The 56,762-nt window shown below is 67.0% G+C and carries 50 protein-coding genes and 3 pseudogenes (1 of these 53 running past the window's edge); 20 read left to right on the forward strand and 33 right to left on the reverse strand.

Translation table 11 applies throughout. The features are described 5' to 3' along the window. Positions 1 to 147: 147 nt before the first annotated feature. Entirely contained in the window at positions 148 to 618 is a 471-nt protein-coding gene (locus ARC78_RS08550) for an RcnB family protein (RefSeq protein WP_057506094.1), read from the reverse strand. A gap of 217 nt (positions 619 to 835) precedes the next feature. Here ARC78_RS08550 and ettA point away from each other — a divergent pair, with 217 nt between their 5' ends. Continuing rightward, positions 836 to 2,500, forward strand: coding sequence for an energy-dependent translational throttle protein EttA (ettA, locus tag ARC78_RS08555; protein WP_054658780.1), 1,665 nt, complete (start codon positions 836 to 838; stop codon positions 2,498 to 2,500). An 86-nt stretch (positions 2,501 to 2,586) separates the two neighbouring features. Next, the gene (locus tag ARC78_RS08560; RefSeq protein ID WP_057506095.1) at positions 2,587 to 3,903 is read left to right on the forward strand and encodes an NCS2 family permease; all 1,317 of its coding nucleotides are present in this window, start codon (positions 2,587 to 2,589) and stop codon (positions 3,901 to 3,903) included. Between the two features lie 50 nt (positions 3,904 to 3,953). Here the strand turns inward: ARC78_RS08560 and pncB are convergent, their stop codons facing one another. The 19 genes and pseudogenes from pncB to xerD all read right to left on the reverse strand — a co-directional run bounded on the left by pncB (position 3,954) and on the right by xerD (position 25,517). After that, positions 3,954 to 5,123 (reverse strand): nicotinate phosphoribosyltransferase, encoded by a 1,170-nt coding sequence (gene pncB, locus ARC78_RS08565; protein WP_054658782.1) that lies wholly within the window; start codon positions 5,121 to 5,123, stop codon positions 3,954 to 3,956. A gap of 47 nt (positions 5,124 to 5,170) precedes the next feature. Then, entirely contained in the window at positions 5,171 to 6,004 is an 834-nt protein-coding gene (locus tag ARC78_RS08570) for a glycosyltransferase family 2 protein (protein ID WP_057506096.1), read from the reverse strand. After that, positions 6,001 to 6,864 (reverse strand): glycosyltransferase family 2 protein, encoded by an 864-nt coding sequence (locus tag ARC78_RS08575; RefSeq protein ID WP_096144932.1) that lies wholly within the window; start codon positions 6,862 to 6,864, stop codon positions 6,001 to 6,003. The genes ARC78_RS08570 and ARC78_RS08575 overlap by 4 nt, the downstream gene beginning before the upstream one ends. A gap of 2 nt (positions 6,865 to 6,866) precedes the next feature. Next, positions 6,867 to 9,074 carry a type II secretion system secretin GspD gene (gene gspD / locus ARC78_RS08580; protein WP_057506098.1) on the reverse strand — a complete coding sequence of 736 codons (2,208 nt, stop codon included), beginning with the start codon at positions 9,072 to 9,074 and terminating at the stop codon, positions 6,867 to 6,869. A 9-nt stretch (positions 9,075 to 9,083) separates the two neighbouring features. After that, on the reverse strand, positions 9,084 to 9,770 hold the full coding sequence (locus tag ARC78_RS08585; RefSeq protein ID WP_057506099.1) for a hypothetical protein: 687 nt from the start codon (positions 9,768 to 9,770) through the stop codon (positions 9,084 to 9,086). Further along, a complete protein-coding gene (gene gspM, locus ARC78_RS08590; protein WP_057506100.1) occupies positions 9,760 to 10,380 on the reverse strand; it encodes a type II secretion system protein GspM in 621 nt (206 codons plus the stop codon). The genes ARC78_RS08585 and gspM overlap by 11 nt, the downstream gene beginning before the upstream one ends. Next, on the reverse strand, positions 10,355 to 11,476 hold the full coding sequence (locus ARC78_RS08595) for a PilN domain-containing protein (protein ID WP_057506101.1): 1,122 nt from the start codon (positions 11,474 to 11,476) through the stop codon (positions 10,355 to 10,357). Before ARC78_RS08595 ends, gspM begins: the two co-directional genes overlap by 26 nt. Then, positions 11,473 to 12,330, reverse strand: coding sequence for a type II secretion system minor pseudopilin (locus tag ARC78_RS08600; RefSeq protein ID WP_057506124.1), 858 nt, complete (start codon positions 12,328 to 12,330; stop codon positions 11,473 to 11,475). Before ARC78_RS08600 ends, ARC78_RS08595 begins: the two co-directional genes overlap by 4 nt. Continuing rightward, complete coding sequence (locus ARC78_RS08605; protein WP_057506102.1) at positions 12,327 to 12,974, reverse strand: general secretion pathway protein GspJ; 648 nt, start codon at positions 12,972 to 12,974, stop codon at positions 12,327 to 12,329. Before ARC78_RS08605 ends, ARC78_RS08600 begins: the two co-directional genes overlap by 4 nt. Next, positions 12,971 to 13,369, reverse strand: a complete 399-nt coding sequence (gene xpsI, locus ARC78_RS08610) for a type II secretion system protein XpsI (protein ID WP_057506103.1) — start codon at positions 13,367 to 13,369, stop codon at positions 12,971 to 12,973. The genes ARC78_RS08605 and xpsI overlap by 4 nt, the downstream gene beginning before the upstream one ends. Next, entirely contained in the window at positions 13,366 to 13,806 is a 441-nt protein-coding gene (gene xpsH, locus ARC78_RS08615) for a type II secretion system protein XpsH (protein ID WP_241772707.1), read from the reverse strand. Before xpsH ends, xpsI begins: the two co-directional genes overlap by 4 nt. Before the next feature lie 80 nt (positions 13,807 to 13,886). Next, a complete protein-coding gene (gspG, locus tag ARC78_RS08620; protein ID WP_145974302.1) occupies positions 13,887 to 14,315 on the reverse strand; it encodes a type II secretion system major pseudopilin GspG in 429 nt (142 codons plus the stop codon). A 32-nt stretch (positions 14,316 to 14,347) separates the two neighbouring features. Beyond that, the gene (gene xpsF / locus ARC78_RS08625; RefSeq protein WP_057506126.1) at positions 14,348 to 15,565 is read right to left on the reverse strand and encodes a type II secretion system protein XpsF; all 1,218 of its coding nucleotides are present in this window, start codon (positions 15,563 to 15,565) and stop codon (positions 14,348 to 14,350) included. Positions 15,566 to 15,605: 40 nt separating this feature from the next. Next, complete coding sequence (gene gspE, locus ARC78_RS08630; protein ID WP_054659709.1) at positions 15,606 to 17,327, reverse strand: type II secretion system ATPase GspE; 1,722 nt, start codon at positions 17,325 to 17,327, stop codon at positions 15,606 to 15,608. A 126-nt stretch (positions 17,328 to 17,453) separates the two neighbouring features. Beyond that, a pseudogene (locus ARC78_RS08635) lies at positions 17,454 to 18,875 on the reverse strand (S8 family peptidase); the annotation flags it as partial. 334 nt (positions 18,876 to 19,209) lie between these two features. Continuing rightward, positions 19,210 to 19,422: pseudogene (locus ARC78_RS17125) on the reverse strand (hypothetical protein); the annotation flags it as partial. A 297-nt stretch (positions 19,423 to 19,719) separates the two neighbouring features. Beyond that, the gene (purL, locus tag ARC78_RS08640; RefSeq protein ID WP_057506105.1) at positions 19,720 to 23,601 is read right to left on the reverse strand and encodes a phosphoribosylformylglycinamidine synthase; all 3,882 of its coding nucleotides are present in this window, start codon (positions 23,599 to 23,601) and stop codon (positions 19,720 to 19,722) included. A gap of 97 nt (positions 23,602 to 23,698) precedes the next feature. Further along, positions 23,699 to 24,478: a DsbC family protein gene (locus tag ARC78_RS08645; RefSeq protein WP_057506106.1), complete on the reverse strand. Its 780-nt coding sequence runs from the start codon at positions 24,476 to 24,478 to the stop codon at positions 23,699 to 23,701. A gap of 61 nt (positions 24,479 to 24,539) precedes the next feature. After that, entirely contained in the window at positions 24,540 to 25,517 is a 978-nt protein-coding gene (gene xerD / locus ARC78_RS08650; RefSeq protein ID WP_054658465.1) for a site-specific tyrosine recombinase XerD, read from the reverse strand. 72 nt (positions 25,518 to 25,589) lie between these two features. Between xerD and ARC78_RS08655 the strand changes: the two genes are divergently transcribed. Then, positions 25,590 to 26,060, forward strand: coding sequence for an RDD family protein (locus ARC78_RS08655; RefSeq protein ID WP_054658461.1), 471 nt, complete (start codon positions 25,590 to 25,592; stop codon positions 26,058 to 26,060). A gap of 57 nt (positions 26,061 to 26,117) precedes the next feature. Here the strand turns inward: ARC78_RS08655 and lptG are convergent, their stop codons facing one another. Together lptG and lptF are read right to left on the reverse strand one after the other, a co-directional pair. Continuing rightward, a complete protein-coding gene (lptG, locus tag ARC78_RS08660; RefSeq protein ID WP_054658459.1) occupies positions 26,118 to 27,221 on the reverse strand; it encodes an LPS export ABC transporter permease LptG in 1,104 nt (367 codons plus the stop codon). Further along, entirely contained in the window at positions 27,218 to 28,300 is a 1,083-nt protein-coding gene (lptF, locus tag ARC78_RS08665) for an LPS export ABC transporter permease LptF (RefSeq protein WP_054658457.1), read from the reverse strand. The genes lptG and lptF overlap by 4 nt, the downstream gene beginning before the upstream one ends. A 105-nt stretch (positions 28,301 to 28,405) precedes the next feature. Here lptF and ARC78_RS08670 point away from each other — a divergent pair, with 105 nt between their 5' ends. The 4 genes from ARC78_RS08670 (at position 28,406) to ARC78_RS08685 (ending at position 33,493) form a co-directional block, all read left to right on the forward strand. Continuing rightward, positions 28,406 to 29,878, forward strand: coding sequence for a leucyl aminopeptidase (locus ARC78_RS08670; RefSeq protein ID WP_054658455.1), 1,473 nt, complete (start codon positions 28,406 to 28,408; stop codon positions 29,876 to 29,878). A 79-nt stretch (positions 29,879 to 29,957) separates the two neighbouring features. Next, complete coding sequence (locus ARC78_RS08675; RefSeq protein WP_054658453.1) at positions 29,958 to 30,383, forward strand: DNA polymerase III subunit chi; 426 nt, start codon at positions 29,958 to 29,960, stop codon at positions 30,381 to 30,383. A gap of 10 nt (positions 30,384 to 30,393) precedes the next feature. After that, entirely contained in the window at positions 30,394 to 30,582 is a 189-nt protein-coding gene (locus ARC78_RS08680; protein WP_054658451.1) for a YqaE/Pmp3 family membrane protein, read from the forward strand. Positions 30,583 to 30,616: 34 nt separating this feature from the next. Further along, on the forward strand, positions 30,617 to 33,493 hold the full coding sequence (locus ARC78_RS08685) for a valine--tRNA ligase (protein ID WP_057506107.1): 2,877 nt from the start codon (positions 30,617 to 30,619) through the stop codon (positions 33,491 to 33,493). Positions 33,494 to 33,760: 267 nt separating this feature from the next. Here the strand turns inward: ARC78_RS08685 and rimI are convergent, their stop codons facing one another. From rimI to pssA, 3 genes are read right to left on the reverse strand one after another with little or no spacing between them, the layout of a single operon-like run. Beyond that, positions 33,761 to 34,258 carry a ribosomal protein S18-alanine N-acetyltransferase gene (gene rimI / locus ARC78_RS08690; protein ID WP_054658463.1) on the reverse strand — a complete coding sequence of 166 codons (498 nt, stop codon included), beginning with the start codon at positions 34,256 to 34,258 and terminating at the stop codon, positions 33,761 to 33,763. After that, positions 34,255 to 34,707, reverse strand: a complete 453-nt coding sequence (locus ARC78_RS08695; RefSeq protein WP_057506108.1) for a hypothetical protein — start codon at positions 34,705 to 34,707, stop codon at positions 34,255 to 34,257. The genes rimI and ARC78_RS08695 overlap by 4 nt, the downstream gene beginning before the upstream one ends. Then, positions 34,704 to 35,483, reverse strand: a complete 780-nt coding sequence (pssA, locus tag ARC78_RS08700; RefSeq protein WP_054657512.1) for a CDP-diacylglycerol--serine O-phosphatidyltransferase — start codon at positions 35,481 to 35,483, stop codon at positions 34,704 to 34,706. The genes ARC78_RS08695 and pssA overlap by 4 nt, the downstream gene beginning before the upstream one ends. An 85-nt stretch (positions 35,484 to 35,568) precedes the next feature. On the opposite strand from pssA, the gene ARC78_RS08705 reads away from it, so the two are divergent. The 3 genes and pseudogenes from ARC78_RS08705 to ARC78_RS08715 all read left to right on the forward strand — a co-directional run. Beyond that, entirely contained in the window at positions 35,569 to 35,958 is a 390-nt protein-coding gene (locus ARC78_RS08705) for a DUF4124 domain-containing protein (protein ID WP_054657511.1), read from the forward strand. Between the two features lie 96 nt (positions 35,959 to 36,054). After that, a complete protein-coding gene (locus tag ARC78_RS08710) occupies positions 36,055 to 37,749 on the forward strand; it encodes a proline--tRNA ligase (protein WP_054657509.1) in 1,695 nt (564 codons plus the stop codon). Positions 37,750 to 37,904: 155 nt separating this feature from the next. After that, positions 37,905 to 38,279: pseudogene (locus tag ARC78_RS08715) on the forward strand (H-NS histone family protein); the annotation flags it as partial. Between the two features lie 76 nt (positions 38,280 to 38,355). Here the strand turns inward: ARC78_RS08715 and ARC78_RS08720 are convergent. Then, entirely contained in the window at positions 38,356 to 39,615 is a 1,260-nt protein-coding gene (locus tag ARC78_RS08720) for a threonine/serine exporter family protein (RefSeq protein ID WP_054657506.1), read from the reverse strand. A gap of 84 nt (positions 39,616 to 39,699) precedes the next feature. Between ARC78_RS08720 and ARC78_RS08725 the strand changes: the two genes are divergently transcribed. Genes ARC78_RS08725 through ARC78_RS08740 form a run of 4 tightly spaced genes read left to right on the forward strand, consistent with a single transcriptional unit; the run spans position 39,700 to position 43,205 of the window. Then, on the forward strand, positions 39,700 to 40,812 hold the full coding sequence (locus tag ARC78_RS08725) for an ABC transporter permease (protein ID WP_054657504.1): 1,113 nt from the start codon (positions 39,700 to 39,702) through the stop codon (positions 40,810 to 40,812). Continuing rightward, positions 40,812 to 41,624, forward strand: a complete 813-nt coding sequence (locus ARC78_RS08730) for an ABC transporter ATP-binding protein (protein WP_054657502.1) — start codon at positions 40,812 to 40,814, stop codon at positions 41,622 to 41,624. The genes ARC78_RS08725 and ARC78_RS08730 overlap by 1 nt, the downstream gene beginning before the upstream one ends. A 1-nt stretch (position 41,625) precedes the next feature. Next, positions 41,626 to 42,552 carry an MlaD family protein gene (locus ARC78_RS08735; protein WP_054657500.1) on the forward strand — a complete coding sequence of 309 codons (927 nt, stop codon included), beginning with the start codon at positions 41,626 to 41,628 and terminating at the stop codon, positions 42,550 to 42,552. After that, entirely contained in the window at positions 42,549 to 43,205 is a 657-nt protein-coding gene (locus ARC78_RS08740; RefSeq protein ID WP_054657498.1) for an ABC-type transport auxiliary lipoprotein family protein, read from the forward strand. Before ARC78_RS08735 ends, ARC78_RS08740 begins: the two co-directional genes overlap by 4 nt. Here the strand turns inward: ARC78_RS08740 and ARC78_RS08745 are convergent. Then, positions 43,150 to 43,752, reverse strand: coding sequence for an alpha-ketoglutarate-dependent dioxygenase AlkB family protein (locus ARC78_RS08745; RefSeq protein ID WP_054657496.1), 603 nt, complete (start codon positions 43,750 to 43,752; stop codon positions 43,150 to 43,152). The two genes, ARC78_RS08740 and ARC78_RS08745, sit on opposite strands and share 56 nt — an antisense overlap. 136 nt (positions 43,753 to 43,888) lie before the next feature. Here ARC78_RS08745 and ARC78_RS08750 point away from each other — a divergent pair, with 136 nt between their 5' ends. Then, positions 43,889 to 45,967: a glycoside hydrolase family 99-like domain-containing protein gene (locus ARC78_RS08750; protein ID WP_057506109.1), complete on the forward strand. Its 2,079-nt coding sequence runs from the start codon at positions 43,889 to 43,891 to the stop codon at positions 45,965 to 45,967. A gap of 40 nt (positions 45,968 to 46,007) precedes the next feature. On the opposite strand, the gene ARC78_RS08755 is transcribed toward ARC78_RS08750, so the two are convergent. Next, on the reverse strand, positions 46,008 to 46,643 hold the full coding sequence (locus ARC78_RS08755) for a CoA transferase subunit B (RefSeq protein WP_054657494.1): 636 nt from the start codon (positions 46,641 to 46,643) through the stop codon (positions 46,008 to 46,010). 1 nt (position 46,644) lies between these two features. Next, a complete protein-coding gene (locus tag ARC78_RS08760; RefSeq protein ID WP_057506110.1) occupies positions 46,645 to 47,379 on the reverse strand; it encodes a CoA transferase subunit A in 735 nt (244 codons plus the stop codon). Between the two features lie 145 nt (positions 47,380 to 47,524). Here ARC78_RS08760 and ARC78_RS08765 point away from each other — a divergent pair, with 145 nt between their 5' ends. Both ARC78_RS08765 and ARC78_RS08770 read left to right on the forward strand, forming a co-directional pair. Beyond that, entirely contained in the window at positions 47,525 to 48,871 is a 1,347-nt protein-coding gene (locus ARC78_RS08765) for a phosphohexomutase domain-containing protein (RefSeq protein WP_054657492.1), read from the forward strand. Positions 48,872 to 48,879: 8 nt separating this feature from the next. Beyond that, on the forward strand, positions 48,880 to 50,283 hold the full coding sequence (locus ARC78_RS08770; protein ID WP_054657490.1) for a mannose-1-phosphate guanylyltransferase/mannose-6-phosphate isomerase: 1,404 nt from the start codon (positions 48,880 to 48,882) through the stop codon (positions 50,281 to 50,283). 60 nt (positions 50,284 to 50,343) lie between these two features. Here the strand turns inward: ARC78_RS08770 and rfbD are convergent, their stop codons facing one another. The 4 genes from rfbD to rfbB form a co-directional block, all read right to left on the reverse strand. After that, a complete protein-coding gene (gene rfbD / locus ARC78_RS08775; RefSeq protein ID WP_057506111.1) occupies positions 50,344 to 51,246 on the reverse strand; it encodes a dTDP-4-dehydrorhamnose reductase in 903 nt (300 codons plus the stop codon). Next, positions 51,243 to 51,800 (reverse strand): dTDP-4-dehydrorhamnose 3,5-epimerase, encoded by a 558-nt coding sequence (gene rfbC, locus ARC78_RS08780; protein WP_057506112.1) that lies wholly within the window; start codon positions 51,798 to 51,800, stop codon positions 51,243 to 51,245. Before rfbC ends, rfbD begins: the two co-directional genes overlap by 4 nt. Next, positions 51,797 to 52,684, reverse strand: a complete 888-nt coding sequence (rfbA, locus tag ARC78_RS08785; RefSeq protein ID WP_057506113.1) for a glucose-1-phosphate thymidylyltransferase RfbA — start codon at positions 52,682 to 52,684, stop codon at positions 51,797 to 51,799. The genes rfbC and rfbA overlap by 4 nt, the downstream gene beginning before the upstream one ends. An 85-nt stretch (positions 52,685 to 52,769) precedes the next feature. Then, positions 52,770 to 53,825 (reverse strand): dTDP-glucose 4,6-dehydratase, encoded by a 1,056-nt coding sequence (gene rfbB, locus ARC78_RS08790; RefSeq protein WP_057506114.1) that lies wholly within the window; start codon positions 53,823 to 53,825, stop codon positions 52,770 to 52,772. 265 nt (positions 53,826 to 54,090) lie between these two features. Between rfbB and ARC78_RS08795 the strand changes: the two genes are divergently transcribed. The 3 genes in view from ARC78_RS08795 to ARC78_RS08805 are tightly spaced (at most 14 nt apart) and all read left to right on the forward strand, a layout consistent with a single transcriptional unit that may run on beyond the window. After that, positions 54,091 to 54,837 carry an electron transfer flavoprotein subunit beta/FixA family protein gene (locus tag ARC78_RS08795; RefSeq protein ID WP_054658036.1) on the forward strand — a complete coding sequence of 249 codons (747 nt, stop codon included), beginning with the start codon at positions 54,091 to 54,093 and terminating at the stop codon, positions 54,835 to 54,837. Next, the gene (locus tag ARC78_RS08800; RefSeq protein ID WP_057506115.1) at positions 54,837 to 55,772 is read left to right on the forward strand and encodes an electron transfer flavoprotein subunit alpha/FixB family protein; all 936 of its coding nucleotides are present in this window, start codon (positions 54,837 to 54,839) and stop codon (positions 55,770 to 55,772) included. Before ARC78_RS08795 ends, ARC78_RS08800 begins: the two co-directional genes overlap by 1 nt. 14 nt (positions 55,773 to 55,786) lie before the next feature. Further along, a protein-coding gene (locus ARC78_RS08805) for a hypothetical protein (RefSeq protein WP_145974303.1) crosses the window boundary here: on the forward strand, positions 55,787 to 56,762 show its beginning. It continues 1,670 nt past the right edge of the window; 976 of the gene's 2,646 nt are visible here — the first part of the coding sequence; its start codon is at positions 55,787 to 55,789; its stop codon lies off the right edge, out of view.

Below are 56,762 nucleotides of genomic sequence, written 5' to 3' on the forward strand. Positions count from 1 at the left end.
CGAGGGAGCTGCCGATTGTAGCGCTTCCGCCACCGCCACCGCCACCGCCCGCCAGCGGCGGTCCCGCCTGCAACCATTTCCCCTTCCCGCCACATATGAGGAAGGCGCCCCTGCGGGCGCCTTCCTGTAACCAGACCGGGACAAGGCTCAGTGGTTGAGCACGATGTCGGCGATGATGCCGGTGGCCATGGCCACCATCAGCATGTTGCCGCGGTCGTCGCGGATCCAGTGGTGGCCATGTCGCGGGCGGTGCAGGTGGTAGCGGTTGTAGTCATTGACCACATAGACCGGGCCGCCGTAGTAGTTGCTGTAGCGGTGCCCGCGCTCAAAGCCGTACGGGCGGTACACCACGCGCGGCGGGGCGTAATAGCGGCGGTCATTGCGCCGGGCGTCGCGGTAACCCTCGCGATAGCCGGAACTGTAGTGGCGGCGGTCATCGCGCCATTCGCGACGGTCATGGCCGTGCCCACGGCCGCGGTCATGACCACGGCCACGATCATCCCAGCCATGGCGCCCACGGTCGTGGTCATCGCGATCACCGGCAGCAAAGGCCGGAGCGGTGGCGCCGAACGCCAGCAGGGCGGTCATCGCGGCGACAACAAGGCGGTTCATCTTCATAGCTAGCCCTCGCTGGGTTGGTTGACGCTTCCCATAATGCTCACGTCGTCTGAACGAACTCCGGCTGGAAGCGGCTCCCGGCTTTCGTATTCATAAACCAGCAAGGGATTCCGGCACCGTCGGCCCCATCTGGCTTACGGCTATAATCGCTTATTCCCTTTTGCCTTGGGCCCAGTCCGTCATAGGACCGGGCACGGGCGTGCGCTACGGAGACTTCATGTCCTCGCAATACATCTACACCATGAACAAGGTGTCCAAAGTGGTCCCGCCGAAGCGGCAGATCATCAAGGACATCTCGCTGTCGTTCTTCCCGGGCGCCAAGATCGGCCTGCTGGGCCTGAACGGCGCCGGCAAGTCCACCGTGCTGAAGATCATGGCCGGCGTGGACACCGATTTCGAGGGCGAGGCCCGCCCGCAGCCCGGCATCAAGGTCGGCTACCTGGAGCAGGAACCGCGTCTGGACCCGGCCCAGACCGTACGTGAAGCGGTCGAGGAAGGCGTCGGCGAGGTGCTGCAGGCCCAGGCCGCGCTGGAAGCCGTGTACGCCGCCTATGCCGAGGAAGGTGCCGACTTCGACGCCCTGGCCAAGGAACAGGAGCGTCTGGAGGCGATCTTGGCCGCTGGCGATGCCCACACCCTGGAAAACCAGCTGGACGTGGCGGCCGACGCGCTGCGCCTGCCGCCGTGGGACGCGGTGATCGGCAATCTGTCCGGTGGCGAGAAGCGCCGCGTCGCGCTGTGCCGCCTGCTGCTGCAGAAGCCGGACATGCTGCTGCTCGACGAACCGACCAACCACCTGGACGCCGAGTCGGTGGAATGGCTGGAGCAGTTCCTGGCGCGCTACACCGGCACCGTGGTGGCCGTCACCCATGACCGCTACTTCCTGGACAACGCCGCCGAGTGGATCCTGGAACTGGACCGCGGCCGCGGCATTCCGTGGAAGGGCAACTACACCGAATGGCTGATGCAGAAGGACGAGCGCCTGAAGCAGGAAGACAACCAGGAAAAGGCCCGCCAGAAGGCGATCCAGAAGGAACTGGAGTGGTCGCGGCAGAACGCCAAGGGCGGCCGCACCAAGGGCAAGGCCCGTCTGGCCCGCCTGGAAGAGCTGCAGAGCGTTGACTACCAGAAGCGCAACGAGACCAACGAGATCTTCATCCCGCCGGGCGAGCGCCTGGGCAACTCGGTGATGGAGTTCAAGAACGTCTCCAAGAAGTTCGGTGACCGCCTGCTGATCGACAACCTGTCGATGATCATCCCGCCGGGTGCCATCGTCGGCATCATCGGTCCGAACGGCGCCGGCAAGTCGACCCTGTTCAAGATGATCACCGGCCAGGAAAAGCCGGATTCCGGCGAGATCGTGGTCGGCCCGACCGTCAAGCTGTCCTACGTGGACCAGAGCCGCGATGCACTGACCGGCAACCACAACGTGTTCCAGGAAATCGCTGGCGGCCTGGATATCCTCAACATCAACGGCATCGAGATCCAGTCGCGCGCCTACATCGGCCGCTTCAACTTCAAGGGCCAGGACCAGCAGAAGATGGTGGGCTCGCTGTCCGGTGGTGAGCGTGGCCGCCTGCACATGGCCAAGACCCTGCTGCAGGGCGGCAACGTGCTGCTGCTCGACGAACCGTCCAACGACCTGGACATCGAAACCCTGCGTGCACTGGAAGATGCGCTGCTGGAGTTCCCGGGCAACACCTTCGTGATCTCCCATGATCGCTGGTTCCTGGACCGTATCGCCACGCACATCATCGCTTTCGAAGGCGACTCGCACGTGGAGTTCTTCCAGGGCAACTACCGCGAGTACGAAGAGGACAAGAAGCGTCGCCTCGGCGACGATGCCGGTCCCAAGCGTCTGCGCTTCAAGGCGCTCAAGTAACACCCGCCGGACGGCCGCCCAGTGCGGCCGTCCGCTTTTGTACGGGCCACAAACCTCCTGCCTCCCCCCTGTGCCGGAAAGCCGCCATGTCCCTGTTCGACCGCCTGTTCAAGCTCCACCAGCACGGCACCAGCGTGCGCACCGAAGTGCTGGCGGGGCTGACCACCTTTCTGACGATGTCCTACATCGTCTTCGTCAACCCCGAGATCCTCGGCACCACCGGCATGGACCCGGGCGCGGTGTTCGTCTCCACCTGCCTGGCGGCGGCCATCGGCTCGACAGTGATGGCACTGGCGGCCAATTTCCCGGTCGGCATGGCCCCGGGCATGGGCCTGAACGCCTTCTTCGCCTTCACCGTGGTCGGCGCGGCCGGGCTGCCGTGGCAGCAGGCGCTGGCCGCGGTGTTCATTTCCGGCGTGGTGTTCTGGGTGCTGTCGCTGACCGGCATCCGCGCCTGGCTGGTGGCCGGTATTCCCGCCTCGCTGCGTTCGGCGATCGTGGCCGGCATCGGCCTGTTCCTGGCAATCATCGCGCTGCAGAAATCGCAGGTGATCATCGCCAATGAAGACACCATGCTCACCTTGGGCAAGCTCGACAGCGCGCCGCCGCTGCTGGCCCTCGGGGGCTTTTTGCTGATCGCGATCCTGGAAGCGCGCAAGGTGCGCGGCGCGATCCTGATCGGCATCCTCGCCGTGACCGGCATCGCCTGGGCGATCGGCCATGTGCAGTACGGCGGGCTGGTGTCGCTGCCGCCGAGCCTGGCGCCGACCTTCCTGCAGCTGGATATCCCCGGCCTGCTGCACCACGACGGCGGCGCGCCGCTGGCGGTGCTGATGCAGGTGGTGCTGGTGTTCGTGCTGGTGGAGGTGTTCGACGCTACCGGCACCCTGTATGGCGTGGCCGGACGGGCCGGGCTGCTGAAACTGGCCGATGGCAACAAGCGCTTCGGCCGCGCCCTGCTGGCCGACAGCAGCGCGATCGTCGCCGGCTCGCTGCTGGGCACCAGTTCGACCACCGCCTTTGCCGAGAGCGCCTCGGGCGTCCAGGTCGGTGGTCGCACCGGACTGACCGCGCTGGTGGTAGCCGCACTGTTCCTGGGCGCGCTGCTGTTCTCGCCGCTGGCGGCGATGGTGCCGCCCTACGCCACCGCGCCGGCGCTGCTGTTCGTGGCCGGACTGATGCTGCGCGAGCTGGTCGAGGTGAAGTGGGACGACCTGACCGAATCGGTACCCGCGGCGCTGTGTGCGCTGGCGATGCCGTTCACCTACTCCATCGCCAACGGCCTGGCGTTCGGCTTCATCGCCTACGCCGCCCTCAAGGCCGGCACCGGCCGCTGGCGTGAAGTGCGCCCGGCGGTGTGGCTGGTGGCCGGGCTGTTCGTGCTGCGCTTCGCGCTGGAGTGATCGGCGCGCAAGCGCAGTGAAACAAACCCGCCGGAGGGCGGGTTTGTCATTTATTGGACCGCGAACACCTGGCGCAGGTAGGTCAGGTAGTTGGGGTCATCGCACATGCTCTTGCCCGGCGAATCGCTGAGCTTGGCCACCGGCTGGCCGTTGCAGCGGACCATCTTGATGACGATGTTCAGCGGGGTCGGCCCCAGATCGTTGGTCAGATTTGTGCCCACGCCGAAGGCGACCTGACAGCGCCCGCGGAAATACTCGTACAGCTGCATCACCTTCTGGATGTCCAGGCCGTCGCTGAACACCAGCACCTTGCTGGCCGGGTCGACGCGGTTGGCCTTGAAGTGCGCCAGCATGCGGTCGCCCCACACAAACGGGTCGCCGGAGTCATGGCGCACACCGTCGAACAGTTTGCAGAAATACATGTCGAAATCGCGCAGGAACGCATCCAGCCCGACCACATCCGACAAGGCGATACCCAGATCACCGCGATACTCGCGCGCCCAGGACTCCAGCGCCGCCACCTGCGAGTCGCGCAGCCGCGGCCCCAGCGCCTGGAACGCCTGCAGGTATTCATGCGCCATCGTGCCGTGCGGGGTCATGCCGTAGATGCGGGCGAAATGCACGTTGCTGGTGCCGACGAACTGGCTGCCCAGCGCCTCGCGCAACATCGGCAGCATGTGCCCGTGCCACTGCCGCGAATAGCGCCGGCGCGAACCGTAGTCGGCGATGCGGCACAGCTCGAAGCCGGGCGTGTCCCGCAACAACGCGGTCTTGGCCTGCAGGCGGCGCTCGCCCTCAGCGAAATCCGGCAGGCCGGCATTGCGGAACCAGACTTCATTGATGATCGCCAGCAACGGCACTTCGAACAGGATCGTGTGCAGCCAGGGCCCGGTGATGTCCAGCTCGATCTCGCCGGGCACCGTCGGCGAGGCGCGCAGCGCGATGTACTTGCGATCCAGATGGAACAGCCCGAGGAAGTCGACGAAGTCCGGCTTCACGAAGCGCAGCGTGCGCATGTAATCCAGCTCGTCGGTGCTGAAATGCAGGCTGCACAGGTGGTCGATCTCGGTGTTGATCTGGTCCAGGTACTGCGCCAGATCGATGCCCGGAGTCCGGCACTTGAAGCGGTACTGCACCAGCGCGCCCGGGTACTGGTGCAGCACGGCCTGCATCATGGTGAATTTGTAGAGGTCGGTGTCGAGCAGGGACTGGATGATCATGCCGGCATTATGCGCCGGGCCTGCGTGAGCCCGCCTGAAAGCCGGGTTCAGCGAAGCAGCAGACGCGGCAGCTGCAACGCGGCGTGTGCCCAGATCGCGCACCAGACCCCGGCCCGTACCGGCAGCGGGCGCTGCGCGGCCTCGAACTTGCGGAAATAGCGCCACAGCCCGCGGTGCTTGTGCCACTCCACGAAGTACGGCCGCGCGCGGCTGGAGACACCGCGCACATGCAGCACCTTCAGCTCGTTGGCGATGGCCACCGTGGCGCCGGCTTCGCGCGCACGCCGGCACAGGTCCAGATCCTCGGCATGCAGGCGATAGCCGGCATCCCAGCCGCCCAGCCGCACGAACAGGTCGCGCGGCATCAGCAGCAGCGCACCGGACAGCGCCTGCACCACCTGCAACGGCTGCGCGGGATCGGCCGGCACCGCAAGCCGCGAGCCCCGCCCCGGATGGCGCAGCATTGCGGCGAAATCCGGATCGCGGCGGCGCACCGCGGCATCGGCCTGGCCGGCCTCATCGACCTGCTCCACGCCCAGCAGACAATCGCCCAGCTGCGCGCCCAGCGCACGCAGCTGCGCAAGCGTGGACGGCTCGACCATCAGGTCCGGGTTGATGAAGGCCAGCCACGGCGCCTGGCAGTCCTGCGCGCCCTGGTTGCAGGCGGTGGCGAAGCCGGGATTGTCCGGATTGGCGATGAAGCGCACGCGCGGATCGGCCAGGGCATGGCGCTGGGCGATGGCCAGCGAACCGTCATCGGAATCGTTGTCGACCACGCGGATCTCGGCCACCTCCCGCGCCGCGCGCAGCCGCTGCAGGCATTCGTCCAGCGTGCTCGCACTCTGGTAGCTGACAACAACAACGGCAATCGAATCGCTCACACCGGCTCCGCGCCTGGAAGGGAAGCACAGGCCTCGAACAGGTCGCGCTGGGCGTCGGGCATTATCGCCTGCGCGCACCGCTGCTGCAGCTGGCCGCGATGGGCGTACAGCGGGTCGTCCATCAGGAACGAGGCCAGGCGCGCGGTCCAGACCGGCCAGCGCGTGGCCAGCACCTCCATGTCACCCGCGGCCGGCCGGCCCTCCTGCAGGCGGCCGACAAAGGCGGTGTCACAGAGCACGTTGCGCCAGCCCAGGCCACTCATGCGCAGGCTCAGATCCACCAGCGCCGCATACCAGGAACCATAGCTGTGGGTATCCAGCCCGCCGGCGCGGCGGCGCGCACTGCCACGGATCAGCACCGCATGGGTCACCGCCGAAGGCAGCTCCGGGTGCAGCAGCGGCATCGCCGCACAGGCCAGGGCCAGACGCGCCGGCTCGGCCGGCAGCGGATTGACCTCACCCACGCGCGGCCAGGCGGTGGTTTCGCCGGCATTGCTCCACGGTGTGGCCGTGGCAATGGCGGCATCGCGCGCCAGACAATCGCTCAATTGCGCCAACCAGCCCGGGTGCGGAATCGCGTCCGGCGCCAGCACCACCACGTCGGCATCGCCGCAGGCGCTGAGCATCTGGTCCAGGTGCGCGACCTCGCCGATCGCACGCGGACGCCGCGTGTACTCGGCCTGCAGCTGCGTGCCTGCCAGCCAGTGCTCGATCACCGCCTGCGCGCGTGGTCCGGCCTGGCCGTCATCGGCCAGCCATACGGAAGTCCCGGCGGGCGTGGCCGCTTCCAGCGCGCCCAGACAGGCATCGAGCGCGGCCTCGTCCACGCCCACCGGCAACAGGATGACCGGCAGCGCCATGCTCAGCGGCGCGCCTTCGGGCCCAGCGGGTCCAGCGCGCGGAACTTGCTGCCGTATTCGTCGGTGAGGTTCCGCGCTTCCTGCGGATTGCGCACGATGCTCGGCGTCAGCAGCACGATGACTTCACTGCGCCGGCTGTTCTGGGTCTTGCGGCCGAACAGGCCACCGATCACCGGCAGCCGGCTCAGCCCGGGAAAGCCCGAGGAACCCTGGGTGGAACTGTCTTCGATCAACCCGGCCAGCATCACCGTGTCCCCGGCATTGACCGCGGCCTCGGTCTTCATGCGGCGGGTGTTGATGCGCACGTTGCCGTTGGCGTCGGGCTCGCCTTCCGGGGAGCTGACCTCCTGCACGATGTCCAGAAACACCATGCCGTCGCGGGTGACACGCGGGCGCACTTTCAAAATGGTGCCGGTTTCCAGGTACTGCACCTGCGCGTACTGGTTGTCGCTGATGCCCGAGACCGAGACCGAATAGACCGGTATCTTGCTGCCGACATTCAAGGTGGCGATGGCGTTGTTGCGCACGAACAGCGAGGGCGTCTGCAGCAGGCGCACATCGGTGACCTGGTCCAGTGCGCTGATCACCGCCGCGGCGTTCTTGCCCAGGAAGGTCCAGCTCAGCCCACCGCCGCCCTGGCCATCACCGGGCACCAGCGCGCCGGCGATGTCGCCCCAGATGCCGCGTCCCAGCGCCGAGGGCAGACCGGCGCCGCCGTTGGCCGGGGTGGCATTGACCGCCTGTTCGAAATACCAGTTCACGCCGTAACTGAGTTCACCGGTCAGCGCGACCTCGGCCACCTGGGCCTCGATATGCACCTGCAGCGGCATCACGTCGAGCTTCTCGACCACCTCGCGGATCGAACGCCAAGCCTGCGGGGTGGAACGCACCAGCAGGGTGTTGGTTTCCTCCACCGCCGAGACACCGACGCGGTCGCCCTCCACTTCCAGGGTCACCGCACCATTGCCCGACGCCTGCGGTGACAGCGCCAGCGGCTGTCCACCATCGCCGCCCATCCCACCGGTATCGCCCTGGCCCAGCGTGTCAGCGGGATCGGCCGAGGGATCGGTGGTGCCGCGTCCCTCCAGAGTCATCGGCGTGGCGCCAGGCGCCAGCGACACACCGCGCTGCCCGGCGGAACCACCGGCACCGGCGCCGAACACTTCGGCCAGACGCTCGGCCAGATCCCGGGCCTTGATGTACTTCAGCTCGTAGGAGAACAGGCGGGCGTTGCCGCCGGCACTGTCGATGCGGTCCAGCCACTGCTGGATCTGGTCCAGGTAGCGCGCCTGCGGGGTGATCACCAGCACCGCGTTGGCGTTGTCCAGCGGCATGAAGCGGAACATGCCGGCACTGGGCGTCTTGCTGTCCTGCCCGAACACCTTTTCCAGATCACCGGCCACCTGCGAGGCGCGCCCGGACTGGATCGGGAACACGCCCACCGACATGCCCGAGAGCCAGTCCACATCGAAGATCTCGACCGTGCGCAGGTAGTTTTCCAGCTCGGTGCGGGTGCCGCCCAGGGTGATCACGTTGCGTGAGCCGTCGATGCCGACGATCGCGTTCGGGCGCGCGTACGGCTCCAGCACCTTTTTCATTTCGCTGGCCGAGATGTAGTGCAGCGGCACCACCCGCACTTCGTAGCCGCGCGCGGCCGAGGCCGGCGCGGTACTGGGCGCCACGGTCCCGGCCAGCGACTGTTCGGCCGGCACGATGTTGTAGCGGCCGCCGCTGTAGATCAGCCGCGCGTTGTTCCAGCCCAGCACCATCTCCAGCAGGTTCAGCGCCTGCGCCGGCGAGACCGGTTTGGGCGTGGCCAGCGTGACCGTGCCCTGCACGCCGGGCGCGATGACGTAGTTCTGGCCGAGCATGTCGCCGAGGATCGCCTTGGTGACGGCCTGCACCGATTCCCCTTCGAAATTGAACACCGCCGTACCGTTGCCGGCCGCGGCCAGCGACGGAGACGGGGCCGACGCCGCCGCCCGGTTGATCACGGTGCCGTTGCCGCGGCGGATCACCGCGCGGCTGCCGGTGTCGTCGGCCTGTGGCACCTCGGCCGCTTCCAGCGCCGAGGTCCGCGCGGGCTTGCCAGGCGCGGCGGTGACAACGGGAGCCTGGGCGTTGCGACGGATGTCCGGCACCGGCGCCGTGCTGGCGCAGGCGCTGAGCGCGCCGATCAACAGGGAAAGGGAAACAATGCGTGACGTCATGCCTGCACTCTACGGGTTCTGGCTGCCGGAGCTGCCGTTTGATTGCTGCTGCGCCTGCTTGCGCCGGGCCTGGATGCGTTCGCGGATCGACCTGATCTCGGCCGCGCCGGGCATCGGCACCGCCGCATCGGAATCGGCCGCTGCCGGCGGGATGGCCTCCACCGGCGGGGCCGCCGGCGGAAGCGTGCCGGCCGCTGCGGCATCGGCGGCGGCGTTCCCGCTGCCGTTGAACACCTGCAACTGCAGCTGCAAGGTACCCGGCGGCCCCGACACCACCGCGCTGCGCGGCGCCAGGGACAGCAACTGCCAGCCGGCCACCGGTTCGCCGCCCAGCCGCAGGCGCAAGGACTGGCCCTGATCGGTGGTCAGCGTTGCCAACGCCGTGCCGGGAGCCATCAACACGCCGGTCAGCCGCACCGCTGTCGCTGCCTGGCCGTCCGCCTCCAGAACAAACGGGTGCGGCTGGCGGTCCGGCGCGAACAGCGGACGCGAGGTGGCGGCGGCGTAATCGCCCGCCGGCCCGAGCCGGTCTGGAGCGGGCGCCGGGATCCGCGGAAGGGCCGGGGCGCCCCGGTCATCGGCCGGCCCCGGCAGCCGGCTGCCGAGCCCGCACAGCGTGGCGATCCACCCCAGCAGTGCCCATGCCGCCAGCGTCGCCAGCCACCAGGTCCGCAATCCAGCCACGTCAGGGCGCATGCACCGCTCCTGCCGCCGGCCCGTGCGGTTGCGGGCGCAGATAGCCGGCCAGCTCGAAGGCCGCATCCAGTCCGCCGCCACTGGCGCCCGGCGGCGTGGCGGCGGGTTGGGCGAGGATATCCAGACGGGTGAGCTCCAGATAAGGACTGCCACTTTCCAGGGCATGCAGCACGGCGATCAGCTCGCGGTTGCCGCAGCGCAGCCGCGCCTGGATCGCAACGCGCACGAAGCGCCCGCTGTGATCGGCCGGCAACGGCGAGCGGTCACTGATCGCGCAGCTGCGATTGCCCGGACTGGCCTGGCGCACCGCCGTTTCCAGCCGCTGCACCAGCGCCGAGGCCGCCCGCTCGGGCGATAGCTCATCCATGAACCCGGGTTGCAGGGCCAGTTGCTGTTGCGCCTGTTGCAGGCGCTGGGCGATCTGCGGCGCCTGCCGCAACTGCAGGGCGATGCGCTGCTGGCGTTCCTGCAACGCCGCCACCTGCGCATCCACCTCCTGCAACGGCCGGATGAACAGCGGATGGATCAGCAGCAGATAGACCAGCGCCAGCGCCAGCAACAGCAGCGCCAGGGCCAGCCAGCGGTCACGGCGTGTGGGGGACAGCGCCATCGGCGGTCTCCATCACGGGCGGTTGCAGCTCGGCAACGAGCGTGAAGCGGTCACGGCCGCCCGTCGATTGCAACACGCCGGTCAATGCCGGTGTCTTCCAGTGCGGAGAATCCTCCAGCAGCGGCACCAGCGCCGAAGCGCTGCCACTGAAGCCGATCAGCTGCAGGCGGCCATTTTCCACGTCCAGTTTTTCAACCCAGGTGTCTTCCGGCAGTCGCAGGCTCAATTCGTCGAGCAGCCCGGTCATCGCCACCTGCTGCGTGCCGCGTTGCGTGAAAAACGCCTGTCCATCGAGCAGATCCTGCAACTGCTGCGGCTGCGCGGAAACCGCGCGCGCGCGCGCCGCCAATCCGTCGACCTGGGTGGCCAGCGCCGCGGCCGCCTGCCGGCGGTTGTCCAGCAACTGCCAGCCGGCCAACACCAGCATGACCAGCGCCGCGAGCAGCAGCAGGCGATTGAACCGTCGCAGCGGTTGCTGCCGCTGCCGGCGCTGCGCCAGCGGCAGCAGATTCACCGCCAATGGCTCGCCATCGGTATCCAGCACGTCCACCCCGTCGAGCTGGCCGGCCCAGGCCTCGCGCGGCGACATCAGCGTTTCCAGCTGCTGCCGCGGCACCACCACCAGCTCCACCTCCAACGGTCCGTCGCCATGACGCGACACCACCCGCACATCGAAGAACACCTGGTCGGCGGAAAAAGGCGTCTGCCGGTCGATCTCGAAGCGCACCACTTCCCGCAGCCGGGTCTCGGCCGCGGCCGGCAACTGCAGGCGCCGACGTAGCACCGCCGCGGCGGGCAGCACCGCAACGCGGGGCAGCGCGCGCTCCTGCGCCGGCAAGGCCGACTCCAGCACCGCCGGTGTCACCGGCGCCACCAGCCGCTGCAGCGGCACGGTCCGGCCGGCCCGGCAGCGCGAAACCTGCACCGCGTCAGGCGCTGGCGACAACAGCAGGCGCGCGTCCGAACAACCCAGCAAGACCCGCCATTGCGCCGGCAGCCAGGACAGCAGGGCACGCGACCACCAGTGCCGGAAACCTCCGATCCCTGGTGCAAGGTTTGCCCCCAGCTTTTCCAGACTTCCCCGCACCGCCGTCATCGTGCCGCCGCTCCCTGTTCCCAGCGTATTACCGTGTAGCCGCCTGTCCCCGCGCCGCTGCCTGCGCGGACCACCGCGCGCAGCACCACCTGACGCTCGCTGCCGAGCTGCACCCGGCTGTCGATACTATAAGTGCCGTTGCCGGCCGATGCCGGCGGCGCGGGCGAAGTTCCATCGATGACGGCCATGGGGCCCCGCTCACGTGCGGCGATGACCTGCGCGGCATCCAGCCCCATTGCGGTCAATACCGGCGCGGCGGTAAAACGGACGTCCGGCTGCGGAGTGCCGAACACCGTCACCAGCGGCGCCAGCCGCGTGTACAGCGCCGCATCCATGCCCAGCAGCAGCTGCAGCTCGCCGACAGTCTCGAACGGTGCGTTCTTGGCGCCATACGGCAGACCGGCGGCAGCGTAGTCACCCGACTCGGCGCCCCCAGCCGGTTGCAGCAGTTCATCGCGATCGCGCCAGTCGACCATCGCCCCGGCCAGTTGCGAGGCCCGCGCCGGCTCCACCGCCAGCGCGCGCAGCAGCCCTTCCAGCAACGGCCGCTCGGCCAGGTTCAGATCGACCTTGCCGGTTTCAGCCACGATCCGCAGCTCCACGGTGCGGCCATCAAACTGCCAGCGATAGGGACGCCCATCGGCCTGCCACGCCGGCCGCAGCGGATCGGGCCGCAGGCGCGAGAGCGCATATTCCAGACCGGCGCGCGCGGTCTGCTGACCGGCGGCCATCTGCGCAAGCACCCGGCCCTGCAGGTATTCCACCTTGGCGGTGAGCGCGAACGTGCCGATGGTCGCGGCCAGCAACGCCACCACCCACAACACCAGCACCAGTGCGGCGCCACGCGACCTCATCGCCATCCCCCGGCACGGCCGTACTGCGGCGGGGCCACCAGCAGCGGCGGCCAGGCAGGTCCCTGCTGCGGAATGATCTCGATGGATACCAGCACCGGCAGCCGCGCCGGCGTTGCCCACTGCTCCTGCCAGTCCATCAGCGCACCGGTCCGCGGATCACGACCGCGGTAGCGCAACCGTACCGCCTTCAATCCATCGACCAGCAGCTCGGCGCCACGTACCGGTTGCTCTTCAATGCGCGTGCCGGCCTGCAGCAGGGTCAGCGAGACCGTCAGCCGCAACGCCTGTCCGTCGTCCTGAACCTCCAGCTCATGCAGGTAGGGGCCCCCGCGGCCGAGATAATCCGGCACCTCGGCGACAAACTGCAGATGCCGCGCATCGCCGATGAACACCGGTGCGGTGCCGGTTTCAGGATCGACGGCGCCGATCGCCAGCGGCATCGCCGCGCTCAAGCGCCGGCGCAGGAAGCCATCGACCGCGCGCATCCGTTCGTTGCCGCTGGCGATGGTCTCACCGCGGGTACTGACCGCCAGTGTCGAGCGCACCGCGGCGAACGCCAGCGCCATGCCGGCGGCAAGCAACACCGTGGCCAGCAGGATTTCGATCAGGGTGAAGCCGCCCATCGCACGTGACCGTGATCTCATGGCACCCCCTCGGCAATCGCCGGGCTGCGCAGTCGCAACGTGCGCCAGCGCAACTGCTCGGTCGGTGCCTGGCCCCAGCGCACCTGCAGATCCAGCTGCCACAGCGCCGCGTCCGGCGCGGTCTGGCGCGGCTCCAGGTAAGGCGTCACCTCCAGCGTCCAGCGATAGCGGCCCTGCTCCCAGTCGCCCTGGCGCCGTCCCGCCGCCAATGGGGCCTCGATACCGGCCGCCGTCAGCAGCGACTGTGCATGCAAGGCCGCGCGCCCATGCGCGTCGGCCGTGCGCACCTGCCGCGCGGCCCCGGACAGGCTGCCCAGCAGCAGGGTCATCGCCAGCGCCAGCAACGCGAACGCGACGATCACCTCGATCAGCGAATAACCGCGCTGCTGCTTCATCGCGCCGCATCCGCGCGCACCGGGCCCGAGCTCACCTCACCGGTGATCCAGCTCACATCCACCCGCCACACCGCACTGCCCGAACTCAGCTCGATACGCCCGCCGGTGGAGGCGCCGTCTTCAAAAAAACCGATCACGCCTTCGTCAGTGCGCGCCTGTGCCTGACGGGCACCGGCAAAGCGCACCGCCAGGGCGGCCGGCAGCTGGCCATCACGCCCGCCAGCGGCCTGCCAACGGCGCGTGCGCGGATCGATGCTGAAGCGCTGCGGCACGCCGCTGACGACAGCCTGGGTGCGGGTATGCCGCAGCTGCGCGGCCACCTCCTTGCCGGCCGAACGCAGGCGCATGCCGGCCAGCCCGCCGTTCATCGCCATCGCCGCGATCAGGCCGATGGCCGCCATCAAGGCCAGCACCAGCAGCATCTCCAGCAACGACATGCCCGCCACCGCGGGCCGGCGGTACGCGCGACGCGGCCGCTGATGCGGAAAAACAGGCGCGGACAGCGTGGGCATCGGTCTTACTCGACGCTGATGTCCGCGTCGTAACTGCTGCCACCGGGGCGGCCGTCCTTGCCCAGACTTTTCAGATCGAACGGGCCGGCTTCGCCCGGCACCCGGTACTCGATGGCATGACCCCACGGATCATTGAACTCGCTGGGTTTTGCATACGGCCCCAGCCAGCCGCTGACCCCGGCCGGCTGCGCGGCCAGATCCTCGAGCTTGGCCGGCAGCCGGCCGGTATCGAGCTGGAAGTTCTCCACCTTGCCGGCCAGGGTCTGGATCTGGGTCTTGGCCAGATTGGCTTTGCCACGGTCCGCCCCGCCCAGTACGCGACTGCCGACCACGGTAAGCACCGCGCCGATCAACACGATGACGATGATGATTTCCAGCAGGCTCATGCCCGCCTGGTGGCGGCGCGCGTGCGGTGCTCGTTGGGTGCGTCTCATGACAGTCTCCACAGTTGCGGCATTTTCCGGATTCAGCCGATGGCATTGGTCAGGTCGTACAGCGGCACCAGCACGGCGATGATCACCATGCCGACCACCGCCGCCAGCAGCAGGGTGATCACCGGCACGAGCGCGGCAAGCAGGCGGTCGATGGCCCGCGCGGTTTCCTGTTCGAAGGTGTCGGCGGTCTTGTGCAGCATGCTTTCCAGCGCGCCGGACTCCTCGCCCACCTGGATCATCTGCAGCGCCAGCCGCGGGAACCGGCCATTGCGGCCCAGCGCGGCGGACAGGCCGATGCCGTTTTTCACGTCCTCACGGGCGGCGCCGACATCGGCGGCCAGCGCGCGATTGCCCAGCACATTGCGGGCGATCCCCAGCCCGGCCAGCAGCGGCACGCCGTTGTGCAGCAAGGTGCCCAGCGTGCGCGCCAGCCGCGCGGTTTCCAGCTTGCCCAGCAACGGGCCGACCATCGGCCGCCGCAGCAGCCAGCCGTCAAAGGCCAAGCGGAAATCCGGATCGCGCCGTTTGCGTTCGACCCACAGCAGCGCCAGCGCCGGCACCACCAGCAGCACGATCCACCCCTCGCGCACCAGCAGACCCAGCTGCAGCACCGCCCGGGTGAACCACGGCAGCGCCACCTCCAGACTTTCATACATCTGCGCGAACTGCGGCACCACGTAGCCGAGCAGGAACAGCAGCGCCAGCCCCACCACCAGCAGCAGGATCGCCGGGTAGATCAGCGCGTTGATCACCCGCCCCTTCAACTGCTGGCTGCGCTCCAGATAATCGGCCAGCCGCTGCAGCGTTTCATGCAGACTGCCGCCGGCCTCACCGGCGCGCACCATGTTCACGTACAACCGCGAGAACACCCCGTGCTGATGCTCCAGCGCCTGCGACAGCGGTGCACCGGCGCGCACCGTCTGGCGGATATCGCCGATCACCCGCTGCTGGGCCGCATCCTCGGGCGTCTCCAGCAGAATCGACAACGCCCGGTCCAGCGGCTGCCCCGCCCCCAGCAAGGTGGCCAGCTGCTGGGTGAACCGCACCAGCGCGGCGCCATCGAACGGACGCCGGCGCCACGGCTTCCAGCCGCCGCCCGCGACACCCGAACCACTGGACAGGCGCACCTCGACCGGCAGATGGCCCTGTTCCTGCAGGCGCGCGACCACCTCGCTGTCGCTGGCCGCTTCCTGCTGCCCGTCGAGCAGCTCGCCGCGCGTATCCAGCGCCTTGTAGCGGTACAGCGGCATCAGCAATGCGTCTCCGGATGGAGCGATCCCAGACAACGGCTCATGCGTCCTCCGTCACCCGCAGCACTTCTTCCAGCGTGGTTTCGCCACGCAGGGCTTTGCCGATGCCGTTCTCGTACATGGTGCGCATGCCGGCCGCACGCGCGAGCTGCTCGATCTCGCCCATGCCCGCCTTGCGCATCACCGCACCGCGCAGCGCATCGTCCATCACCAGGAATTCGACAATGGTCGTGCGGCCCAGATAGCCGGTAGGTGCCAGCGCCGAGGGCTGCGGCCGGTACAGGTGGATCTCACCCTGCGGCTGGAAGCGGCGCAGGTCGAAGCGTTCGATTTCTTCCGGCGATGCTTGATAACGCAAGGCGTGGGTCGGCTCCAGCCGCCGCACCAGACGCTGGGCCAGGATGCCGTTGATGGTGGAGGTGAGCAGGTAATCCTCCACGCCCATGTCCAGCAGCCGGGTGATGCCGCCGGCGGCGTTGTTGGTATGCAGGGTGGACAGCACCAGATGGCCGGTGAGCGCGGACTGGATGGCGATGCGCGCGGTTTCCACATCGCGCATCTCGCCGATCATGATGATGTCCGGGTCCTGGCGCACGATGCTGCGCAGCGCGCTGGCGAAATCCAGCCCGATCTGCGGCTTGGCCTGGATCTGGTTGATGCCTTCGAGCTGGTACTCGACCGGGTCCTCGACGGTGATGATTTTCACCTGGTCGGTGTTGAGCTGGCTCAGCGCGGTGTACAGCGTGGTGGTCTTGCCCGAGCCGGTCGGACCGGTGACCAGCAGGATGCCGTGCGGCTGCTCCAGCACCTTGCGGAACTGCGGCAGGAAGGCCTCGTCAAAGCCCAGCCGCTGGAAGTCGAACACCACCGTCTCGCGGTCCAGCAGGCGCATCACCACGCTTTCGCCATGCGCGGTGGGCATGGTGCTCACGCGCAGGTCCAGCTCCTTGCCCTGCACCCGCAGCATGATGCGGCCGTCCTGCGGCAGCCGCCGCTCGGCAATGTTGAGCCGCGCCATGATCTTGATACGGCTGATCACCGCGGCGGTGAGATTCACCGGCGGGCTCTCGCCATCGACCAATACGCCGTCGACGCGGTAACGCACCTTCAGGCGGTTCTCGAACGGCTCGACATGGATGTCCGAGGCGCGCAGCTCCACCGCCCGCTGGATCAGCAGATTCACCAGCCGGATCACCGGCGCTTCGGAAGCCAGATCGCGCAGGTGCTCGATGTCATCGAGCGGCGCAGCCTCGCCATCGGTCGATTCCAGCAGTGCATCCATCGCGCTGCGGCCCTGGCCGTGCCAGCGTTCGATCAGGTCGGCGATCTCGCTGCGCACGCCGACCGCCGGTGCGACCTCGCAGCCGGTGGCCAGCTGGATCGCTTCGATCGCGTAGCGGTCATAGGGATCGGCCATCCACAACGCGATACGCCCGCGCTGCTCGCCCAGCGGCAAGACATGGAACTGTTTGAGAAAGCGCAGCGCGATCGGTTGCACATCCTCGACCAGCTCGGGCGGCGCGGTTGGCACGTCTTTGACCCCCAGCAGGCGCAGGCCAAGCACCTGCGCGCAGGCGTCGGCATGATCGCGCTCGGATACCAGTCCCAGCCGTGCCAGCAACCCCAGCAGATCGCCGCCGGCATCGCGCTGCAGTTGCCGCGCACGCAGCAGATCCGGCTCTTTCAGCCGGCCCTGGGCCAGCAGCAGCTGGATGATGCGTTCGGCAGGCGCAAGAGTGGCGTCGTTGGCTACCGCGTTCACGCAATCCTCCTGTGTTGCCGGAACTTTAGCAGTTCGCCCGCGCGTTCCGTCCGCGCGCAGCAACCGATGGCGCATATAAAGGAAACCCCGGCAATGCCGGGGTTCCCGGATACCACCGTCGATCACTTACTGGCGTGCCACCAGGCTCACCCCGCTGTAGGCCGAAGCCCCCACCAGCTTGATGTAGTAGGTCCCCGCCGCCGGCGCGGTGAAGCGCACCGTCTCGCTGTTGCCGGCGCGCGCGGACTTGGCGTCGAATACGGTGCTGCTCGGCTCCTCGCCCAGGCGGACGTACAACGAGACATTGCCGGTACCGCCGTAGGTGAGGATGCTCAGCACCGCGCCGGCCTGTGCCTGGAAGCTGTACAGCGCTTCGCTGCCGGCCGCACCGGCCAGACCGGACACCACCACCTTGTTGGTCAGCGGCGTGGCGACCGGGCCGCAGGTGTCCACCGCCGGATCGCACGGCACCTCCAACGCCTTGTCCAGCGCGGCTTTGGCATTGACGATACCGCTGCCGATCGGTGTGGCGGCCGGGATGGTCACCGGGAACGGCCGCGCGGTCTGTTTCAGCAGCGCTTCGAGCTGGGCCGGGGTGAGGATGTCGCGATTGGCTGCTGCCAGTGCCCCCTGCACCAGCGCGCCCACCGCGGCGACATGCGGCGAGGCCATCGAGGTGCCGCCCATGCCCATATAGCTGTAGGCGCCGGAGGTGGGCGTGGTCGTGCCGTTGTAGCCGGCCTGCCAGACATAGCCGCCCGGATTGCCGTCGACCCCGCCGCCACCGCCGGGACCGGACAGATCCACCACCGCACCATAGTTGGAGTACGAGGCGATGCCACCGGTAATACGGGTCGCGCCCACCGCAACCACGTTGTTGCAGCTGGCCGGACGGTAGTTGCCGGCGTTGGCCGCGCTGTTGCCTGCGGCCACCACCACGGTGGTGCCACGCGACACCGCGCCGTTGATCGCATCCTGGTAGACGCTGCCGCAGGTGCCGTTGCCACCCAGACTCATGTTGATGATCTCGGCCGGAGTGGCATTGGCCGGAATACCGGCCACGCTGCCACCGGAAGCCCAGGTCACCGCATCGGCGATGTCGGACAGGTAGCCACCGCATTTGCCGAGAACGCGCACCGGCAGCACCTGCGCCTTGTAGGCGACCCCGGCCATGCCGATCCCGTTGTTGGTCGCCTCGGCGATGGTGCCGGCGACGTGGGTGCCGTGCCAGGAGCTGTCCTCGGCCGGGGTGTTGGGGCCGCATTCGTTGGCCGTGGCCACCCAGTCGCCATAGTCCAGCGCACCCGGCACACGGTCATCGGTGGGGCGCCGCGAGGTCTCGGCATCGGAAATGAAGTCATAGCCCTGCAGCAGGTTGCCGGCGAAATCCGGATGGCCCGGCAGGATCCCGGTATCAAGCACCGCCACCACCACGCCTTCGCCCTGGGCGATGTCCCACGCCGCCGGCGCGTTGATGCCCCCGGCGGCGTTGTGCAGGTGCCACTGGTAGGTCTGGTAGTACTGGTCGTTGGGGACCAGCTGCGGCTGTTCCTTCGCCTTGGGCGAATCCACACGCTGCAGTTTGACGTCGGCTTCGGCGTACAGCACCGCCGGATCGGCGGCGATTTCGGCCACCACCTTGTCCAGCTCGGCCCGGTTGAGCCGGGCATCGAGGCGCATCAGATCCGCGCCCACCCCCAGCGTGCGCACATGCTCGGCCCGGATCGCCGCAGTACGGGCCTTGCCTGCGCCGAGGCTGGCACGGGACAGCGCCGACTGCACCACCGACACTTTGGTGGAACGGTCGCGCGCGGCGGCGCTGCCGGTACGATATTTGACAATGATGCGGCTGGAGCTCTGGACCGCCGCCGCAGCTTGATAACCAGCCGAAACCGGCACCCACGCCGATCAAGCTGTCATCACTGCTGAACGTGCCGCCCAAGGTCACCGTGGCGTGCGCTGATCGCCCGCTGATAGCCAATGGACCCCACCCGGTTCTGTTTGCGCACGCCGCGTCGCTGGTGGCCATGTTCAACATCGCCGCGTTCATGGCGCCCTAGCGATCGATACGGCGCAGGTTGCGATACCGCAGGCGGCAACGATATCGAGGAGGGCGCGCTGCGCACCGACCAGCGTCATCACCGCGCAGCTGCCATCATCCTAGGTCACTGCGTTGGCGGTCACCCCTTCCAGCGTGCCGATGCGGTTGTCGATTTTTTTTCTTCATCGCACAAATTTCATGGAAACCCGTTGTGGAACAGGCGGATGCGGCAACTTTCTGTCGGCCGCCGCCGCGCCCGATTCCGCGCATAAAAAAACCCGCAGGCCTTGGCCTGCGGGCGTTTCGGAGGGTTTCCCGGATTCAGCTGGAAATGTCCTCAGTGGCGGCGGATCAACCGCACCATACTCTTGCGTTGCGGAACATCCGCAGCCACGGCGAGTCCTCACCCCAGCCGGCCGGCGCCCAGCTCAGGTTGACCGTGCGCGGGGTGCGCTCGGGGTGCGGCATCAGGATCGTCACGCGGCCATCGGCCGTGGTCAGGCCAGTGATGCCGTCCGGCGAGCCGTTCGGGTTCAGCGGATACTGGTCGGCCACGCGCCCATCGCCGTCGACGTAACGCAGCGCAACGCTGGCGGCGGCCTGGTCCACCGCGCTGGCGAACTCGGCGCGGCCTTCACCATGCGCCACCGCCACGGGCAGACGCGAGCCGGCCATGCCGCGCAGCAGGATCGACGGCGACTCCACCACTTCCAGCAGCGCGGTTCGCGCTTCGAACTGCTCGCTGGCGTTGCGCAGGAACTTCGGCCAGTGCGTGGCACCGGGAATGATGTCCTTGAGCTGGCTCATCATCTGGCAACCGTTGCACACGCCCAGTGCGAAGGTGTCCGGGCGGGCGAAGAAGGCCGCGAACGTCTCGCGCAGGGCCGGACGCTCCAGGATCGAGGTCGCCCAGCCACGGCCGGCACCGAGCACGTCGCCGTAGCTGAAGCCGCCACAGGCGGCCAGACCCCGGAAATCGGCCAGTTGCACGCGCCCTTCAATCAGGTCGCTCATGTGCACATCGAAGGCGTCGAAACCGGCGCGCTCGAAGATGGCGGCCATCTCGATCTGGCCGTTGACGCCCTGCTCGCGCAGGATCGCCACCTTCGGCCGGGCGCCAGTGGCGATGAACGGTGCCGCCACATCCTCGGCCGGATCAAACGCCAGCCGGGGTTTCAGCCCCGGGGCGTTGAAGTTGCGGGCGATGGCACGTTCCTGGTCTGCCGCTTCCGGGTTGTCACGCAACTTCTGCATGGCGTGAGTCACCGACCACCAGGCGTCGAACAGCTCTTCCCAGCGCCATTCCACCAGGGTGTCGCTGCCCAGCTGCACGCGCACCACCGGGGCGGTGGTCGGGCGGGCGATGCGCTGCGCGCACTCGGTCAGCGCATGGCGCTCGACCAGGTCGGCGAACGCGGCGCGGTCCTCCCTGGCGATCTGCACCACGGCGCCGAGTTCTTCGTTGAACAGGCTGCGGAACGGATCATCGCCCCAGGCGTCGAGCACGATATCCAGACCCAGCCGCGAGGCGAAGGCCATCTCGCACAGCGCGGCAAACGCGCCGCCATCGCTGCGGTCGTGGTAGGCCAGCAACAGCCCCGATTCACGCGCATCGCGGATCAGTTCGAAGAACGCACGCAGGCGCTGCGGGTCGTCCAGGTCCGGCACCTCGCCGGCAAAGGCCGGCAGCGGGCTGTGGTCGGCATGGGTCTGGGCCAGGATCGAACCGCCCAGACGCTGCTTGCCCGCGCCCAGCCCGATCAGCCACAGCTCGCTGTCGGCGTCGCGATCCAGCAAGGGGGTCAGCTGCTGGCGCGCATCGCCCACCGGCGCGAACGCCGATATCACCAGCGACACCGGCGACACCGACTTCTCGGTCTGGCCGTCGGCCTGCCACTGCGCCTGCATCGACAGCGAGTCCTTGCCCACCGGGATGCTGATATCCAGCGCCGGGCACAGCTCCATGCCTACCGCCTTGACCGCGTCATACAGCAGCGCGTCTTCGCCCTCGTGGCCGCAGGCGGCCATCCAGTTGGCCGACAGCTTGACCGTCTCCAGCGCCGTCACCGGCGCCGCGCACAGGTTGGTGATGGCTTCGCCGACGGCCATGCGCGCCGAAGCGGCGGCATTGAGCAGCGCCAGCGGGGTGCGTTCGCCCAGCGCCATCGCCTCGCCGGCGTAGGTGTCGAACCCGGCCAGGGTGATGGCCACATCGGCCATCGGCAGCTGCCACGGGCCGACCATCTGCTCGCGCGCGGTCAGGCCGCCGACGCTGCGGTCACCGATGGTGACCAGGAAATTCTTGGCCGCCACGGTCGGATGGGCGAGCACGCGCAGGCCCGCCTGGTGCAGATCCAGGCCGGCGGTCCTGAGCTGCGGCCAGCGCGGTGCCGGCGGATGGGCGGTGTCGCGGTGCATCTTCGGCGCCTTGCCGAACAGCACGTCCATCGGCAGATCGATCGGCGCATCGGCCGGGGTGTTGCCCGGGGTTGCGCCGTAGGCCACCACCAGATGTTCCTCGGCCGTGGCTACGCCGACCGCGGCGAACGGGCAGCGCTCGCGCGCGCAGATCGCGGCGAACTCGGCCAGGCGCTCCTGCGCCACGCCCAGCACGTAGCGTTCCTGCGATTCGTTGCACCACAGCTCCAGCGGCGACAGCGACGGATCGTCGGTGGGTACCTTGCCCAAGTCGATCACGCCGCCGACATTGGAGTCGTGCAACAGCTCGGGAATGGCGTTGGACAGGCCGCCGGCACCCACGTCATGGAAGAACTTGATCGGGTTGTCGGCGCCCATGGCCACGCAACGGTCGATCACTTCCTGGCAGCGGCGCTCCATTTCCGGGTTGTCGCGCTGCACGCTGGCAAAATCGAGGTCTTCGGCGCTTTCGCCCGAAGCCACCGACGAGGCCGCACCGCCGCCCAGGCCGATCAGCATCGCCGGGCCGCCAAGCACGATCACCGCATCGCCTTCCTGCAGCGGGATCTTCTCCACCTGCACGCGGTCGATCGCGCCCAGACCGCCGGCCAGCATGATCGGCTTGTCATAGGCGCGGGTGATACCGCCTTCGGGCAGCTCGAAGCTGCGGAAATAGCCCAGCAGGTTCGGCCGGCCGAACTCGTTGTTGAATGCGGCGCCGCCGAGCGGGCCCTCGAGCATGATGTCCAGCGCCGGCGCCATGCGCGGGTTCAGCGCGCGCGGCGCTTCCCACGGCTGCGGCAGGGCCGGGATACGCAGGTGCGAGACCGAGAAGCCGGTCAGGCCGGCCTTGGGCTTGCCACCGCGGCCGGTCGCGCCTTCGTCGCGGATCTCGCCGCCGGCACCGGTCGAGGCGCCCGGGAACGGGGCGATCGCGGTCGGGTGGTTGTGGGTTTCGACCTTGATCTGGAACGCGCTGGGCACCACCGCTTCACTGCGGTACTTGCCGCTGGCCGGGTCCGGGCGGAAGCGCGCGGCCGGCGCACCGGCCACCACCGCGGCGTTGTCGCTGTAGGCGCTCAACGTGTGCTGCGGGGTCTGCTGGTGGGTGTACTTGATCATCTTGAACAGCGAGCGGTCCTGCTCGGTGCCGTCGATGGTCCAGCTGGCGTTGAAGATCTTGTGGCGGCAGTGCTCGGAGTTGGCCTGCGCGAACATCATCAGTTCGACGTCGGACGGATCACGGCCCAGTTCGCCATAGCGCTGGCGCAGATAGTCGATCTCGTCATCGGCCAGGGCCAGGCCCAGGCGCTTGTTGGCCGCGGCCAGATCCTCCAGCGCGATACGCTCCAGCGTGCCGCGGCCGACGCTGTTGAACAGCGTCTGCGCCTGGTCGATGTCGGCCAGCAGCGACTGGGTCATCGGATCGTGCAGCAGCTTGGCCACGGCGGCCTGCCGGGCCGGGTCGGCAGGCCAGCCAGTGAGGTCGATGCGGGTGCCGCGCTCGACGCGCTGGATCGCCAGGCCGGCACCACGCACCAGCTCGGTGGCCTTGCTCGACCACGGCGACAGCGTGCCCAGGCGGGGCACCACATAGCGCGAGACTGCGCCTTCGGCGCGGGCGGCGCTGTGCGGCTGGCCCTGCAGGATGCGTCCAAGCGTGGCCAGGTCGACCGCGCCGGGATCGGCGGTCTGGGTGAAATAGACGTGCCAGGCACCGGTGATACGCAGGTCGGCGGCGATGGACTGCAGGCGGGATTCAAGACGTTCGCGGCGGAACGACGAAAGGGCAGCTGCGCCCTCGAGGACGATCATGTCCGGGAGACCATGGTGGAAATGGGCCCGCCATTGTACCGGAGCCGGCACTGGGCCGGCTCCGTCGGATGTCACAGGGTTGCCGTCAGCGCCCGGCTCAACGGCTGGCGGCGGCCGGCAGCCGCTCCAGCGCGGCCTTCAGCTGCGCCGGCGGCAGGTAGCCGCCCAACTGGCTGCCATCGGCGGCGAAGATCGCCGGCGTGCCGTTGATGCCCAGCTGCTGGCCGAGGTTGTACTGCATCGCCACCGGGTTGGTGCAGGTCCGCGACGGCACCGGCTGCCCGCCCTTGGCGGCGGTCAACGCGGCCTTGCGGTCGGCCGCGCACCAGACCGAGATCATGTCGGTGTAGTCCTTGCTGCCCAGGCCCATGCGCGGGAACGCCAGGTATTCCACGGCGATGCCGTTGCGGTTGAGCTCGGCGATGTCCTGGTGCAGCTTGCGGCAGTAGCCGCACTCGATATCGGTGAACACGCTGATGGTGTACTTGGCGTTGGGCGGCGCGAACACGATGCGGTCGGCGTGCGGCAGCGTGTCCAGCAGGCCGCGGCGGTAGGCCAGCAGGCCCGGGCTGGTGGCCATGCCGCGCTTTTCGATGTCGTACGGGGCCGACTGCATCAGATAACGGCCGTCATCGGTGACGTACAGCACCTGCCCGGACACGATCACCTCGCGGAAGCCGGGAAACGGCGCCGCGCCGATGTAATCGGGCTTGAAATTCGGATCCAGCTGCCTGAGCGCCTCGCGCACCCGCTTGTCCACCGCGCCCTCGGCGGCCGGCGCGGCGGCCGTGGCCGCAGCCGGGGCCGACGGGGTCTGCTGCGCGCAGGCGGAAAGGCTGATCGCGCCCAGCAGCGCGGCAATGGCAATTCGGAACATCGGCAACCTGAAGAGAAAGGGGCAACCCGGCGATTCTCGCATACCGCCGCCGGCGCCCGACCTATCCGCGCGGATGGTGCCGGCGATGCAGCTTCTGCAGGTGCTCGCGCGCCACCAGGGTGTAGATCTGGGTGGTGGACAGCGAGCTGTGCCCCAGCAGCATCTGCAGCGCGCGCAGATCTGCGCCGTGATTGAGCAGATGCGTGGCGAAGCTGTGGCGCAGGCCGTGCGGACTGATTCTCGCCGGATCGATCCCCGCCACGGCGGCACAGGTTTTGACCAGCGCCCAGAACTGCTGGCGGCTGAGCGGCTGGCGTTTGTCATCGACAAACAGCGGCACCTGCCCATCTATCGTGGCCGGCACCGGCTTGCCGCCGGTCAGCAGCGGCCGGGCCTGATCCAGATAGCGCTCCAGCCAGTGCTGGGATTCCTCGCCCAGCGGCACCAGCCGCTCCCGGCTGCCCTTGCCGGTGACCCGCAGCACGCCCTGGCGCAGGTTGACCGCGTTGGCCGGCAGATGGACCAGCTCACTCACCCGCAGGCCGGCGGCGTACATCAGTTCCAGCATCGCCCGGTCGCGCAGGCCGACCGGAGTGCCGATATCGGGTGCCGCCAGCAGCGCCTCGATCTGGCTTTCCGCCAACGCCTTGGGCAGCGGACGTGGCAGCTTCGGTGGCTCCAGCAGCGCGGCCGGATCTTCGGCACGTTCTCCGCGGCGCACCGCCAGCGCGAAGAACGCACGCAGGGCCGAGAGCAGGCGCGCATTGCTGCGCGCCGTCCAGCCGTGCCGGGTGCGCCAGGCCAGATAGTCGAACAGTCCGGCACGATCGATCCCGGCCAGACCGCCACCGGCACCGTCACGCCAGCGCGCCAGGCCTTCCAGATCGCGGCGGTAGCTGTCCAGCGAGGCCCGCGCCAGGCCCTGCTCGGCCCAGATCGCATCGAGAAAACGCTGGATGTGGCGGCCATCGGCATCGCGCAACGGCGGCAGCTGCCGCACCAGCTGGCGGCGTTCGGCGGGAGTCGTAATCGAAGACATCGGCAACAGCATAGAACCTGCCCGCCGCCGGCGCCCAGCCAACCGCGGGCCACAAGCCCGTATGCTCGCCCCATGAGCGAACCGAGCGCCGTCCCCGAACGCCCCAGCGCGCTGCTGCCGCGCCGCCTGGCCGCCCTGTTTTATGACCTATGGCCGGCACTGGCGCTGTGGATGCTGCTGTCGGCGCTGTTCACCCTGGGCTTCACTGTTGCCGGGCACGGCGCGCGCGAGAACATCGCCCCCTTCAGCGCACTGCAATGGCTGCTGTGGCTGAGCTGCTGGGTCATCGCCGGCCTGTACGCCACCATCAGCTGGCGACGCGGTGGCCAGACCCTGGGCATGCGCCCGTGGCAGCTGTACCTGCGTGGCGAAACGGGCGCGCCGCTTCGCTGGTCCACGCTGTGGCTGCGCTATCTCGGCGGCACCGTGTCACTGCTGTGCGGCGGACTGGGCTTCTGGTGGGCGCTGGTCGACAGGCAGAAGCTGACCTTGCATGACCGCCTCAGCGGCACCCGGCTGGTGCGCATCCCCCGCGGCGACTGACCCGACTACGCCGCAGCCTCGGCTGTGCGGCCCCGTGCATTTGCGCGCGGCCGGCGTTCAGCGCCGCCGGTGGAACAGCCAGCGCGAGATCAGCAGCATCAGGATCGGCGGCAACGCATAGGCGATGCGGTAGTCGAACTTGAGCGCGCCGGCCATGCGGCTGAAGAACATCTGCAGCAGCAAAAAGCCCAGCGCGAACAGCATCCCCATGAACAGCCGCTTGCCCATGCCGCCACTGCGCAGCGAACCGAAGGCGAACGGCACCGCCGCCAGGCACAGCGCCAGCACGTTCAACGGATAGAACCAGCGCCCCCAGTAGGTGTCCTCGTAATCACGCGCGTCCAGCCCGTTGCGCTTGCGGTACTCGATGCTGGTGCGCAGCTCGGCGGCACTGAGGTTGCGCGGCTTGGCCAGACCGGCCGCCAGCGCGGCCGCATCCAGCTGCGAGTTCCACGGCTCGCTTTCGACCGTGGTGCGCGTGACTACGCGCTCAGCGAAGCGGTCGCGGCGGACCTTCTCCAACACCCAGCCGCCGGCGTCATGCCGCGCAGTCACCGCGTAGGTCAGCGTGGCCAGACGACCGGCCGCATCCAGCTCGTACAGGCGCACGTCATGCAGCACCAGCCGGGTGGCACCGTCTTCGGTCAACTGCTCCTCACCGGTCTGCGCATTGAGGAAGGTATCGCCTTCGCGGGCCCACAATCCCGAATACCGGGCCATGGCCATGTCGGTCTCGTAGCGGGCACTGGAACGCAGTGCATCGGCGCGGTTCTGCGCCCACGGCGACAGGGTCTCGCCATTGATGACCATCACTGCCGTCAGCAGCGACAGCGCGATCGCCACCGATATCGCGATCCGCCGCCGCGACACACCCACCGCCCGCAACGCGGTCAGCTCCGAGGTCGCGGCCAGCTGCCCAAGCCCCATCAGCGCACCGATCACCGCCGCCATCGGGAACAGCGTGTAGGCACGGCGCGGCAGCGTATAGGCGGTCCAGGCGATCGCATGGCCGAAGGTGTAGCTGCCCTGGCCGATGTTCTTGGCCTCGCCGGACAGTGCCAGGATCGCATCCAGGCCCAGCAGCACCATCCAGACGACCGCAACCGTCAGCAGCACGGTGCGACCGATATACAGGTCATGGATACGCGGCATCAGCCTCATGCCGCCGCCCTCCGGCGGCGGGCCAGCCGGCCGTCGCGAAAGTACAGCCACAGCGCCAGTGCCAGCAACGGCAGCGTCAGCCACCACAGGCCGGCGGCGGCCGGCAGTTTGCCCTTGGCCAGCCACTGGGTACCCACGATCATCAGGTTGATACCCACCAGATAGGCCAGGAAGGCCAGCATGATCGGGCCATAACGCTGTTGCCGCGGCGCACTGCGCGCCAGCGGCAGGGTCAGCAGGGCGAACGCCAGCGCCAGCAGCGGCGGAGTGATGCGCCAGTGCAGCTGGGCCTTGGCCTCCACCCGCGGATCGGACAACAGCTGCAGCGTGGACAGCATTTCCGGATCATCCTGCTCCCGCGCGTCCTCGCGGTCGGGCAGACCGACCTCGTTGCTGGCATAGCGCATCAGGCGGTAGTCCAGCGCGCCATTTTCCGGCCCCTCGACACGGTAGCCGTCTTCCAGCCGCAGGAAACGCTGGCGCTCGCCCTCAAAAAACATTGAACCTTCGTTGGCCGACACCAAGTCGATCCGGCCATCCTTCTGCCGCTGCATGAACACCTTGCCCATGCGGGTGCCGTTCTCGCTGAGCGAGGACAGATAGACGATGCCGCCTCCCGGCAGCGAGGTGAACTGGCCCGGCTCCAGTCCGGCCACCACCATCGAGCGGCTGGCGCTTTCAACCATCGCCGTGGCGGTGCGGCTGGCCCACGGCCCCAGCCACAACGAGCACAGCCCGACCACCAGCACCACCGGCACCACCAGCATCAGGATCGGCTTGAGCAGGCGCCGGGGACCGACACCGACGGCGGTCAGCACCGCCATTTCAGAATCCCGGTACAGCCGGGCGATGGCCAGCGCCAGGCCCAGCATCAGCGCCAGCGGCAGGATGATGGGCAGATAGGCGATGAACTGCAGGCCCAGCTGCGACAGCAGCAGGCCGGCAGGCATGCGGCCGTCGGCGATGCGGCCGAGGATATCCACCAGCACGCCGCCCACGCTCACCACCAGCAGGACTGTCAAAGTGGCCAGAAAGCTCTGGATGAAGTCGCTCAGCAGGTAGCGGTCAAGCTTCGCCATGGGGTCGGTGGTTTAAACTCTCGGTTTCGTCCGCGGGATGCCCGGCCACACCGGCCATGCATGAACAGACCGCGATTGTACGGATTTGGCAACGGAATCTGATCAATGTCTCTGGAATTCACCCTGAACCACGCCGCCCCGGCCACCGCCGGATTCGATTGCATCGTCGTTGGCGCTTTCGCCGACAAGTCGCTGTCCCCGGCCGCGCAGGCGCTGGATGCCGTCGCCGGCGGACGCCTCAAGGCGCTGGTCGAGCGGGGGGATGTCGGCGGCAAGACCGGCAATTCGACACTGCTGCACGATGTGGCCGGCGTCACCGCCCCGCGCGTGCTGGTGATCGGCCTGGGCGATCCGGCCAAGTTCGGCGTGGCCCAGTACATCAAGGCCGTCGGCGATGCCGCCCGCGCCCTGAAGAGCGGCGCCACCCGCAGCGCCCTGCTCACTTTGGCCGAACTGCCGGTCGCCGGCCGCGATGCGGCCTGGAACATCCGCCAGGCGGTGATCACCGCCAACCACGCCAGCTACCGCTACAGCGCCACCTTCGGCAAGAAGAAGCCCGAGCCGGCCGGTCTGGAAACGCTGGCGGTCCTGGGTACCGACGACACCGCGCTGGCCCAGGGCCAGGCGATTGCTTCGGGCGTGGAATACGCCCGCGAGCTGGGCAACCTGCCGCCGAACTACTGCACCCCGGCCTATCTGGCCGAGTCCTCGCTCAAGTTCGCCGCCGAACACGACGGTGCCGAAGCCGAGGTCCTGGACGAGGCGCAGATGGAAGCCCTGGGCATGGGCTCGCTGCTGGCCGTGGCCCGCGGCTCGGCCAACCGGCCGAAGCTGGTGGTGCTGAAGTGGAACAACGGCGGTGACGCCAAGCCGTACGTGCTGGTCGGCAAGGGCATCACCTTCGATACCGGCGGCGTCAACCTGAAGACCCAGGGCGGCATCGAGGAAATGAAGTACGACATGTGCGGCGCGGCCAACGTGATCGGCACCTTCGTCGCCGCGGTGAAGGCCAAGCTGCCGCTGAACCTGGTGGTGGTGGTGCCGGCGGTGGAGAACGCCATCGACGGCAACGCCTACCGCCCCTCGGACGTGATCACCTCGATGTCGGGCAAGACCATCGAAGTGGGCAACACCGACGCCGAAGGCCGCCTGATCCTGTGCGACGCGCTGACCTACGCGCAGCGCTTCGAGCCGGCCGCGCTGATCGACGTGGCGACGCTCACCGGTGCCTGCATGGTCGCCCTGGGCCACCAGACCGCCGGCCTGATGAGCAAGCACGACGATCTGGCCAACGAACTGCTGGCCGCCGGCGAGCACGTGTTCGACCGCGCCTGGCGCCTGCCGCTGTGGGACGAATACCAGCCGCTGCTGGATTCGACCTTCGCCGACGTCTACAACATCGGCGGCCGCTGGGGTGGCGCGATCACCGCCGGCTGCTTCCTGTCGCGCTTCACCGAAGGCCAGCGCTGGGCGCATCTGGATATCGCCGGCGTGGCCAGCGATGAAGGCAAGCGCGGCATGGCCACCGGCCGGCCGGTCGGCCTGCTGAGCCAGTGGCTGCTGGACCGCACCGCGTAACAAGCGTTACCAGACCAGGGCCGGCTGCAACCTCCGGCCTTGGTCCGCGGCTTCTTCCTTCTTCACGCATCGAGTCTTCATGTCCCGTGCCGATTTCTACCTGATCGCCAAGCCGCGCTTCCTCACCGAACCGCTGCGGCTGGTGTGCGAGCTGGCCCGCAAGGCCAACGACGGGAACCTGTACACCCTGGTGCTGGCGCGCGATGCCGCCCAGGCCGAGGAGCTGGACGAGCTGCTGTGGTCCTTCGACCCGGACGCCTACATCCCGCACCAGATCGTCGGCGAGGATGTGGACGAGGAGGAAGCCATCGTGCTGATCGCCACGCCGGGCGCCGAGGCGCCGCAGCGGCCGCTGGTGATCAACCTGCGCGACGAGCCCTATCTGGGTGCCTGCGACCGGGTGCTGGAAGTGGTGCCGGCCGATCCGGCCGCACGCGAACCGCTGCGTGAGCGCTGGCGCCAGTACAAGGCCGCCGGCTACACGCTCAACAAATACGACATGTAAAGGACTACCCATGCGCCTGCTGATCGCCATCCTGTTGCCGTGGCTGGCTTTCTTCACCATCGGCCGCCCCATTTCCGGCATTGTCTGCCTGATCCTGCAGCTGACCCTGATCGGCTGGCTGCCCGGCGCCATCTGGGCCGCCTACGCGGTCAGCCAATACCACACCGACCAGAAGATCCAGCGCGCCCTGGGCCGCTGATCTCCCTTCCCCGCCTTTTTCCGGTTTTCCCCGCATGACCCAACTCGCCTCCAGCTACGACCCCAAATCCTTCGAAACCGATCTCTACGATGGGTGGGAGAAGGCCGGCCATTTCAAGCCGTCCGGCAAGGGCGAGCCGTACACCATCCTGCTGCCGCCGCCGAACGTCACCGGCACCCTGCACATGGGCCACGCCTTCCAGCAGACGCTGATGGATGCGCTGATCCGCTACCACCGCATGCGCGGCTACGACACGCTGTGGCAGGTGGGTACCGACCACGCCGGCATCGCCACCGAGATGGTGGTCAGCCGCAACCTGGCGCTGGAAGGCAAGGGTGAAACCCGCGATTCGCTGGGCCGCGATGGCTTCATCGACAAGGTGTGGGAGTGGAAGGCGCATTCGGGCAACGTGATCGAAGGCCAGATGCGCCGCCTGGGCACCTCGGCCGACTGGTCGCGCAGCACCTTCACCATGGACCCGGGCCCGAGCGAGGCGGTGATCGAGTCCTTCCTGCGTTGGCACGAACAGGGCCTGATCTACCGGGGCCAGCGCCTGGTCAACTGGGATCCGGTGCTCAAGACCGCCATTTCCGACCTGGAAGTGGAGAGCGTGGAAGAAGACGGCTTCATGTGGTCGATCGCCTACGCGCTGGAAGACGGCGCCAGCTACGAGCACGTCGAAGTGGATGCCGACGGCAACGAGACCCTGCGCGAGACCCGCAACTATCTGGTCGTGGCCACCACCCGCCCGGAAACCCTGCTCGGCGACACCGCAGTGATGGTGCACCCGGAAGACAGCCGCTACGCACACCTGATCGGCAAGCGCGTGACCCTGCCGCTGACCGGCCGCAGCGTGCCGGTGATCGGCGACGAGTATGTGGACAAGGCCTTCGGCACCGGCGTGGTCAAGGTGACCCCGGCGCACGACTTCAACGATTACCAGGTGGGCGTACGTCACAGCCTGCCGATGATCAACCTGTTCACCCCCACCGCCACGCTCAACGACAACGCTCCGGAAAAATACCGCGGGCTGGACCGTTACGACGCGCGCAAGCTGATCCTGGCCGAGCTGGAAGACCTCGGCATCCTGGTCGAGACCAAGGCGCACAGGCTGCAGGTGCCGCGTGGCGATCGCACCGGCCAGGTGATCGAGCCCTATCTGACCGACCAGTGGTTCGTGAAGATGGACGGGCTGGCCAAGCGCGGCCTGGAACTGGTCGAGAACGGCAGCATCAAATTCGTGCCGGGCAACTGGATCAACACCTACCGCCACTGGATGGAAAACATCCAGGACTGGTGCATCAGCCGCCAGCTGTGGTGGGGCCACCGCATCCCGGCGTGGTTCGACGAGGCCGGCAACTGCTACGTGGGTCGCAACGAGGCCGACGCCCGCGCCAAGGCCGGCCTGGGCGCCGACGTGGTGCTGACCCAGGACAGCGACGTGCTGGAGACCTGGTTCTCCTCGCAGCTGTGGCCGTTCTCCACGCTGGGCTGGCCGAATGAAGCGGCCATGGCGCAGCGCGGTTTCGAGCGCTACCTGCCGTCGAACGTGCTGGTCACCGGCTTTGACATCATCTTCTTCTGGGTGGCGCGCATGATCATGGCCACCGACAGCTTCACCGGGCAGATCCCGTTCAAGGACGTCTACATCACCGGCCTGATCCGCGATGCGCAGGGCCAGAAGATGTCCAAGTCCAAGGGCAATGTGCTCGACCCGCTGGACATCATCGACGGCATCACCATCGACGACCTGGTCGCCAAGCGCACCCACGGCCTGATGCAGCCGAAGATGGCCGAGAAGATCGAGAAAGCCACCCGCAAGGAATTCCCGGACGGCATCATTGCCCACGGTGCCGACGCGCTGCGCTTCACCATCGCCGCGCTGGCCACCCACGGCCGCGACATCAAGTTCGACATGGGCCGTGCCGAGGGCTACAAGAACTTCTGCAACAAGCTGTGGAACGCCAGCCGCTTCACCCTGATGAACACTGAAGGTGCGAGCTTCAGCGGCGCACCGCAGCCGCGCACCGATGCCGAGCGCTGGATCCTGGCGCGTCTGGCCAAGGTCGCGGCCGAAGCGCAGCAGCACTTCGCCGACTACCGCTTCGACCTGCTGGCGCAGGCGCTGTACGAGTTCGTCTGGAACGAGTTCTGCGACTGGTTCCTGGAGCTGACCAAGCCGGCGCTCAACGGCGTTGTGCAAGGAAGCACGAGTGCCGCTGAAGGCAGGACGCCGGGAGCGGCCGACAACGCCACCGACGCCGCCAGCACCCGCCACACCCTGCTGTACGTGCTGGAAGCCGTGCTGCGCCTGCTGCACCCGCTGACCCCGTTCGTCACCGAGCAGCTGTGGAAGCAGGTGGCGCCGCGCCTGGGCCTGGAAGTGGACACGCTGTCACTGCGCAGCTACCCGACCGCCGCCGAGTTCGCCGGCGACTACGCCCAGGCCGAAGCCGACGTGGAATGGTTCAAGACCATGGTCAGCGCGTTGCGCCGCGTGCGCAGCGAGCTGAACGTGCCGCCGTCCAAGCAGATCAAGCTGCTGCTGCAGGGCGGCACCACGGCCGACCGCAGCCGGGTGGAGCGTTTCACCGCCCAGCTGCGCTTCCTGCTCAAGCTCGAAACGGTCAGCTGGCTGGCCAACGATGAGGCCTGCCCGCCGGTAGCCCCGGCGGTGGTCGGCGAGCTCAAGCTGCTGGTGCCGCTGGAAGGCCTGGTCGATCTGGACGCCGAGCGCGCGCGCCTGGACAAAGAGATCGCCCGCGTTTCGGCGGAGAAGGAGAAGAGCCAGACCAAGCTGTCCAAGTTCACCGACAAGGTGCCGGCGGCCGTGGTCGAACAGGAGCGCGTGCGCCTGGTCGACTGGGAAACCCAGCTGGCCGGCCTGCAGGAACAGCGCGCCAAGTTGTAAGCCCTGCAGCTCCGCTGACTGAAAACGCCGCCTGCGGGCGGCGTTCTCTTTACGCCTCGCCGCTGCCTGCGGCGGAATACCCAAACGAAATCGGCCATGTCGCCGGAGTGTTCTGCGCGGTCCTGTTCGCCGCCCTGCTGCATGTCCGCAGGAACGCCAGCATCAAACCCCGTGGCAATCAGCGCCGCCCTGCGCGAAACGGCGATCCTGTCCGCGCTGCTGCCCGTGGCCGGCGATCCGGCCTGATTCCGAAGGGATCCAGGCCACCTAGAGCGGCGGCATCGAACTGATGTCCTCGTCCACCAGTTCCATCGCCATCACTAGCGCGTCCTCGCGCCCGCTGGCGGCCGGGTAGTAGCGTGGGCGACGGCCGATCTCGTTGAACCCCTCGCTTTCATACAGCGCCAGAGCCGGGGCATTGGACGGCCGCACTTCCAGAAACACCCGGATGGCGCCGCGCACACGGGCCAGCTGCACCAACTCGCGCAACAGCCGGCGGCCGTAACCGCGCGACTGACACAACGGATCGACACACACATTGAGCACATGCGCCTCGTCGGCGGCCAGACTGAGCATCCCGTAGCCGACCATGTTGCCGCCGCTTTCAAGCACGCGGCCGGGATATCCGGCGCGCAGGCAGTCCAGGAAGATGCCGCGGGTCCACGGATACGGATAGGCGCGCAGCTCGATCTCCATCACCGCATCCAGATCGTCCTCCTGCAACGGACGCAGGACCGGCGCAGACGGCACGGCGGAGGCGCTCACTGCGGGCGCTTCCGCAGCGCCCGCAGCTGCGGCCACAGCGCGCGCTTGGCGGCCGGATTGGCCCGCAGTTCGGCCAGAGGCCAGCTGTCCATCAGCGCTCGGGTCTGGGGTTCATTCGGATTCAAGCCCGAGGCCCGCAACAGCGCAATCTGCAGCCGGTCGGGCATCCGCAGCCCGCCCCCCCGCCGGGCCGGCGCGGCGACGGTGGCAACCGTGACCGGCGTTTCGGGCGCGTCGCCGACAGGGGCGCGCCGCATCGGTGCCGGCGCCGGGCGGGCAGGCCGCGCTGGGGCGGCCTCGGCCATCGGCGACTGCCGCTCCGGTACCGCTGCGGCAGCCACCAGCGGCGCATCCAGCGCGCCGCCTTCCAGATACACCGTGTAGCCCATCGCCTGCAACCAGGCCTGCTGCTGCGGCGACCACACCGGCTCGGGCGAAAATTCCGTCACTGCACCTTGCCGGCCGGCTGCCGCCAACGCTGCAACAGCCACATCACCGGGCCGGACAGTGCATAGATCACACCCACCACGAACAAGGTGCGCGCCGGATCCAGCACCACGATCGAAATGACGATCGGCACCAGCGCCAGCACCATGAACGGGACGCGCTCGGAACGCGGCCCCTTTTCGCTGCCGCCCTTGAAGCTCCAGAACCGGATCCGGCTGACCATCAGCAGGCCCGACACCAAGGTCACCCCCAGGGCCACGTAGCGCAGCTCCTCGCCGCTCCAGCCCAGATCGCCATCGGCGAAGGCCCAGACGAAGGACATCATCAATCCCGCGGCGGCCGGACTGGCCAGGCCCACGAACCAGCGCTTGTCGACGGTGCCGACCTGGGTGTTGAAACGGGCCAGCCGCAACGCAGCGCAAGCCGCATACAGGAACGCGACCGACCAGCCGACCCGGCCCAGCACGTCGCCGTCGAACTTCAGCGAGGACAGCGCCCAGTGGTACATCACCAGTGCCGGCGCCATGCCGAAACTGACCAGATCGGCCAGCGAGTCGTACTGCACACCGAATTCGCTGCTGGTGCCGGTCAGACGCGCGACCCGGCCGTCCAGCCCGTCCATCACCGCCGCCACGAATACGGCGACGCTGGCCTGGACGAACTGGCCGTTGGAGGCGGCAATGATGGCGTAGAACCCGGCAAACAGCCCGGCGGTCGTGAACAGGTTCGGGAGCAGATAGATGCTGCGCGAACGCGGGGGGGGTCTCATTTCGTCCATCCGGGGAGTTTAATCGACTTGCCAGCCACGTCACCGGGTGCTGCAATCCCGGCTTCCCCCGTTTTCCCTGTTCCGGAGAGTTGCCATGCGTGCCCTGCCCCGCCTCTGCTGCCTGCTGGTGCTCGCCAGTGCCGCCACCGCCAGCGCCGGCAACCTCTACAAATGGAAAGACGCCAACGGCGTCACCCAGTATTCCGAGCGCCCACCGACCGGGCAGAAATATGAAACCCGCCGCGTCACCAACAGCGGCGCGGCCGTGGTGGAAGCCGCACCGGCCGCCGAAAACGGCCAGTCCGAGCAGTGCCTGGCCGCCCGCAAGAACATGGAACTGCTGGCCGGCAGCGCCCCGGTGATGCAGGACACCGATGGTGACGGCAAGCCGGATGCGACCCTGGACGATGCCCAGCGCGCCGCGCAGAAACAGCTGGCCGAATCGGCCGCCGCGGTCTATTGCAAGCCCGCCGCCAAGACCTGAGCCGGTTGGGCGGCACGCCCGGGAGCCACGGGCGCCCCCACCGGGGCGGAGAGACTGGCAAAATAGGCGATTCCGCCGTTTTGCGAAGCCTCTCCCATGCGTCTTTCCCGGTTCCACCTGCACACCACCAAGGAAACTCCCGCCGACGCCGAACTGGTCAGCCACCGGCTGATGCTGCGCGCGGGCATGATCCGCAAGCTGGCCTCGGGCCTGTACACCTGGTCGCCGCTGGGCCTGCGCGTGCTGCGCAAGGTCGAGGCCGTGGTGCGCGAGGAGATGGACCGCGCCGGCGCGGTGGAACTGCAGCTGCCGACGATCCAGCCCAAGGAGCTGTGGGAGGAGACCGGGCGCTGGGAGAAGTTCGGCGGCCAGCTGCTGAAAATCAAGGACCGCAAGGAGCAGGAGTACTGCTACAGCCCCACCGCCGAGGAAGCCATCACCGACTTCGCGCGCCAGGAACTGTCCAGCTACAAGCAGCTGCCGGTCAACTTCTACCAGATCCAGACCAAGTTCCGTGACGAGATCCGCCCGCGCTTCGGCGTGATGCGCGCGCGCGAGTTCCTGATGAAGGACGCCTATTCCTTCCATCTGGACGACGCCAGCCTGGTGGCCGAATACGAAAACATGAAGGCTGCCTACACCCGCATCTTCACCCGCCTGGGCCTGGAGTTCCGCGCGGTGCAGGCCGATTCGGGCGCGATCGGCGGTGATGCCTCGCAGGAATTCCACGTGATCGCCGATTCCGGCGAGGACGCGCTGGTGTTCTCCACCGGTTCGGACTATGCGGCCAATGTGGAGGCGGCGATCGCCGCCGATCCGGCCCCGCGTGCGGCCGCCAGCGAGCAGCTGCGCAAGATCGACACCCCGACCCAGAAGACCTGCGAGGAGGTGGCCGCACTGATCGACATCGCCCTGCAGCGCACGGTCAAGTCGGTGGCGCTCATAGCCGGCGAAGGCCAGTTCGTACTGGCGCTGGTGCGTGGCGACCACGAGGTCAACGAGATCAAACTGGCCAAGGTCGAAGGCCTGGCCGATTACCGCATGGCCAGCGAAGCGGAGATTGCCGAGTATCTGGGCAGCGAGCCGGGCTTCCTCGGCCCGTTGAATCCGCGCAAAGCCCTGCGCGTGATTGCCGACCGTGAAGTGGCGGCGATGGCCGATTTTGTCGTCGGTGCCAATGAAACCGGCTTCCATATCGCCGGCGTCAACTGGGGCCGTGACCTGGCCGAACCGGAAGTGGCCGATATCCGCAACGTGGTGGCCGGTGACCGCGCCCGTGACGGCGGCGAGCTGAAAATCGCCCGCGGCATCGAAGTCGGCCACGTGTTCCAGCTCGGCCGCAAATATGCCCAGGCGCTCAAAGCCACCGTACTCGACGTCAATGGCAAGGCCACGGTGATGGCGATGGGTTGTTACGGTATCGGCGTCTCGCGCATCGTCGCTGCGGCGATCGAGCAGAACCATGACGAGGCGGGCATTATCTGGCCGGCGGCGATGGCGCCGTGGCAGGCGGTGGTATGCATGATCAATCCGAAGCAGGATCCGGCCGTGGTCGCCGCCGCCGAAGCGCTGCTGGCCGAGCTGCAGGCCGCCGGCGTCGACGCCGCGCTGGATGACCGTGGCCTGCGCCCGGGTGCGATGTTCGCCGATATGGAACTGATCGGTATCCCGCACCGCATCGTGGTTTCCGAGCGCGGCCTGGCCGCCGGCACCTATGAGTACCGGGCCCGCTCGGCCAGTGAAGCGGAGAATCTGGACAAGACCGCACTGCTGGCGAAAATCGCCTTCTGATTGAAAAGGGCCGGAACAGATTCCGGCCCTTTTCATTTGGACTTAACCTCCGGGCATATATTTGATTTGTCATCACCACGGCCGCCCCGTTATGCTTTGGCACGCTGCCACGGAATGGCTCCGCCTTATCACCCATTATCCGGAGTAGTTATTCGATGAGTATCGATCTGTCCCACCTGTCGGCCAAAGAGCTGGCCGTCCTGATCCGCGACGCACAAAAGCGCAAGACCCTGGTCGCCAAGCGCCAGCCGATCGCCAAGGCCCGCGCCGCGGTTATCGCCGCCGCCAAGAAGGCCGGCTACACCATCGAGGAACTGTTCGGTACCGGCGCCCCGGCTGTGAAAGCCACGCGTGCCACCAAGACCACCAAGAGCGCTGCCAAAACCGGCCGCAAACTGCCCAAGGTGGCACCGAAGTACCGTAATCCGGCCAATGCCGAGCAGACCTGGACCGGTCGCGGCAAGCAGCCGCGCTGGCTGGCCGAATACACCGGACAGGGCCGCAAGGTCGAGGATTTCCTGATCCAGCAGTAAGCCGGACCGGTTGTCCTGATAGACAAACGCCGGCATCTGCCGGCGTTTTGTTTTTCCGCCGTCGCTCCGCCGGTCAGAGATTATTGCGGGCCGGAATCAGCAGATTGCCGAACAGCAGCCCTGCCACCAGCGCCATCACCACATTGACCACGGTCAGCATCGCCGATTCACCGGCATTCACGTTTTGCTGCTGCACCAGACTCAATACCCCGCGCAGACTGGTACTGCCGGGAACCAGCATGATGATGCCCGGCAGGCGGACGATCGCGCCGGGGCGATGGGCCAGACGACCGAACAGATTGCCCGCGGCGGTCAAGGCCATCGCCGCCAGAAACACCCCCGCCGGCGCGCCCCACACCTGGCCGCCATAACGCGATATCGCATAACCGGCCACCGAGGCGGCCATTACCCACGGATAATCCCGGCCACTGGCGCGGAACAGCATCGCAAACGCGAACGAGGCCACCAGTACCGACCCCCATTCCACCCAGTCCGATTGCGGGCGCGAGGCGCGGATTTCCGGCTCCAGTCCGATGAAATGGGCGATGGTCACCGCGATCATCGCGCCCACGGTGAGTTTCATGATCGTGGTCAGCGCCCCGGCAAACCGCGCCGTGCCCGAGACCCAGTGCTGGCTGGCCAGTTCATTGACCGCATTGGTCAGCGCCATACCCGGCAGCAATACCACCAGCGACGCGATGATCACCGTGTTCAGATTCAGCGGCCCGATAAAGGTGGCCACCAGTACCGCGACAAATCCGGCCAGCAACGCCGCCAGCGCATCAGCCGCTTCGCGCGAGGCGGTACGCCGATCGGTATAGAACAGCATCAGGCCGATCAGCAGGCCGGTCACCCCGGCGGTGGCGATATCCAGCCACGGCAACCGCCACAACCCGGCCACCCCCGCCGATCCGAGCGCGAACGACATCAGCATCTGGATCTTGCCGCGCAAACCCGGATCCTTGTCCAGTTGGCGCAGCGCGGTATGGCCCTGGGCGATACTCATCTGCCCGCCGGCCACCGCATCTGCGATCTGGTCGGCCATGGCCAGTTTATGCAGATCGTTATCGCCGGGCCCCAGCCGGATCACCCGGGTGATATCGCTGGAACCGATCGCCCGGGTCGGATCACTGAAACTGAGGATAAGACCGGTCGGGTTGGACCACGGCTCGCAATCCAGATCCAGCCGCTGCGCCAGCGCGACCACCGCCGCCTCCAGCCGTTGCGCGGTGGTGCCGTAGCTGTGCAGACGTCCGGCGATCTCCGCAACGAAGGCCACACGCTGGGCATAGGTGGCCCGGTTGGAGACAGCGACGATAGGTTCGGCAGACATGGCCGCTAGTATCACCCGGAAGCGCCATTCATACTCATCCTTGTACACGCAGGGACAAGGTATGCTCGGCAGCGGATGCCACCCATGAAAGATCACCCACCACCCCACTACCTGCTCGATCCGGACATCGAGGGCCAGCTCCGCTTGTCGGGCAGCTGGACGCTCGCCACCGCGTTGCGGGCGACCGAGCTGCTGGGGCAAATCACCGCACCGGTGCACAGCGTCGACGCGCGCGCGGTCGACGGCCTGGATTCGGCCGGGGTATTGCTGCTGCTGCGCTACGCGCACCGGGCCGGTATCCCCGACGAGGCGCTGCGGTTCCGGGATGAACACAAGGCGCTGGTGTGCACGATCGAGGAAGTGGCCGACGAGCGTCCCAAGCCGCCGCGCGACTACGGCATCATCGCCGCGCTGGAGCGGCTGGGCCGTTCGGTCCACGCCATCGGCCGCAACATCGTGGTGCTGGTCAACTTCCTCGGCGAGAACCTGGTCAAGCTCGGCCGTCTACTGCGCCAGCCACGGCGTCTGCGCCTGACCGCCACCGTCAGCCACATGGAAGATGTCGGACTGGACGCGGTGCCGCTGGTGGCGTTGCTGTCCTACCTGGTGGGCGCGGTGATCGCCTTCCTCGGCTCGACCATCCTGCGTGACTTCGGCGCGGAGATTTTCGTGGTGGAACTGGTTTCCATCGCGTTCCTGCGCGAATTCGCGGTGCTGCTGACCGCGATCGTCCTGGCCGGGCGCACGGCCAGCGCCTTCACCGCGCAGATCGGCGCAATGAAGGCGCGCGAGGAGATCGACGCGATCCAGACCCTCGGGCTGGATCCGATCGATCTGCTGGTGCTGCCGCGGGTGATCGCCCTGCTGGTGATGCTCCCGCTGCTGACCTTCGTGGCCATGCTCGCCGGACTGGCCGGCGGCGTCACCGTGGGCGCGTTCGACCTGGATATCCCGCCACAGATGTACCTGGCACGCATGCATGACACGATCGAAGTGCGACACATGCTGGTGGGCCTGTCCAAAGCGCCGGTGTTTGCGCTGATCATCGCGCTGATCGGCTGCCTGGAAGGCCTGAAAGTGGAAGGCACCGCACAGTCGGTCGGTGAGCGCACCACCTCCAGCGTGGTGCAGACCATTTCGCTGGTGATCATCCTCGACGCATTGGCCGCGCTGTGGTTCATGCACATGGACTGGTAATGATGGCCATCGCTTCGAAGAATGGTGCGCACACCCCCGACCTGGCCATCCGCGTATGCGGGCTGGTCAACCGTTTCGGCAGCCAGACCGTGCACGAGGGGCTAGATCTGGAAGTCCGCCGCGGCGAGATCCTGGGTATCGTCGGCGGCTCGGGTACCGGCAAATCGGTGCTGATGCGCTCCATCCTGGGACTGCGCACACCCGATGCCGGACAGATCGAGGTGCTGGGCGTGAACGCCCGCTCGGGTGACCCCGCCGACCGGCTGCGGATCGAGCGCAATACCGGCGTGCTGTTCCAGGATGGTGCCCTGTTCTCCTCGCTCACGGTCGGCGAGAACGTGCAGGTGCCGCTCAAGGAGCATCATCCCGAACTGAGCGAGCGCTGGCACTACGAGCTGGCATTGCTGAAGGTGAAACTGGCCGGTCTGCCGGCCGATGCGATCAACAAGCTGCCCTCGCAGCTGTCCGGCGGCATGCGCAAGCGTGCCGGCCTGGCCCGCGCGTTGGCGCTGGACCCGCCCTTGCTGTTTCTGGATGAACCCACCGCCGGGCTCGACCCGATCGGCGCGGCCGCCTTCGACCGGCTGATCAAGACTCTGCAGGAAGCGCTGGGCCTGACCGTGTTCCTGATCACACACGATCTGGACACGCTTTACGCTATCTGTGACCGCGTGGCGGTGCTGGCCGACCAGAAAGTGATCGCCAACGCGCCGCTGCCCGAAATCGAACAGCTGGATCATCCGTGGATCCGCGAATACTTCCACGGCCCCCGCGCCCGCGCCGCGCGCGGACAACTGCCCGAGCACGCCTGATATGGAAACCAAAGCCAATTACGTCCTGATCGGCGCCTTCACCCTGATCATCTCGATCGCGCTGCTGTTCTTCGGTCTATGGGCGGCCAAGTACTCCTCCGACCGCACCTGGCAGCAATACCGGGTAGTGTTCGATGAGGCTGTCACCGGCCTGTCGGTCGGCAGCCCGGTGCAATACAACGGCATCGCCGTAGGCTCGATCACCGAGCTTTCACTCGCCCCCGAGGATCCGCGCAAGGTGATCGCGCGCCTGCGCCTGAACTCGACCACGCCGGTGAAAACCGACACCCGCGCCAAGCTCGCCATCACCAGCCTGACCGGGCCGGCGATCATCCAGCTCAGTGGCGGCACGCCACAGGCAGCGGCGCTGACGGCCGCCAGCAACGAACCGATTCCGACCATCGCCACGGCGCCCTCGGCACTGCAGAACATCACCGATGTGGCCAATCGCGTGGTCGAGCGCATGGACCAGCTGCTCAGCGACGAGAACGTGGGCAAGATCACCACCACGCTGGCCCACCTGGAGACCATCAGCGGCGGTTTGGCCGACCGCGACGAAGGCACCCGGGCGCTGCTGCTGGAAGCACGCGATGCCGCGCGCAACCTCAATGTGACCCTGGGTACGGCCAATGGGGCGATCCAGCATCTGGACCAGAACGTGCTGCGGCAGCTGCCGGCCTCGCTGGAAAAACTCGATACCAGCCTGTCCAAGCTCGACTCGGCCGCCGGCAATGCCGATGCGATCCTTGGCGAGAACCGCGCGGCCATCAACAGCTTCGCCAACGATGGACTGGCCCAGCTGGGCCCGACCCTGACCGAACTGCGCGGACTGATCCGCGACCTGCGCCGGGTCAGTGACCGGCTGGAGAACAACCCGGCGCGCTACCTGCTCGGTCGCGATGCCCCGAAGGAATTCGAACCGAAATGAAGCTTTCCTTTTCAATCCGACTGATCGCGCCATGGTGTGTGCTGGCACTGGCCGGCTGCTCGGTGCTGGCCGGCGGCGACCGCCAATCCACCACCATCTATGCCCCGCAGGTGCGCGTGCAGGCCGATCCGGCCTGGCCCAGCGTTGACTGGCAGCTGGCCATCGCCAAGCCCAGCGCCGCGCGCCTGGTCGACAGCCCGCGCATCAATGTGCGGCCGACGCCGGGCGAACTGGAGGTCTACAAGGGGGCGACCTGGTCGCAACCGGCCACCGACATTCTCGAAGACACCCTGTTGCGCGGTTTCGAGGATTCCGGACGGATCGACGCGGTGGCGCGCATTGCGGCCGGTATCCGCTCCGACTACAAGCTCACCACCGACCTGCGCCGCTTCGAAGCCGATTACCGCGGCGGCGACACCCCGGCGGCGACCATCGAGCTCAATGCCAAGCTGATCCACAGCATCGACCAGCGCGTGGTCGCCTCGCGCACGTTCCTGGTTGCCGAACCGGCCGCCTCCGCTGAGCTGCCCAGCGTGGCGCGCGCCTTTGAAACCGCGCTGGACAAGACGGCTGGCGATCTGATCGGCTGGACGCTGGTCAGCGGCCAGCAGGACGCCGCGGCGCTGCCCGCTCAAGGATCTGTCGGAAAGTAAGGTTGATGCGCTCGCCAGTCGGGCGCCGCGTCTTCGGCAGTGCATGCTGGTAGAAGCGCTGGGTATCGCCGGCCATCACCAGCAGATCCCCGTGGCCGAGCAGGAACTCCCGCTTGCAGGAATGGTCGTCGCGCCGGCGCAGCAGAAAGCGCCGCGGCGCCCCCAGGCTCAGCGAGGCGATCAACGGACGCTCGCCCAGCTCCGGCTCGTCGTCGCTGTGCCAGCCCATGCTGTCACCACCATTGCGATATCGGTTGAGCAGCACGCTGTTGAATCGACTCTGGCAAGCCTGCTGCAACCTTTCACGCAGCGGCAGCAACGACTCCAACCACGGATGCGGCACGAAATCCGCGCCGGAATAACGATAGAACGCGCCTGCATCGCCCATCCAGCAGCTCAACCGCGGCGAATCCACCCAGCGCCCGAACATGCGCAGGCGATGGACTTCCCACGGTACCCCGTCGTGCAGAGCGAGCAGCAATGCATCGGCCTCGGCGGGCGGGAGCCAGCCACGCTTGTATAAGACATTCAGCACCATGCTGGTCATATCGGAACAGCATACTTGAATGCATCCGCGCCATCGTTTGCGGAGCCGCTCCCGAAGCTGGAGAATTCCCACCGCCCTATGCCGTTGCCGAAGACCCCATGCCCGTTGCCCTAGCCTGCCGGCCGATTTTCCAGCGATGACCGATAAACGCTTGCGCCAATCGCTTTTTCCACTGCTGCGTGCCGTGTTCCGAGCGCTGCCGTTGTCCGAAAGCCAACGTGACCGCCTGCGCACGCGACTGCTAGAACGTCATGGTCATTGGGTACCGCTGCCGCCGCGCGGTCGTCAGGAGGAGGGCGCTCCACTTCCAAGCATGTGCCCCGGCGCGCAACTACGTTGTCGTGCGGATGAAGCAGCTATCGGACATGTGTCATGGCGGCAGGCTCCACTGCCCTCGCCGTTGCCTGCGACGCTGGTTGCCTTCTATCTGCCCCAGTTCCACACGTTTCCGGAAAACGACAGCTGGTGGGGCAAGGGTTTCACAGAGTGGCGCAACGTGACCCGGGCCTTGCCCCAGTTTGAAGGCCATGTGCAACCACGTCTGCCAGCTGACTTAGGTTTCTATGATCTTCGAAACCCCCAAGTGATGCGCAACCAGGCGAAACTCGCCACCGAATACGGCATCGGCGCATTCTGTTTCTACTATTACTGGTTCAGTGGTCGCACCCTGATGGAGGATCCACTACGCCAGTGGTTGGCCGACGAAAGCATCGACCTGTCGTTCTGCATGTGCTGGGCGAATGAGAACTGGACCCGGCGCTGGGACGGGCGCGACGGGGATATCCTGATAGGACAGCAGCACAGTGCAGCGGACGACCTGGCCTTCATCCAGCACATCGCACCCTACCTGCGCGACCGCCGGGCACTGAAAGTCGAAGGCAAGCCGATACTACTGGTGTATCGCCCGCTACTGCTGCCCGATGCCCGGGCAACCGCCGGGCGCTGGCGACAGTGGTGTCGTGACAACGACGTGGGCGAAATCCACTTGGCCTACGTACAGGGGTTTGAACGCCCGGATCCGCGCGCCATCGGCTTTGATGCTGCCGTCGAATTCCCGCCCAACATGAGCAATCCGACTTCATTGTCGGCACAGCAGTGGCTGATCAACCCTGACTTTCACGGCGATGTTCGCGACTGGCGGGAATTGGCCAAGGAAATCGTTTCACGACCACTCCCCGACTATCCACTCTACCCGGGCGTGAACCCTGGCTGGGACAACGAAGCCCGGCGCTCTGGAAATGGCCGTATCTACCTGCATGCATCTCCACGTGGCTATCGCGACTGGCTGCATGAAACAGTTTACGGACGCCTAGCCGCGGCAGCTCCGGAGCAACGCCTCGTCTTCATCAACGCGTGGAATGAATGGGCTGAGGGAGCGGTACTGGAACCTGATACCCGGCTCGGCCATGCCTGGTTGGAAGCAACACGCTCAGCGCTGGCTCCTGCCCGTGAGATGCCGCCGGCCTCCCACCCCTGCGCCGTCATCCATGCCTGGTATCCCGACGTGTTCGCCGAACTGCTGCAGGCGCTACAGGACAGTGGACTGACCTGGCGACTGGTGATCACCACCAGCCATGAACAGCATGCGGAAATCGAGCGGCTACTTGCCACGTATGGCATGTCGGGGGAGATCCACGCTTTCCCCAACCATGGCCGAGACATTCTGCCTTTCCTGCATGTGGCCGAGGCCCTGCTGGAGGAGGGCGAAGATATAGTGCTGAAACTGCATACCAAGCGTTCGGTTCACCGCCACGATGGTGAGCAGTGGCGGAATGAGATTGTCAGCCGCCTGCTTGCACCGGAACGCGCCGCCCGGATCGTCGAGGGGTTCCGCGCCGATCCGGTGCTCGGCCTGGTGCCTCCTGAGGGGCACGTCCAGCGGCTGGACTATTTCTGGGGCGCGAATGAGCGCAACGTGCGCCGCCTGCTTACCCGCTTCGGGCTCCCGCAGGCGGACCCAGACAACGACTGTTTCATCGCCGGCAGCATGTTCTGGGTCCGTTTGAGGGCCCTGCGACCAATGCTGGATACGCACTTGCAACCCTCCCTGTTTGAAGCGGAAGCCGGACAGGTGGATGGGACCCTTGCGCATGCGCTCGAGCGCACGTTCACACTGGTTGCCCGGCATGCCGGGTTCATCCAGAAGGATGCGGCCACGCTGCTGGGCCTGCCACATGACGATGACTCGACGTATGCCTACGCCCGACGGAGCTGAAGCACAGACGCGAGGGGCTGCGAAACAGCCCCTCCAATCATCACTCTGCGCGCCGGAACGGCACGCCGGTCTTTTCCTTAAGCTCCTCATAGCTGACGCCCGGTGCGGCTTCCACCAGCACCAGGCCGTTGTCGGTAATGTCGAACACCGCCAGATCGGTGATGATGCGATCAACCACCCCCACGCCAGTCAGCGGCAGCGTGCAGTCGGCCAGGATCTTGTGTTCACCGTTCTTGGCGGTGTGCTCCATCAGCACCACCACGCGCTGCACGCCGGCCACCAGATCCATCGCGCCGCCCATGCCCTTGACCATCTTGCCGGGCACCATCCAGTTGGCCAGGTCGCCCTTGTCGGTGACCTGCATCGCGCCGAGGATGGCCAGGTTGATGTGACCGCCGCGGATCATCGCGAACGAATCATGGCTGCCGAAGTAGCTGGCACCGGCACGCGCGGTGACGGTCTGCTTGCCGGCATTGATCAGGTCGGCATCCACTTCGGCTTCGGTCGGGAACGGGCCGATGCCAAGCAGGCCGTTCTCGGACTGCAGCCATACGTCCATGCCTTCGGGGATATGGTTGGCAACCAGGGTCGGCAGGCCGATACCCAGGTTCACATACGCACCATCGGTCAGCTCGCGCGCGGCGCGCTGTGCCATTTCGTCACGGGTCCAGGCCATTTCAGTTCCCCTCCTGACGCACAGTGCGCTGCTCGATGCGCTTTTCCGGCGTTGCGTTCAATACGATGCGATCGACGTAGATCCCCGGCAGGTGCACCTGGTCCGGATCGATGGCGCCGACCGGCACGATCTCCTCCACCTCGACCACGCAGACTTTGCCGGCCATCGCGCAGGCCGGATTGAAGTTGCGCGCGGTCTTGCGGAACAGCAGGTTGCCGGCTTCGTCGGCCTTCCACGCCTTGACCAGCGACACGTCGGCCTTGAGCGCGGTCTCCAGCACATAGTGTTTGCCGTCGATCTCGCGGGTTTCCTTGCCTTCGGCCACCACAGTGCCGTAGCCGGTGGCAGTGAAGAAGGCGGGGATGCCCGCTCCGCCGGCGCGCAGGCGCTCGGCCAGGGTGCCCTGCGGGTTGAACTCCAGCTCCAGTTCACCGGCCAGGTACTGGCGCTCGAACTCCTTGTTCTCGCCCACATAGGACGAAATCATCTTCCTGATCTGGCGGGTTTCCAGCAGCTGGCCCAGGCCGAAGCCATCGACACCGGCGTTGTTGGAAATCGCCGTCAGCCCCTTGACCCCACTGTCGCGCAACGCGGCGATCAGGGCCTCGGGAATGCCGCACAGGCCGAAGCCGCCGACCGCCAGCGTCTGCCCGTCGGCCACGATGCCGGCCAGCGCCTCGGCAGCGGAGGCATACAGCTTGCCGCGCTTGCCGGTCGGGGTAGAGAGATCGCTCATCGCATCACGCCCACAATAACCAAGGATGCGCGCATTCTAGCGGCGTTCCCGGATCAGTCGCCTTGGACCTTCGTCCAGCCCGCAGACAGCCAGTTACGTAGAGGGCGACTAAACTAGGCGCCTTTATTCCAGCAGGATGCATGCAATGCCTCTCCCCGCCTTCAAGGCCTACGACATCCGCGGCCGCGTGCCGGAAGAACTCAATCAAGACATCGCCCGGAAAGTCGGCAAGGCGCTGGCGGCCCAGCTCGGGGAAGGCGCGGTGGTTCTCGGGCATGACGTGCGCCTGACCAGTCCGGCGTTGCAGGACGCACTGGCCGCCGGTCTGCGTGGCGAGGGCCGGGAGGTGATCGATATCGGCCTGTGCGGTACCGAGGAGGTCTACTTCCAGACCGATCATCTCGGTGCGGCCGGTGGGGTGATGGTCACCGCCAGCCACAATCCGATGGACTACAACGGGATGAAGCTGGTGAAGGAGAGCGCGCGTCCGATCAGCTCCGATACCGGGCTTTTCGCGATCTCCGATGCCGTCGCCGCCGATACGTCCGAGGCGCAAACGCCGCGTGGCGGTCTGCGCACCGAATATGACAAGAGCGCCTACATCCAGCACCTGCTCGGCTATGTGGACGCCGCCGCACTCAAGCCGCTGAAGCTGGTGGTCAATGCCGGCAACGGCGGCGCCGGCGCCGTCATCGATCTGCTGGCACCGCACCTGCCGCTGGATTTCGTGCGCATCTGCCACGAGCCCGATGGCAGCTTCCCCAATGGCATCCCCAACCCGCTGCTGCCGGAGAACCGTGCGCTCACCGCACAGGCAGTGCGCGAACACGGTGCCGACTTCGGCATCGCCTGGGACGGCGACTTCGACCGCTGCTTCTTCTTCGACCACAACGGCCGCTTCATCGAAGGCTATTACCTGGTCGGCCTGCTGGCCCAGGCCATCCTCGCCCGCAACCCGGGCGGCAAGATCATCCACGATCCGCGCCTGACCTGGAACACGGTGGAAATGGTCGAAGCCGCCGGCGGCGTGCCGGTGCTGTGCAAGAGCGGCCACGCCTTCATCAAGGAGAAGATGCGTGCCGAGAACGCCGTCTACGGCGGCGAGATGAGCGCCCATCACTACTTCCGCGAATTCGCCTATGCCGACTCGGGCATGATCCCCTGGCTGCTGATCGCCGCGCTGGTTTCCAGCAGTGGCCGATCGCTGGCCGAACTGGTGGAAGACCGCATGGCGCGCTTCCCCTGCAGTGGCGAGATCAACTTCAAGGTCGCCGATGCGAAGGCGGCGGTGGCGCGTGTGATGGCGCATTTCGCCGCGCAGTCGCCGATGCTGGACCACACCGACGGTATCAGTGCCGATTTCGGTGACTGGCGCTTCAACCTGCGCAGTTCCAACACCGAACCGCTGCTGCGCCTGAACGTGGAAACCCGCGGTGATGCCACGTTGCTGGCGCTGCGCACCCACGAGATTTCCGACCTTATCTCCGCCTGAGGCCCTCCATGAACCCGATCCTGCCCGTCATCCTCTCCGGCGGTTCCGGCACGCGCCTGTGGCCGCTGTCGCGTGAGGCGTACCCGAAGCAGTTCCTGCCGCTGACCGGCGAGCGCACCATGCTGCAGGCGACTTGGCTGCGTGTGGCCGATATCGCCGCGCAGGCGCCCATCGTGGTCGCCAACGAATCGCATCGTTTTGTGGCCGCCGAACAGCTGCAGCAGGTTGGTACCGCACCGTCGGCGATCCTGCTGGAACCGGCCGGCCGCAACACCGCCCCGGCCATCGCCGCCGCCGCGCTGGAGGCCCGCCGCAACGGTGAAGATCCCCTGCTGCTGGTGCTGCCCTCGGATCACCTGATCAATGACATTCCCCGCTTCCACCAGGCCATCGCCCAGGCCGCCAGCCTCGCCGGACAGGGCAAGCTGGTGACCTTCGGCATCCAGCCGACCGCGCCGGAGACCGGCTACGGCTACATCAAGGCGGTGGCCGGTGAGGGTCCGCGCGCGATCGAGCGCTTTGTCGAGAAGCCCGATCTGCAGACCGCACAGGGTTACGTCGCCTCGGGCGAGTACTACTGGAACAGTGGCATGTTCCTGTTCCGCGCGTCCCGTTATCTGGAGGAGCTCGAACGCCTGCAGCCGCAGATCCTGGCTGCCTGCCGTACATCATGGGAGCGGGCCCGCCGCGACAGCGACTTCATCCGCCTGGATGCGGACGCCTTCCAGGCCAGCCCGTCGGACTCCATCGATTACGCGGTGATGGAAAAGACCGCCGATGCGGCTGTGGTGCCGCTGGATGCGGGCTGGAGCGATGTCGGCTCATGGACCGCCCTGCGCGACGTGTCCGCGCAGGACGCCGACGGCAACGCCCATCGCGGCGATGTCATCGCCATCGATTGCCACAACACCTTCGCCTATGGCGACCGTCTGATCGCGATGGTCGGCCTGAAGGATGTGGTCGTGGTCGAAACCGATGACGCGGTGCTGGTCGGCAGATCCGACCGCATGCAGGAGGTCAAGGATGTGGTGGCCCGACTGAAGGCCGACGGTCGCAGCGAAGCCACCTGGCATCGCAAGGTCTACCGCCCCTGGGGGGCCTACGATTCCATCGACAACGGCGAGCGTTTCCAGGTCAAGCGCATCACCGTCAAGCCCGGCGGCACGCTGAGCCTGCAGATGCACCACCACCGTGCCGAGCACTGGATCGTGGTCAGCGGTACCGCCGAGGTCACCCGCGGTGAGGAAGTGTTGCTGCTGACCGAGAACCAGAGCACCTATATCCCGCTGGGCGTGACCCACCGTCTGCGCAACCCCGGCAGGTTGCCGCTGGAGCTGATCGAAGTGCAGTCGGGCAGCTACCTGGGCGAAGACGATATCGTGCGCTTCGAGGACACCTACGGCCGCACCTGAGCCGCACCGATCGCCGCATATGAAAAGCCCCGGGAACTCCGGGGCTTTTCATTCCATCGATCAGCGCTGTGCGCGCAATTGACCGATCACCCGCTGCAGGCCTTCCCGCCACGGCGGCAACACGATGCCAAAGTCCTGCTGCAGTTTGGCATTGTCCAGTACCGACCAGGCCGGACGCCGGGCGGGTGTGGGATATTCCGCGCTGCTGATCGCGTGAACGTGCGGCGCCCTGGTCAGCAGCCCGGCAGACACCGCCTCGGCAAAAATCGCCTCGGCAAAGCCGTGCCAGCTGGTCTGCCCGGAGGCGGTCAGATGCCAGGTGCCGGACAACTGCTCCGGATGCTGCAGTGCTTTGGCCGTAACCTCGGCAATCAGCACCGCCGGCGTCGGCGTTCCGATCTGGTCAGCGACCACGCGCAGTTCCTCACGCTCGGCCCCCACCCGCAGCATCGTGCGCAGGAAATTGGCTCCGTGCGAGGCATACACCCAGGCGGTGCGGAAAATCAGATGGTGACCACCGGCAGCCCGTACCGCGTCCTCGCCATAGCGCTTGCTGGTGCCATACACGCCCAGCGGCGCGGTCGGCTCATCCTCGCGATACGGTGCCGTGCCTTGGCCGTCGAACACGTAGTCGGTGGAGTAATGCACCAGCGGCACGCCATGGGCCGCGCACCAGCGTGCGATCACGCCCGGTGCCTGCGCGTTGGCGGTGAAGGCCGCCTCAACGTCCTGCTCGGCGCGGTCCACGGCGGTGTATGCCGCCGCGTTGACCACCACCGAGGGTTGCAGGCGATCCAGCAGCGCCGGCAGGCTGTCCGGCTGGCCGAAGTCCGCCGTCTCGCAGGCCACGCCATCGGGCAGCAGGCCGCTGCGCGTGGTCGCGATCACCTGCCCCAGCGGCGCCAGCGCGCGCAGCAGCTCCTGGCCGACCTGGCCGTTGCCACCGAACACCAGCACCGTCATGGGGTGTAGACCGGCAAACGGTCTTCAGCGATGTCCTTCAGGAATGGTGCGCTTTCGTCCTTGGCCGACAGGGTCGGCGCACTGATCGGCCAATCCACCGCAATATCGGCGTCATTCCAGCGCACGCCAGCATCGAAGTCCTTCAGGTAGACCTCGGTACACAGATAGCTGAACACCGCGCGCTCGGACAGCACCGCAAAGCCATGGGCGAAGCCTTCCGGAATCCAGAACTGGCGCTTGTTTTCGGCGCTGAGCATCACCGCCTCCCACTGGCCAAAGGTTGGCGAGCCGCGACGGATATCGACGGCCACGTCATAGACCTCGCCTTCCAGCACGCTGACCAGCTTGCCCTGCGGCCGCGGCCACTGGTAATGCAAGCCACGCAGCACACCCTTGGCGGAGGTGGACACATTGCTCTGCACGAAGCGGGTCGGCAGGCCGTGCTGGCCAAAGCGCTCGGCATTCCAGGTCTCGAAGAAAAAGCCACGCTCGTCACCGAACACCGCCGGCTCGATGACCACGCAACCCGGCAACTTCGTTTCAATCACGTTCACGGAACGACTCCACGCAAGGCGAGTTTGTGCAGGTACTGGCCGTAGCCATTCTTGATCAGCGGGGCGGCCAGCGCCTCCAGCTGCTCGGCGTTGATCCAGCCCTGGCCGAAGGCGATTTCCTCCGGACAGCAGACCTGCAGGCCCTGCCGGGTCTGGATGGTCTCGATGAAGTTGGAGGCTTCCAACAGGGACTGGTGGGTGCCGGTATCGAGCCAGGCGTAACCGCGGCCCAGCGCTTCCAGGTGCAGGTTGCCCTCGGCCAGGTAGCGCTTGTTGAGATCGGTGATCTCCAGCTCGCCCCGTGGCGACGGCTTCAGTTCGGCAGCATGGGCACTGGCGTTGCCGTCGTAGAAGTAAAGGCCGGTCACGGCGTAGTTGGAGCGCGGGTTCTCCGGCTTCTCCACCAGGTCGATCACCTTGCCACTGGTGTCAAACTCGGCCACGCCGTAGCGCTCCGGGTCGTTCACCCAGTAGCCGAACACGGTAGAGCCGTCCACGCGCTCGTCGGCACGCTTGAGCACCTCGCGCAGGCCGTGGCCATGGAAGATGTTGTCCCCCAGCACCAGGCAGCTCGGCTTGCCGGCCACGAAGTCGCGGCCGATCAGGTAGGCCTGCGCCAGCCCGTCCGGACTGGGCTGCACGGCATACTGGATATCCATGCCCCACTGCGAACCGTCGCCCAGCAACTGCTGGAACAGCCCCTGCTCATGCGGGGTGTTGATGATCAGCACTTCACGGATGCCCGCCAGCATCAGCACGCTGAGCGGGTAGTAGATCATCGGCTTGTCGTACACCGGCAGCAGCTGCTTGCTGACGCCCTTGGTGATCGGGTACAGCCGGGTGCCGGAGCCACCGGCCAGGATGATGCCTTTGCGTTGCGTCATTTCCAGAATCCTTGCGTGAAGATATCGCGCCGCCCGTCAACTGCCCTCGAGGGCAGCGCAGCCAGATCGCGACAACGGCCCATCATCAGGCGACGGTGCCGATACGCTGCAGGCGGTAGCTGCCATCGAGCACGCCGTTGACCCATTCCTGGTTATCCAGATACCAGTCCACTGTGTAGGCGATGCCCTGCTCGAAGGTGTACTTGGGCTCCCAGCCAAACTCGTTCTTCAATTTGGAGGCATCAATCGCATAACGGCGGTCATGGCCCGGGCGGTCGGCGACGTAGGTGATCTGGCTGCTGCGCGGCTGGCCATCCGCACGCGGGCGGCGCTGGTCCAGCAGGGCACAGATGGCCTGCACAACTTCGATATTCTGCTTTTCCGAGTTGCCGCCAACGTTGTAGGTCTCGCCCACGCGGCCTTTGGCCAGCACGGTGCGGATCGCTTCGCAATGGTCGGTCACGAACAGCCAGTCGCGCACCTGCTTGCCATCGCCGTACACCGGCAGCGGCTCACCGGCCAGTGCCTTGGCGATCACCAGCGGAATCAGCTTCTCGGGGAAGTGATACGGGCCGTAATTGTTGGAGCAGTTGGTGGTCAGCACCGGCAGCCCGTAGGTGTGATGGAACGCGCGCACCAGATGGTCCGACGCCGCCTTGGACGCCGAGTACGGCGAGTTAGGCGCGTAAGGCGTGGTTTCAGTGAACAGGCCCGTTTCGCCCAGCGTGCCGTACACCTCGTCGGTAGAGACATGCAGGAAGCGGAACGCCTGGCCCTTGTCGGCCGGCAGCGCCTTCCAGTAATCGCGCACGGCTTCAAGCAGCGCCAAGGTGCCAACCACATTGGTCTGGATGAACGCGCCGGGGCCATCGATGGAGCGGTCCACATGGCTTTCCGCGGCGAAATTCAGTATCGCGTCGGGCTGGTGTTCGACCAGCAGGCGCTCGACCAGAGCGCGATCACCGATGTCACCTTCCACGAAGACGTGGTTCGGGTTGCCGTCCAGACTGGAAAGGGTCTTCAGGTTACCGGCATAGGTCAGGGCATCGAGATTGACGACGCGCACGCCCTTGGCGACCGCCTCCAATACAAAGTTGCCGCCAATGAATCCGGCACCGCCGGTGACAAGCCATGTGGGCACTACCTGTTCTCCTGTTTTTCAATTCATCCTGGGAACGCCCGCGGCATTCCGACACAGCGTTACAGCATACAGGCCAGCGCTCCACACGGCTGCCTCCGGAAGGATAGGACACGCCCGCAGATCCGGCATTTTGGTGCTTCGCAGCATTTCCATACGCATTCGCATGGAACCGCTTGGCCAGTTAGAATCGCGGTCCAATTTCCCGAACCGGTTGCTGCCACCAAGAGCCGGACGCTATTCCCTGTTACCGAAGGATTCGTACCAGATGAAAATCCTCGTCGCGTACAAGCGCGTGGTGGACTACAACGTCCGCATTCAGGTCAGGCCGGACGGTTCCGGCGTGGTCACCGATGGCGTCAAACTCTCGCCCAACCCGTTCGATGAAATCGCCCTGGAAGAAGCCCTGCGCCTGCGCGACAAGGGCCTCGCCACGGAAGTGGTGGTCGCCACCATCGCCCCGACCGACGCCCAGGCGCATCTGCGCAACGGCCTGGCCATGGGCGCCAACCGCGCCATCCACGTGGTCACCGACCAGGCCATCCAGCCGCTCACCGCTGCCCGCACCCTGCTCAAGCTGGTGGAGAAGGAACAGCCGGATCTGGTTATCCTCGGCAAACAGGCCATCGACGACGACGCCAACCAGACCGGCCAGATGCTGGCCACGCTGTGGGCGCGCCCGCAGGCCACCTTCGCCTCCAAGGTCGAGATCGCCGACGGCAAGGCCACGGTCACCCGTGAAGTCGACGCCGGCTTGGAAACGCTGGAAGTCGACCTGCCGGCGGTGATCACCACCGACCTGCGTCTGAACGAGCCGCGTTTCATCAAGCTGCCGGACATCATGAAAGCCAAGGCCAAGCCGCTGGAAACCCTGCAGCTGGCCGACCTGGGCGTTGAAGCCGCCGACACGTTCAAGACCACCCACTACGCCGCGCCGGCAAAGCGCAGCAAGGGCGTGATGGTGAAGGACGCCGCCGAACTGGTGGCTGCACTCAAGCAGAAGGGGTTGCTGTAATGGCCAAGATTCTCGTTATCGCTGAGCACCTGGACGGCAAGCTCAACAGCGCCGTCGCCAAGACCGTTTCGGCCGCTGCCGCCGTCGGTGGCGACATCGACGTGCTGGTGCTGGCCGCCGACCCGGCCGGCATCGCCGCCGAAGCTGCGCAGATCGCCGGCGTCAGCAAGGTGCTCACCCTGGCCAACCCGGCCAACGCACATGCCCTGGCCCAGGTACAGGCACCGCAGATCGCCAAGGCCGCCGCCGGCTACAGCCACGTGTTCGGCGCCTCGACCACCACCGGCAAGGACCTGGTCCCGGCCGTCGCCGCGCTGCTCGGCGTCAACCAGGTCTCCGACCTGATGAGCGTCGAAGGCCCGCACACCTTCAAGCGCCCGATCTACGCTGGCAACGCCATCATCACCGTGGAACTGCCGGCCGACCAGGTCGTGGTGGCGACCGTTCGCGCCGCTTCGTGGCCGGAAGCAGCCAAGGGCAACAGCGCACCGGTCGAGGCCATCAACGTCGATGCCACCCTGCCCTCGCACACCCGCTTCATCGGCCTGGCCGCCGGCAAGAGCGACCGCCCGGACCTGCAGAGCGCCAGGCGCGTGGTCTCCGGTGGCCGCGGCGTCGGCTCGGAAGAGAACTTCAAGGTGATCTACCAGCTGGCCGACAAGCTCGGCGCCGCCGTCGGTGCCTCGCGCGCGGCGGTGGATGCCGGCTACGTGCCCAGCGACATGCAGGTTGGCCAGACCGGCAAGATCATCGCTCCGGAGCTGTACATCGCCGTGGGCATCTCCGGCGCCATCCAGCACCTGACCGGCATCAAGGACGCGGGCACCATCGTCGCCATCAACAAGGACGGCGATGCGCCGATCTTCGAGATTGCCGATATCGGGTTGGTGGGTGATCTGTTTACGATCCTGCCGGAGCTGGAAAAGGCGCTCTGACATAGAATCGCCGCATGCAACGCATCATCTCCCAGCCATATCCGCCACATTCCGAAAAAAGGAGCGCCTCTGCGGCGCTCCTTTTGTTTTTTGGACTTTTCCTGGCGCTTGCGGGTGGCTGGCTCAACACGCGCCCTTACAGCCTGGCCATCGAGATCAGCCTCAATGCACCTGGCGGACCCTATCTGCAGATCTTCCCGTTCGCCGGAGGCTATAGCGAGGCCAATGTCCGGCAGGTTCCGCTCCAGGCTGGCCGGCAGGTCGTGCACCGGCTGTCCGTGCAGTCACCCAGGTTACCCAAGGTCGTGCGTATCGACCCCGGCAGCGCCGTGGGCATGATCGAACTGCAGTACTTGGGCTTCGCCAGCTTTTCCGACAGCGCGCGCCTGGAAGGCCTGCGACTGCGCGAGGCGATGGTGTTGCGCAACGATATGCACTGGGACACGCACGGTAACCTCGTCGCCAGCGGCCACGATCCGTGGTTCGAAGTCGCGGTTCCGCCCGATGTACTGGCCGGACCGCGTGCAGCCAGGCGCGCCGGTACCGCCTTGGGCATCGTCGGACTGGTGCTGGCGGCCGGTGTCATGGCGATGCGCGGCAGACGGGTAATCGTACAGCTGCGCCGGATGACCATGATGATGCCCGCTGCGCTATGGAAGATGCCGGCCATGACCGTCGCCGGTATCGTGGTCATGGCCGCACTGGGCTTGCCGGTCGAAGGACTACTGCACGATCCGCTGCGCGGCGGACGCTATGGCGCTCAACTGTTTCTCGCCGCACTACTGCTCGCGGCCATCGGCGCGGCACTCCTGGATGCGCTGCGCCTGCCACCGCGCATGCAGGGTTCGGCAAGACTTTTCCTGGCACTGGCGATAGGCCAGTGTGGACTGGTGGCTTACCTCTACCTGCGCTCCATGGTCTCGGCCATCGGCGCGCCAGCAGTGGGCAGCATGGAAATGGGTACCTTGGCGGTCGTCGCCTGCGGCTGGC

It is taken from the genome of Stenotrophomonas pictorum JCM 9942, from assembly GCF_001431585.1.
GTDB lineage: Bacteria > Pseudomonadota > Gammaproteobacteria > Xanthomonadales > Xanthomonadaceae > Stenotrophomonas > Stenotrophomonas pictorum.

Bases quoted from the DNA above. Each gene is read 5' to 3' on its own strand.
- ARC78_RS08550 (WP_057506094.1), bottom strand. From the start codon at position 618: ATGAAGATGAACCGCCTTGTTGTCGCCGCGATGACCGCCCTGCTGGCG.
- ettA (WP_054658780.1), top strand. From the start codon at position 836: ATGTCCTCGCAATACATCTACACCATGAACAAGGTGTCCAAAGTGGTC.
- ARC78_RS08560 (WP_057506095.1), top strand. From the start codon at position 2,587: ATGTCCCTGTTCGACCGCCTGTTCAAGCTCCACCAGCACGGCACCAGC.
- pncB (WP_054658782.1), bottom strand. From the start codon at position 5,123: ATGATCATCCAGTCCCTGCTCGACACCGACCTCTACAAATTCACCATG.
- ARC78_RS08575 (WP_096144932.1), bottom strand. From the start codon at position 6,864: ATGGCGCTGCCGGTCATCCTGTTGCCGGTGGGCGTGGACGAGGCCGCG.
- gspD (WP_057506098.1), bottom strand. From the start codon at position 9,074: ATGACGTCACGCATTGTTTCCCTTTCCCTGTTGATCGGCGCGCTCAGC.
- ARC78_RS08585 (WP_057506099.1), bottom strand. From the start codon at position 9,770: ATGCGCCCTGACGTGGCTGGATTGCGGACCTGGTGGCTGGCGACGCTG.
- gspM (WP_057506100.1), bottom strand. From the start codon at position 10,380: ATGGCGCTGTCCCCCACACGCCGTGACCGCTGGCTGGCCCTGGCGCTG.
- ARC78_RS08595 (WP_057506101.1), bottom strand. From the start codon at position 11,476: ATGACGGCGGTGCGGGGAAGTCTGGAAAAGCTGGGGGCAAACCTTGCA.
- ARC78_RS08600 (WP_057506124.1), bottom strand. From the start codon at position 12,330: ATGAGGTCGCGTGGCGCCGCACTGGTGCTGGTGTTGTGGGTGGTGGCG.
- ARC78_RS08605 (WP_057506102.1), bottom strand. From the start codon at position 12,974: ATGAGATCACGGTCACGTGCGATGGGCGGCTTCACCCTGATCGAAATC.
- xpsI (WP_057506103.1), bottom strand. From the start codon at position 13,369: ATGAAGCAGCAGCGCGGTTATTCGCTGATCGAGGTGATCGTCGCGTTC.
- xpsH (WP_241772707.1), bottom strand. From the start codon at position 13,806: ATGTCGTTGCTGGAGATGCTGCTGGTGCTGGCCTTGATGGCGGCCATC.
- gspG (WP_145974302.1), bottom strand. From the start codon at position 14,315: ATGAGACGCACCCAACGAGCACCGCACGCGCGCCGCCACCAGGCGGGC.
- xpsF (WP_057506126.1), bottom strand. From the start codon at position 15,565: ATGCCGCTGTACCGCTACAAGGCGCTGGATACGCGCGGCGAGCTGCTC.
- purL (WP_057506105.1), bottom strand. From the start codon at position 23,601: ATGATCGTCCTCGAGGGCGCAGCTGCCCTTTCGTCGTTCCGCCGCGAA.
- ARC78_RS08645 (WP_057506106.1), bottom strand. From the start codon at position 24,478: ATGTTCCGAATTGCCATTGCCGCGCTGCTGGGCGCGATCAGCCTTTCC.
- xerD (WP_054658465.1), bottom strand. From the start codon at position 25,517: ATGTCTTCGATTACGACTCCCGCCGAACGCCGCCAGCTGGTGCGGCAG.
- ARC78_RS08655 (WP_054658461.1), top strand. From the start codon at position 25,590: ATGAGCGAACCGAGCGCCGTCCCCGAACGCCCCAGCGCGCTGCTGCCG.
- lptG (WP_054658459.1), bottom strand. From the start codon at position 27,221: ATGAGGCTGATGCCGCGTATCCATGACCTGTATATCGGTCGCACCGTG.
- lptF (WP_054658457.1), bottom strand. From the start codon at position 28,300: ATGGCGAAGCTTGACCGCTACCTGCTGAGCGACTTCATCCAGAGCTTT.
- ARC78_RS08670 (WP_054658455.1), top strand. From the start codon at position 28,406: ATGTCTCTGGAATTCACCCTGAACCACGCCGCCCCGGCCACCGCCGGA.
- ARC78_RS08675 (WP_054658453.1), top strand. From the start codon at position 29,958: ATGTCCCGTGCCGATTTCTACCTGATCGCCAAGCCGCGCTTCCTCACC.
- ARC78_RS08680 (WP_054658451.1), top strand. From the start codon at position 30,394: ATGCGCCTGCTGATCGCCATCCTGTTGCCGTGGCTGGCTTTCTTCACC.
- ARC78_RS08685 (WP_057506107.1), top strand. From the start codon at position 30,617: ATGACCCAACTCGCCTCCAGCTACGACCCCAAATCCTTCGAAACCGAT.
- pssA (WP_054657512.1), bottom strand. From the start codon at position 35,483: ATGGACGAAATGAGACCCCCCCCGCGTTCGCGCAGCATCTATCTGCTC.
- ARC78_RS08705 (WP_054657511.1), top strand. From the start codon at position 35,569: ATGCGTGCCCTGCCCCGCCTCTGCTGCCTGCTGGTGCTCGCCAGTGCC.
- ARC78_RS08710 (WP_054657509.1), top strand. From the start codon at position 36,055: ATGCGTCTTTCCCGGTTCCACCTGCACACCACCAAGGAAACTCCCGCC.
- ARC78_RS08720 (WP_054657506.1), bottom strand. From the start codon at position 39,615: ATGTCTGCCGAACCTATCGTCGCTGTCTCCAACCGGGCCACCTATGCC.
- ARC78_RS08725 (WP_054657504.1), top strand. From the start codon at position 39,700: ATGAAAGATCACCCACCACCCCACTACCTGCTCGATCCGGACATCGAG.
- ARC78_RS08730 (WP_054657502.1), top strand. From the start codon at position 40,812: ATGATGGCCATCGCTTCGAAGAATGGTGCGCACACCCCCGACCTGGCC.
- ARC78_RS08735 (WP_054657500.1), top strand. From the start codon at position 41,626: ATGGAAACCAAAGCCAATTACGTCCTGATCGGCGCCTTCACCCTGATC.
- ARC78_RS08740 (WP_054657498.1), top strand. From the start codon at position 42,549: ATGAAGCTTTCCTTTTCAATCCGACTGATCGCGCCATGGTGTGTGCTG.
- ARC78_RS08745 (WP_054657496.1), bottom strand. From the start codon at position 43,752: ATGACCAGCATGGTGCTGAATGTCTTATACAAGCGTGGCTGGCTCCCG.
- ARC78_RS08750 (WP_057506109.1), top strand. From the start codon at position 43,889: ATGACCGATAAACGCTTGCGCCAATCGCTTTTTCCACTGCTGCGTGCC.
- ARC78_RS08755 (WP_054657494.1), bottom strand. From the start codon at position 46,643: ATGGCCTGGACCCGTGACGAAATGGCACAGCGCGCCGCGCGCGAGCTG.
- ARC78_RS08760 (WP_057506110.1), bottom strand. From the start codon at position 47,379: ATGAGCGATCTCTCTACCCCGACCGGCAAGCGCGGCAAGCTGTATGCC.
- ARC78_RS08765 (WP_054657492.1), top strand. From the start codon at position 47,525: ATGCCTCTCCCCGCCTTCAAGGCCTACGACATCCGCGGCCGCGTGCCG.
- ARC78_RS08770 (WP_054657490.1), top strand. From the start codon at position 48,880: ATGAACCCGATCCTGCCCGTCATCCTCTCCGGCGGTTCCGGCACGCGC.
- rfbD (WP_057506111.1), bottom strand. From the start codon at position 51,246: ATGACGGTGCTGGTGTTCGGTGGCAACGGCCAGGTCGGCCAGGAGCTG.
- rfbA (WP_057506113.1), bottom strand. From the start codon at position 52,684: ATGACGCAACGCAAAGGCATCATCCTGGCCGGTGGCTCCGGCACCCGG.
- ARC78_RS08795 (WP_054658036.1), top strand. From the start codon at position 54,091: ATGAAAATCCTCGTCGCGTACAAGCGCGTGGTGGACTACAACGTCCGC.
- ARC78_RS08800 (WP_057506115.1), top strand. From the start codon at position 54,837: ATGGCCAAGATTCTCGTTATCGCTGAGCACCTGGACGGCAAGCTCAAC.